Source organism: Arhodomonas sp. AD133, assembly GCF_051195215.1.
Lineage (GTDB): Bacteria > Pseudomonadota > Gammaproteobacteria > Nitrococcales > Nitrococcaceae > Arhodomonas.
In genome coordinates this window covers 1-52,857 of the sequence record NZ_JBNAZM010000003.1, presented here as the reverse complement: position 1 = coordinate 52,857, position 52,857 = coordinate 1, and the positions used below count along the sequence as shown (strand labels likewise).

Sequence of the window (52,857 nt, the reverse complement as noted above, 5' to 3'; positions counted from 1 at the left end):
GGAGCTCGTAGCGGTAGATGTCGATGTCGGCCGCCTCCTGCCATTCCACCTTGATGGCGTCGGCGGCGACCTGGCGGGCGGTGATCTGAGGCACGTTGCCGGGGGCGAGGTATTTGCCCTGGGCGGTGAGTGTCGTCTCGGTCCAGGTTTCGGATTGATAGCCGAGCTCGGAGACCACGCGCACGCGCACGGTGTAGGTCACGAGCTCGGCCACCGCTGGCGTGGTGAGCTCGGTGCCGGGGCTCGCGTCGCGCCATATGAGGGTGTCGCCGTCGAGGATCTGCCACTCGTAGTGATGCCGGTAGGGGTAGTCGGCGGCGGCCCAGGTGGCACGCAGGCGCGAGGCGTAGTCACCGTTTTGGAGCTGGTAGATCTCTTCGGTGGCGGTGAGATCGTCGACGCCCGGCACCTCGGACGGGTGCGGCAGGTGGGTATCGCCCGGGCCGGGGCCGGTAGCGACGCTGTCGGAGTAGACCGATTCGGCGTACTCGGCGAACTCCAGCGCCCACTCGCCCATCGCGACCGGCCGCACCGCCGTGAGCCGGAACGCCTTCGCGTCGAGGCCGAGCTCGTCGGTGATCGTCACGATGTCGCCGCGGCGGTCCTGCAGGCTCTCGTCGGTGGCCCGGGCGCTGCCCTCGAGGTCGAGCAGGGTCGCGGCGTTCAACCGCTCCACGGCCTCGCGGTACGCCTGGGCGTGGGTGTTGTAGCCGGGCAGCTTCACCGTGGAGACGCGGCGCTCGAGCGTGCCGGCCTCGACCTCGGGCAGCACGGCCTCGGCGTGGGCGTCTTTCCACGGGGTCTCGGTGCGGTCGGTGTAGCGCACGCGCACCACCGTCGGCGCGTTGGCGGCGCGGCGGCGGCGCAGCTTGAGATCCAGGAGCTGGTCGCCGTCGATGGCACGCGCCACCGGCGCCGGGCGATCCGGCACGAGCGCGCGCTGGTGGCCGTCGCGCACGATGAACGCGCCGGCGTAGGTGCGCAGCGCCTCGAGGTGATCCTCGATGGACGCCTGGTCCTTGATGGTGAGGTTGAGCTCGCGACGCGGGTTGCCATCGGCGAGGATCTCGTCGTTGGCGTCGGCGGCCACGCCGATACTCGGCCAGTCCACCGCCCAGCCGGCGCCGTAGAGGGGCGAGGCCATGAAGTCCGCCATGCACAGCGACGGGTTCGGGCTCCAGGCCGTGGTGTCGGTGCGCGGGTCGTAGACCAGGCGGCCGCGAATGGTGGCCACGCAGTCAAGCGCCGCCTCGGCGCCGGGCGGCACCAGGAACACGGTGTAGGCGAGCGCGCAGGGAATACCGTCCCAGGTGTCGACGAGCGTATCGGCGTAGCCGTCGATCGCGGCGGCGAGCCACGGGTCGACGGCCTGGTCGAGCGTGCCGCGGTAGTGGGTCATCTGCACGCCGTCGGGCAGCGGGTCACCGTTGCGCTGGGTGACGGCCTCGACGCCGCCGATCTCGCCGACGCACCAGTAGGCGGCGATTACCAGATTCCGGCCCAACCGACCGGCCTTGAACCAGTAGGGGCCGACCTGGTCGATGCCGTAGACGACTGGCGCAAGCGAGCCCGCGGCCGCGAACGCCATCGTGCGCTCGGTGTGGTTGCTGCTCGCGCGGTTGATCGCGCTGCGCGAGGCGCGGCCGCCGGGGCCGCTGGGGGTGGCTGGGACGTAGTCGGGCCAGGTGAGCCGCGCCATTACTGCGGCCTCCCGATGAGCTGCGTCTGCACGCGCCACCACTGCCCGGCGATGTGGTCGGTGGTGAGCTCCGCCTGGTCGTACTGCACGAGGTAGGTCACGCCGTCGCGCCAGGTGAACGCGAACTCGGTGGTCTCGTGCGCCTCGTAGTGCGCCTCGAGGGCGTCGGCCTCGCTTCGCGTGATGTAGTCGTGCACGAGGGTGAAGCGGCGCAGGCCGGGCGTGCCGCGCACCTGCGCGCGCACCCGCTGGGAGCGGGTGATGAGCACCTTGCGCCGGGGCACTCGGCGGCTCTGGCTCTCGCGATCGTTGTAGGGGATGTCGGGATAGGCGGCCATCAGCGCGGCGCCTCCACAACGATGGTCACCTCGCCCCACCGGATCTCGGTGCCGGGGGCCATCGGCTCGGTGACGAACCGCGGGCCCACCTGCACGCGCGGCGACTTGCCGGCGTTGCCCGACGCCCAGGACCGGCACTCGAGGCGTACCTGGGTGTCGGCGATCTCCGCGACCTCGCCGACGTACCCCTCGAACAGCAGCACCGGGTCATCGCTGGCATACGGCGGCTTGCCGTAGAGCTGCCAGATGCGGCAGGGGCTGTCGACGACGCGCTCGGCAAGCACCAGCGCCGAGGCGGCGCGGTCCAGGTTGGGCAACACGATCGCCGCGCGCTCGTTGCTCGCCGGCGTCTCGCTCAGGTTCGGCGTGCGCACGCCACTCGCCTGCCAGGTGTGGCCGTTCCACGGGATGTCCTCGTCGGTGGACAGCCGCAGCGTGGCCGAGGGAAACCGCAGCTCCACCAGACGCCGGGGGTGCGTGACCGGCCCCTGGGTGGCGGTCTGGACCTTCGTGGTGACCGTGCGGGGCATCAGTCGACCTCCGTGTCGTTGGCGGCCTCGGTGTCAACCTGCACCCGCACGTCCACCGGCTGGCGGGCGATTTCGCCGAAGTCGCCGACGGCATCGGCGAAGCTCGCCATCGCGCCACCGAGGGGCGCCATCGCCCGCTCCATCGCCTCGGCCGCCTTGTCGTAGCGATCGGCGACGGCGCCGAGGCGGTCGTCGATGGTGGTGGCGATCTTGTCGGCGTTCGAGTCGATGGTCTCGCGGCGTTCGTCGAGGCGCTCGTTGGCCGTCTCCTGGACCTGGTCCAGGAACTTGGCGAGCTCTTCGCCCATGCCGCTTTGCTGCTGCTCGTCGCTTAGCAGGTTGTAGCCCTGCATGGTGAGCTCGCGGATCTGCTCGGCGGTCTGCGCGATGCGCTCGGGGTTGGTCATGCTCTTCAGGGACTGGGCGAGACCCTCCGCCTGGTTGCGCAGGTACTGATAGCGCTCCTCCTCGCCCATGAGGTCCTGGCGGATCCGCTCGGCGCTGGCGGACAGGCGCTGGGTGACCTGCTGCTGAGCGGCGTCGATCGCCTGGAGCATGGAGAGCTCGCGCTGGCGCAGGATCTCCACCTGGTTGCCGAGCTCGACCGTGGACTCGTAGCTGCCGTCGAACGCCTCGGCGGCCTCACGGGCCTTGTCGACCTGCTCGTTGTAGAGTTCGTTGAGCGAGCGGTTGGCCTCGTCCTTGGCTGCCTGGTACTGGGCGAGCGCGCCCTCGTTGCGGTAGCCCTCGACACGCGCCAGGCCCTGCACCATGCCCTGGGCCTGCTGGCCGAATGCCGTGTTGTCGCCCTCGAACGCAGTGGCCCAACCGGCGACGATGGCTTGTGCCCGCGCCGGGTCCTCGAGCAGCTCGTCGAGGCCGTTCAAGCTCTGCCCCAGCGTGGTCACGCGGGCGAGGAAGTCATCGACGCTGCCCTCGAAGCCCAGCGTGAAGCGCTCGAGCATGCGCGAGGCTTGGCCACCGAGCTCGCCGAAGACGACGCTGTAGCGCTCCTGCAGCAGCCGGGTGATGTCGCCGGCCTCGGCGTCGTCCCACTCCTGGATGGACGAGCGCCAGTCCGAGAGGGCGTCCGAGACCTTCTGCACCTCGCCCTCGTCGGCCATCTTGGCGATGATCCGGTCGAACTCGGCGAGTCCGTCGAGCAGTGGCTTGTAGTCTTCGGCGTCGGTCTTGTGGGTGGCGTTGGAGAGGCCGAGCTCGCCGAACGGCGTGCTGACGGAAACGTCATCCTCGAACGCGCTGGACGGCGTGCCGGCCTTCTCGTTCTTGAAGGCGATGCGCGGATCGGTCTTGTCGCCTAGGAATGAACCGCCGACCGCCCCCAGGAGGCCGCCGACGATGCCGCCGATGAGGGTGCCGACGCCGGGAATCACCGAGCCGATGGCGGCGCCAGCGGTGACACCGGTGCTTGCGCCGATACCCGACTTGCCGCCGAGCAGCTCCTGGGCGAGCAGCCCCGCCACCGCCGCGTAGGGGCTCGCCGCGGCCGCGCCGGACAGCGCGGTACCCGCCGTTGCCCCCCAACCGGCGGCCGAGCTACCAAGGCTGCTCATCACGCCCTGGGCAGCCGCCGAACCGCCGGCCGAATACGCCGCCCCGGCACCGGCCATACCCGAGAAGAAACCGCCACCGCCGACGTAGCCCGCCATCGTCGAACCGAGCCCCGCGACGCCGAGCCCTGCGGACTGCGTGAACCCGGAGGCGAGTTGCGACCAGTCCATGCCACCGCCGCTGCCGGAGCCTCCGAGCTCGCCAAGCACGCTCTGCGTCTGGCTCGGATCGACACCCATCGCCCCGCCCATTGCCTGCACCACCGGCACGATGACCGGCCGAGCGATGGCGAGCGTGGCCATCTCCGCGAGGATGTCTTTGAACACGTCGAGAATGCGGCTTCCGAAGTCCTTGAAGCCGTCAATGCCCTCATCGAAGACATCGCGGAAGGTGTCGCGGAAAGCACCGCGGATACCGCTCGCGGTGTCCTGAACGATTTGTGGCACCTCGCGCTGGGTGTCCTTGAATTCCTTCGTCTTGTCGGTGGCGCCCTGTAGTTCCTTCGCGAGGTTGCCTACGGACTTTTCGTATTCCTCATTAGTGATGCGCCCGCGTTCGACCGCCTCGCGCAGGATGTGGACCTGGCTGGCGTATTCCCGCGCAGCGGCCGCCGCGGGGTTGGCGGCGTCGAGCACCGCCTGGAGCTTCTGCGCGAAGTTGTCCTGGGGGTTGATGCTCGCCTGGTACTCCTCGGCGAGCTTGGCGACGAACTCGGCGTATTCCTCGGTGGTGATCCGCCCGCGCTCTTGGGCCTTGCGCAGCACCTGGACCTGGTTGCCGTACTCCTTGGCGGCCTGGCCGACGGGGTCAACGACCGAGAGCACTGCTTGGAGCTGGGCCTGATATTTGGCTTCGGCGGCGGCGGCCTCAGCGGTTGTCTGAGCGTTGTCATCACGGCTGTCGCTAGCACCGCGGGTCGCAGCAACGACTTCGTCGAGAGCTGGTGGCACTTGCCCGAGCCCGAGAATCCAATCGTCCAGCGCCTCACGCCCGCCGGTGATGTCGATGGTGATGGCGCTTTGCTGCTCAATGAGCCGCTGGCGCTCCTGCCGCAGAGCGCGGAGCTTCTGCCGGGTTGCCTCATACTCGGCGCGCGCCCGCTCAAGGTATTGCGTCTGACCTTCGGATAGTGCGTCCTTGCCCTCGAGGCGCGCGACGACGCCTTGGAACATGTTGGCACTGTTAGTGAGGAGCTCGATTTGAGTGTCTAGTCCCTCGATCCGGCTCTGCAGCTCGGCGGCAGGGTCGCCTTCCACAAGCTTGGCGACACCGATTCCTAGACCTTCGCCGAACTTCACGAACGCGTCCGCGGCTTTGACGGTCCAGCCGGCGAGCGTGGCCATCGCCCGCCCGAGCGTGGTGATGCTTTCGGCGTTCTCCGCGATGCGGCGATTGAACTCGGTCGAGATGATGTCGCGCATCTCGTTGAGCTGGTCGTTGGCCTGGCGCGCCCCCGCAGCCGTCTCGTTGGAAAGCACCCGCCCTTGCTCGCGTATCTGCTCAATCTGGGCTTGGATGGCAGCAGTACCCTGGGCCAATACCGCGCCCATCTTTGGACCGGCGTCTTCACCGAAGACCTGGGAGGCGAGCGCGGCGCGGCGGGATTCGTCTTCGACGCCGGCGAGGTACTCAATCGTCTCATCGAGCGCCTGCTGGGTCCCACTGCGCAGGGACGTACCCATCTCTTCGAAGGCCTTCGCTCCGGCACCCGCGCCTTCCTGGGCGAGACCGAGGCGACGGTTGAACCGCCGCAAGGCACCGGACGTGATGTCCTCAGCCACGCCGCCGAGATCGCCGAACGCCTTGACCAGCTCCTGATAGCGCTCGGTGGTAATGCCGGCGACGTCCGCCTGCTCGGACAGTGCGGCGGTGGCAGCGATGGATTGAGTCGCAAACCGGGCTACGGCGCCGGCACTCATCGCGGCAATCAGCGGGGCCAGTGCCTGCTGCAGACCACCGGCCGCGGCTTGCATACGGGTCATCTGATCGCTGCCGCGCCCGACCTGCTGACTCATGCGGCGGGCCGTATGGCCCGTGCGGTTCAGCCCCCGGGCCGCATCCTGGGCGGCCGTTCCGGTTTTGCCAGCGGTGCGATTGAGCCGCTCGAGCTCCTCGCGGCTGACGCGCACCTCCCCCTGCAGGCCGTCGGCGTCGGCCGTCAGTCGCATGTGCAGGGTGAGGTCGTTCGCCATTCGTGCTCAGCTCTTACGGTTCAAGATCGGCAGCGCCGTGGCTTCCATCTCGCGGAGATCCGCGAAGCGTTTCTGGCTGCAGGTGAGGCCGGCGAGGCGGTGGACGGTGTCGATGGCGGCGTAGTCGAGACCGAGCCAGGCGCCGGAGAAGAGGTCACGTTTCCATTGCGTCTCGAGCATCAACCACACCCGCAGCGTCTCCCTGTTGCAGTGGTAGATCTGGACGTCCTCTGGTTCGGCATTGCGTGCCTGGGTCCACTGATCCACGGCCTCGGGCGAGGCGCCGTACGCGGCCATGGCCTCGGCGAGCTCGCCCCGCCCCTGGCTGCGGCCGCCCGCCCGGCGGGACTCGGCCCAGTGGCGGGCGGCCTCGATCAGTTTTTTCGACGACCGCCAACCCCGTAGACCCCGGCGATGAACGCTTGGGCGAGCGCGCGACGGATGTAGGGCGTGGCGATGGCCTGCTCGCGGTTGTCGGCGTTGTATTCGATGGGCTCGCCGTTGTAGTCGCGGAAGTTGGTCCAGCCCTCCAGGTGCTCACGCAGGGTCTCCTCGTCGCCCATCTCACCGTCCTCGATGGCCGCGAGACGATCGTCGCCGGGGAGCTTGAACTGCGCGTCGCAGCGGTACTTGTGGCCATCCGGCGCGACCACGTCGGCGCGGGCGGTGAAGGTGTCCGATTTCATGAGCTTGAAGGCCATGAAAAACGCTCCTTAAACGGTGATTACTTGGTGGTGATGGTCCACTCGTCGTCGCCGCTCGCCGGCAACGCGCGCAGGTTGAGGGACAGCGTTCGGGTGCCGTCCTGGTCGCCGTAGTTCGGCTCGGTGATCTGGACGGCCGGGAGGCTGAGCTCGACGATGTTGCCGGCGGCCGTGCCGTGGACGATGTTCACCGCGCCGGTGTCGTTGTTGCGCGCCTTCGTGAAGAAGTCCTGCGCGGCGATCGCCGGCGCGCCGATCTCGATGGAACCAGTGCTCTGGCGGTCGGTGATGATGGCGCTCTCGTCGCCGGGGATGTTGCGCGCGGTGACGCTGTTGCCCTGCTCGAGCGAGAACTTGTAGAGCGTGCCCTGGTAGCCGTGAACGGTGAAGGTGGGCGTGTTGGTGTTGTCCACCACGACCGGATCGCGGAACACCGAGAAGTCCGGCGACGGCGCGGCCACGGAAGCGGGGTCGACGTAGATGCCCCAGAACTGGAAGCGAATCCGCGGGAACGAGTTACTGTTCATCTCCAGCGACCAGGTCCCGCGCGCGCCGAGCATGGCGTGCTTCTGGCCGTCGATGAACGTGTAGAGTGTCGCGCTCTCCTCGTCGGCGGAGACGGGCGCGTAGCTTACGTTTTCGCTGCCGCTGGTGGAGTCGATGGTCTCCGCGCAGCCGCAGGCGCGCAGGAGCTGGCCCCAGCCGGGCGGAGTGACCGGGTCGCCGGAACCCGCGAGCTCTACGTAGAACTCGAGCTGCACGTGGATGCCGGTATGCACCACCGGCCGCGCACCGAGGTAGGGCTTGTAGTTGTTGCGCTCGGCGGTGTCCGCCGACATCGGCGTGAGACTCACGTCGGAGACGAGGATCGCCTCGGCACCGGTGGGGCTCGCGTCAGTGCCGTAGCTCGACTCGTTCGCGGCGACGACGAGGGTCTTGCGGGTCTTGAGCTCTGCCATGCCGGGTTACTCCTGGTTGCCGTCGTCGCCGGCGACGGGCTCGGCCGCCTTGGACGCGCTCGCGGTGGACTTCGCCGGGCGCTCGAAGCGCTCGCGATCACGCTCGCGCGGGTAGCGGCTCATGCGCGCCCCGGTCCATTCCACGCGCTCGGCCCGGCCGCGTTTGGTCTTGCGGACAAAGCGTCCGCCCTGGTTCACGCTCATGAGGTTCTCCGTAGCTGGGACTGGGTCGTGAAGCGGTCTTCCCACCAGAGCACCCGGTTGCGCAGCCGCACGAGCGAGCCACCGGCGTAGTCGACCGGCTCGCCGTCGGGCGGCGACCAGGCAACCAGGGCCGTGAGGATGGCCTCGCGAATGGGCCTGAGCTCGCGATGGCCGGCTTCGCCGGTGCCGTCGCTCAAGTTGCGCACGGCCACCACCACGCCCACGGTCGAGGTGAGACGCTGGATATGAGCGCCGGCAAGTGCCTTGTTCGGCCCGGCCTGATCGCGACCGGGAATCACGTAAGCCGCCGGCGTGCGCAACGCCTTGGCCTCGAACGCGGCGGAGAGATCCGCGGCGCCGCCCACCGACACGAGCGCCGGCACCTCGGCGGTGAGGCGCTCGATCCACGGATCCAGGTCTTGTAACTGCATCTGGGTCGACATCAGCGCCCTCCGATCTGGGCGTCCAGCCAGTCGCGGGCCACCGCCAGCAGGTCATCGGCGTTCTCCGCCGACAGCCCCAGGTAGGGCCGCTCAGGGATCGCGGCCGGCCCGGGCGGCATGTCCGGGGTGCCGCCGTACTGGTGAATGGCGGCATAGGGCAAATTCGAGCCCCACATCGCGGCGTCCGTCGTGGCGGCCGCGGTGATGGAGTCGAGCAGGTCGCCTTCGCCCTCGAGCAGGGAGTGCCCGCCGTGGCGCGTGGCCGCGTAGTCGTCGGTCCAGGGCGCCCAGGGACTGCCATCCGGCGCCGACTTCTCCTGGCTGATACGTCGACGCGTCTGGCTCCCGCCCTCGACGGCGAGCGCCTCCATCAAGCCGTGGCGATCCGGGGCCGACAGGCTCGCGAATACCCGCTCGATAGCGGCGAGGTCAGCCCGGTCGATCTCGATACCGATGCTCACAGCACGCGCCTCCCGCTCCAGCGCCGTGGCTTGGAGCTCACGTGGACGGTGCCGGCGCCAGTACGCTCGCCGCCGTCCAGCGTCGCCCGGCCAGCTGCGATGCTCTCCAACCGTTTGACGGCATCGTTGCGGCGCTTGGCGACGTGCTCGCGCCCGCCGATGGCGTCCAGGTGGTACCGGGCGATGTCCGCGCACAGTCGCCGCAGCAGCGCCGGCGCGGGTGAGACGGGCACGCTGTAGCGCCGCCGGATCAGCGCGTCGATCTCGGCCGACGCCTCTTCCAGGGCGGTCTCGACCTGGGCCTGATCAACCTGGCCGGTGCGCTCGGTGTCGGTGAGCTCAATGAGCTCGTCCTCACCGAAGCGGTCGATCAGGTCCTGGACGCTCGCGTAAGCCATCGTCAGTCGGCCTCGATCTCGTCCTCGCGCACCATGAGCATTGGCTCGGCGCGAATGACCTCGGCCTGCTCGTCGCTGAGGTCGGCGAGGCGCACCACCGTCTCGCTCCGGTTGAACTCAAGGCCGCCGCGGCGAAAGCGCGCGCGCTTGGCGCTCACGCGGAGCACGGCCACTTTGGCGGCCTTGCCCCTGCCCCGCCCCTTGTTCGATTCGGTCTGCGTCTCCGTGCTGGCTTGCTGCTCGGCCACTGTGCGATCTCCTCTGGTGATTCCCCTGGCGCGGGGTAGGCGGCCCCGCGGCCCGTCGGCCTCCGATGTCACCCGCCGCCCCGGACGACACCGTCATTGGCCCGCATCGCGTTGCTATAGGTGTGGGGTTAGCCGGTGCCGGTGGAGCCGTAGCTCATCTGCCAGAAGGCGTAGCCACCGGCGGCGCGGGCTTCGGCGCCGAACTTGTACTCGCCGCGGGAGAACACGTCGTCGGCGTTCATGTCCGTTTGCTGGACGAACACGGGCGCCTTGCGCTCCTGGTAGACGAAAGGCTTGACCGGCCGGCTGGTGACGTGGAGGAACCACGCGGTGTCGGAGGTGAGCCGGGGGTTAACCAGCAGCTTCGCCGTGCCCTTGTAGGGGTTGGGTGTGTCGTCGGCGAGCTTGTCCGCCTCCACGAGCATGCGCCCGACGTGCTCCAGCGCCGGCGGCACCTCCAGGGTGTCGGGCATCAGCCCGAGCGGCCGGCCCTCGTCGTCGGTAAAGGACATGATCGCGGTGCGCGCGGCACCGTAGCTGCCCTGGGCATCGGCCAGGGTGGCGTTCGACAGCACCGCGGTGCCCTTGTTGGACACGCTCTTGGTGTCTCCCTGCCCGTCGCCGACGGGGTGGTCGGTGTCGTAGAAGTACTGCCCGTCGTAGCAGGTGTTGGTGAAGGCGTTGTTCTTGAGCTCGGCGACGATCTCGTCGGGGAGCTGCTTGGAGCTGTGACCGGCGTCCTGGGCCATCGGCGAGTAGATGCCGAGGTTGTCGTCCTCGATGTCGTTGCTCCGGACCGAGACGGTGGCTTCCCAATCCTCGTTGACGACGGTGTAGCTGAACGCCTCCAGGGCCTTGATGACCTTGTCGCCGATCCAGCGGCGCATGCGCGGGAACCGCCCGAGCCAGGAGTAGTCGTTCTGGCTGGAGCCGGAGGGCACGCGCATGGCCGTGCGCTGCCACTGGCTCTCGGCGGCTTCGAAAGCCTTGTTGAAGGTGGTCTTCAGGTTCTGGAAGACCGCCTGCAGGTTGCTCTTGTTGACCAGCATGGTGTCTGGGTCCTCTCGGTCAGGGCGGCGGGGTTACTCGACCCACACGCCGTTGGCGTCGATCTGGATGACGGTGCCAGCGGCCGACTGCGTGCCCGCGCCATCCGTTGCCGAGACGGTCTCGTCGTCGACGACGTAGCAGGTCTTGCCCAGGGCGGCCTGGCCGACGGGGTCGGAGCCGGAGTTCTTCCACTTGAACGCCTTGCCCCGACGGACCAGAACCTGCCTGTCGCCGGCGGCGCCGGCGGTGTTGTCGACGTGCGAATCGGCACGGCCGAGGTAGATGAGCCCCGTGGCAGTGCTGCCGGGCGCGGCGTAGCCGCTGGCGTTGGCCACGACGAGCGCGCCGGTGAAGATCTCGACGCCGGCGGCGACGGGTGTCGGCACGACGTCTCCGTCGGTCATCGGGGTGTTGCGATCCTTGGTGAGTGCCATCGCTTCGCTCTCTCTTCTCGCGGGCCGCTTACGCCTGGCCGTACTTCTGGAGATCCTCGGCGGTGTTGCCGAACATCGCGGCGATCTTCTGCTGCTCGGCGTTCAGCGCCTTGCCGGCGTCGCCTTCGGGCTTGCGGTCGTCGAGCTCGGCGGGATCACCGAGGGTGGGGGCAGCCTTGACGTACTCCTTGAACCGGTCGAGCCCGCCTTCCTGGCGGCACTGAGCCTTGTGGTAGTCCACGGTGGCCGGGGTGATCTTGCCGGCCGCGAGCGCCGCATCGATCTCGGCGTCGATCTCCGCCTCGAGGCGCTTGCTCTCCTGCTCGGCGAGCTTGTGCTCGGCGTTGCTGGCGCGCTCGAGCGCGGCGTCATAGTCGGCGCGCGGCACGAACCGCTCCAGGCTCGGGTTCTCGGCGCGGTTGAGCGCGGTCTGGCGCTCCTCGGTGAGTTGGTTGATGGCGGTGACGGCCTGATCCTCGGTGGCGTTCTCGGACAGGCCCAGCGCTTTGCGGATGGCCTCGGGCAACATGGCGCCCTCCTGGTGGTGATGCTCGGGGTGACGGGGCTCGCCGCGATTGAGTGCGGCGATGTAGAGGTTCGGGGTGTTGGTCAGGCCCGCGGAGGTGAGGCGGACCACGCGACTGGACTCGCGCTCGAACAGGAAGACCGGCGAGATGTAGCGGTACTCGCGGTTGCGCACGCTCTCGGCGCCGCGGGGCGTCCAGTCGACGCGGCCGTAGACCGCGCCCTCGCGGTTCGCCAGCGCGACGATCCAGCCGGCCGCGGGCGCCGGGTCACCCTCGGGGGCGCGCAGCTCGGTGGCGTGCTCCCAGTCGATGGGCAGATCCCGACCGTCACCGAGACTGTCGGCCACGACCTGGTCGGGGCGATCATTGATCCAGCCTCGGCCGTCACGGCCGGTCACGCGGCCGGCGGGCACGAGCTCCAGCCACTCCGGCAGGGTGCCGTCGTCCGGGAGCTCGACGTTCACGGCCACGACCAGCGGGTCGGCGCCGGCAGCGGCCTGGTTCAGTGCGGTGCGGTATTGCGAGCGCATGCCGCCATGCTAGGCAGCGGCGCGCAGCATCTCGGCAGGAAAGGGTTCAGTCAGCGAATCGAGTAAAGGGCGCTTCCGCCGGTCGGAACGGTAGCCCTTACCGAGATGCCGATCAATGCAGAGGCCTTGCGTCCGTAGGCAAAGCGTGCTCGGCTGTCAGTGCGACATGGATCACAAAAGGAGATTGAAGTTGAACAAGGGGATTGTGTTCTTGATGGGGGCGCTTGGGCTCGCGCTGGCGTCGCCGGCCGCGGCTGAGGTGGACTGGCAAGAGACGTGCCGCATAGGCTCCGACACGGCCGAGAACATGATGCTCGAGCGCCAAAGCGGCGTATCGATGGCCGACCAGATGGAGGGCGTCGAAGGCAACGTTGTCGGCGAACGGTGGGTTATCGAGGCATATAACCGGCCTCGATACCATACGAAGGAGCACCAGCGCCGCGCCATCGAGGAATTTCGCGACTGGGCCTATAAGGACTGCATCAGCAAGATCGGTCCAGGCGGGTCTCTGCGAGAGGACTGATCCCGGACGCCCTATACGATCGGTGCGCTCGCGACGGCGACGGTCGCGAGCACGTTGCCTCCACTCCACCACGTGTTATCCAACCCTGTTTAAAACCTTTTTAAGCCCTCGCAGAAACGGCGATCCGGGTCGCCCCATAGGTGGCGTAGCGGGAACCGCTCTCGCGGCCTCTGAGAGCCGTTGTATGGCGCCGCCCATCGGAGCCGACGAGAGAGCCGTTGTGACCACACCCACCGCAGCGCTATGCTGTCATCAGGCGCACGCGACACGGTGACATTCTGCCCGCCGTAGCACGCCCTCTGGGCGGAGCGCTATGTGGGGTTGCCCGGCAGGCCGGGATGGCAGGCCCCACCGTGCGCCGTTTTCTTCACTGCTCGACGCTTCGCAGCACCGTCCCCCGGTCACGCTCTCGCCGCAACTCCCGCGCATCGGCGCGGTGGAAGCTCACCAGGTAGAGGCGCTTCTGGTCGCCGGTGACCTTCACCACCGCTTTCCACCAAGCGTTGCCTGCTTTGCGAAAGAGTACCAAGCGCTGGCCGTCCTGGCGGATCGCGATGCCGCGACGAACAAGATCCGGCAACACCGCGTAGTCCGCTGCCGTCAATTCCGGGTGGCTATTGCCCTGCTTGGTGAGCGTCGCGTCCGAGAGCCGCACAAGATGCGAGTCGGATCCGAGCGCGTCCTGGAGGTCGCGCGTCAGTACGCCGGCGGGCAGCTCGCCGCGGGGGGCCTGAGCCCATTGCGCCATGACGTCGCTCGCCATCACCTGCTCGGCGGCGGCATGGGCGAGCTGCGCGTCGGCCGTGGCGACGCGTCCGGTGAGGTGCTCGCGGATGACGCGCACGCGGTCCATGCCGGGGTTGCTGGACCACGCCGGGTCCACGCCGGCGTCCACGGTGATCGCTTCGCCGGTGCGCTTGTTGGTGTACTGGCGCGGATCCCGCTCGGGCGGCTCGGTGCGTACAGGCAAGCGCCGATCCTGGCGGCGGCCGGTGGGCAGGCCGGTGTCGCCGTCGATCTCCTGCGGCGCATCCGGATCCTGGACGCCGTCGCGCTCGAGGCGCTCGGCCTCCCGGCGACTGACCTGGCGCACGTGGCACTTGCAGCCCCAGCCGTTCGGTGGGTAGTGCTCGCGCCACCACGGGTGGTCGACGGGCAGCATCGTGCCCGCCCAGCGCACGTGCTGGGGGCGATGCTGCTCCGACGGACCGAGCAGGTAGAGCAGATAGGGGTGGGTGTCCTTATGGCGCTGCACCCGCTGCCACTGGCCAGCGGCGCGGGCGGAGCGCATGTTGCTGCGGTAAATGGTCTTCAGCCGCCGGGGGCTGCCGAGCTGGACCTCGCGGCGCTCGCCGGTGACGGGGTCGATCTGCTCGACGCGCCCCCACCAGCCCTTGCGCTGCAGGATCGGGGTGAGCTCGCGGGCGAATTCCCGGTAGGTCCTGCCTTCTGCCAGGGCCGTCTCCACCGAGGCCTTGATGTCATCGAGCAGATCGATCTGCATCGCCTTGGCCACGGTGAACGCGTGCGCGTGCTCTTCGCGCCAGACGTCCTCGTGGTCGAAGCCGACGCGCAGATCCTTGTCGCGCAGGTAGTCCAGCGCGTCCTGGGAGACGGGGCCGGGCTTGAACCTCATACGTCGGTCTCGTCGGTGGTGTCACCCAACGCCCGCGCCTTGAAGGTGGCTTCGGCCAGGTGGCGCACGAGCTGCTCGGCATCCATTTCGCCCAGGAGCTCGCCGAGGCCGGCGAGGAACTCCTCGTAGGAGCCGGCCCGCTCGGCGAGCGCGCGCACCGGATCCACGACGGGGGCGAGCTGTTCCTCCCACTCGTCGTCCTGGGCGTCGACGAGTCCCTCGATCTCGTCGGCTTCGGGCTGTTCGCGGTTGCTGGCGCGTGCAAGACGGTTGGCCGCGCCGGCCATCGGGGCGGCCGGCCCGCCGCCGAGGATCTCGGCGCCTTCCTCGGGGTCGGCGTAGCCGAGGCGGTCACGCACTTCGCTCGCCTGGATGCCGAGACCGCCCAGAGGCACGAGCTGAGCCAGCGCGTTTGCCATGGCGGTGAGGTCCTCGGGCTCGTAAACCGGCAGGGTGACGCGTGGGTAGGCGTCCTGCGGGCCAAAGTTGAGGTCGACGAACGGCCGGACCAGGTCGCGGTTCAGGGTGTCGGCGAGCTGACTGGCATCGGCACGCTGGATGTCGCGGCGCACGGCGTCCTGGGCGTCCTCGCTGCCGAGCTTGCCTGGCGTGCCCTCAGTGGTGGCGGTCTGGCCGAGGATGGCCTTGGAGAGCTGCGCGTCCATGAAGGCGGCCAGCCGCTCGAAGAGATCCGCGGCGCCGGTGCGGTTGCCCGCCTCCTGGAAGTCGATGCGCATGGAATCCGGCAGCACTGCGGCGGCGTCAGTGCCGAGGTTGGCGACGGCGTTGATGAGCGTCTGGATGTCCCCTTCGGTCGCCGTCTGAGCGTTGTAGCGCCCGATGCGCAACGGCATGCCGAAGACCTCGGCGAACGCTACCCAGTCGGTGACGCTGTAGGCCTTGGCCATGTAGGCGACGGCGGCGAGCCGCGCGAAACCCCGGCGGATCGGCAGCCCGCTCTTGATGCGGGGCATGTGGGTGATGAATTTGTATGGCGGTAGCGCGATACCGTCGTACACGTTGGCGTCGTCGAGCAGGCGCAGCGTGCGGCCGTCGCCGGCGAAGCGGAAGTGCCGCGGATCCCGCCAGCGATAGTCCGCCGGCCACCACTGGCGCGCCGAGCGGTCCCACAGGATCTCGACGGCGGCGAAGCCCTTGCCGAGGCCGTCGAGGCTGTCGTCCACCGCGACGCCGAACGCCGGGCGGCGGGTGAGCTCGCGCACGGCGTCGGCGATCTCCACGTCCTGGGCCTCGTCGCTCGCGGCCTCCACCACTGGCTCGATGCCACCGACGGCGAGCTTGCGCGTGGCAAGCACGGAGAAGTAGTGGAGGTCGCGCTCTTCCATCTCCATGGCGAGCGTGAGGTAGTCGCGGGTCTCGCCCTCCGCGGCGGCCTGCAGCAGGGCGGCGAGCCGGTCGGGCGTGAGGCCGGAGGCGACGGTCTCGGCGTCCCAGACCTGGCGCACGCCGGTGGTCGACGGTGCGGCGAGCTCGCGGGTAAGCACGCGCTTGCGGATCGGGCGGCCGTCGGCGTCGAGAATGGGGGACTCGCGTTCTGCCATCTACAGCACTCCTCGGCGGAAGCCGGCGGTGACGCGCACCCGGCGGTGCGGTGGTTCACGGCGAGGGTCGTGGCGCACGGGCACTTGGTGGAAGGCGAATGCCTCGTGGTCGTCGCGACTCGCGGTGTAGGCGAGCGCGATCGCGATCGCCGAGTCGCCGTGGCGCTGCCCCGCCTGATCGGTCTTGGCGCGGGGCAGGCGCGGCACACCGTTGACCAGGCGCAAGGCACGGTGGTCCTCGAGCACGTCGTCGTGCTTGGGGATGGTGATGGTGGCGTCCTCGAAGGCGGCCTTGTACGGCGGCATGTGCTCGCGGTACCAGCTCTCGGTGAACAGCACCTGCTCGACGAGGCCGCCCCAGTGGTCATGCGCCGATTCGGCGATGTAGGAGCCGTTGCCGCCGGCGTCGATTTTCACGCCGGCGAGCCGCGGCAGGCGGTCACCCACGGCGAAGAGAATCTGCTCCTGCTGCTTGTGGGGGACGTTATGCATCTCCACCAGCAGCGCCACGGTGCGGTGTAGCGTCTCGCCGATGGCCATCGGCGCGATCACGGACATGTCGCCGGAGCGCGCGAAGTCCATGCCCAGGGTGTGGCGGCGGTCGCGGTCGAGGGTTTTGAGCCGCGGGATGAGCTCGTCGCGGATCCAGTCGTCCACTTCGGCGGCGCGGCTCGGCTCCGGCGCGGTGTTGAAGGCGCGGTCGCCGGTGAAGCGGATCACCGGCGCCTCGGCCATGCGCGGCTCGACCAGCGCCCGCGGGAGGTACGCACCGCCGCCCATGGCGGGCACGCAGAAGAGCTCCTCTTGCTCGTTGGGGCGGTAGCGGTTGATGAGCTGCTGGCGCCACTCGCGCTCGGCCGCGGCGCTCCAGGTTTGCCCGGTGACCTGGCAGATCCGCCGGAACAGGCCGTCATCGAGCGCGTCGTCGAGGGTCACCCGGTGCAGGCCGTAGTCGTAACGCCCCGCGCGCACGTCGTTGATGAGCTGGTTGAACGGGTTTTCCTCGCCGTTGTGCGTGGAGATGAGCCTCACACGGCCGCCCCACATGGTCATCGCCATGGCGGCCTTGAGCAGCTCCTCGAGGTGGTCGACGAAGGCGGCCTCGTCGACGACCAGGCGCTCACCGGGGCGGCCCTTGGAGCGCAGGTTGCGGGGGTTGGAGCTGAACGCCTGGATCTGGTGGCCGCTGTCGAATTTGATGACGTAGGTCAGGATCTGGCGGTCGTCCTGCTCGATGACCGACTCCTGGATCTCGCCGGCGGCGGCCTGGAAGGCGCGCGCCCACTGGGCGCAGTCCTGGATGAAGCCGGCGGTCATCTCCTTGTCGTAGGAGATGTAGTAGACGTTCGCGCCGCCGGCGGCCGCGGCGTGCAGCACCGAGTCTGCCGCCTCGGCGTAGGACAGGCCGATGCGGCGCGACTTCTCGATGATCTTCACCGGCGAGCGGTCCTCGACCCACCGGCGCTGGTAGGGCAGCAGAATCGCCTGGTCCATCACAGCCCCTCGAGGATGGCCGCGCGCATGGCGGCGACGCCGTCGTCGGAGAGGCCGGCCTTGCGGGCGGCGGTCTCCGCGGCGTCAGCGGCTTCCTGCTGCGTCTGACGGCGCACCTCCGCGGCGAATTTCTTCTGGTTGACGCTGGCGCGGCTCACCTCGGCAACGGCCCGGCCGGCCTTCGAGAGCAGCGCCACGCGCGTGGTGGGGTCGACGCCCTCTTCCTGCGCCTCCTGGAGCGCGAGCATGGCCTCGAAGAGATCCGACTGGACCATGGAGATCACCGCTGCGGAGCGGTCGTCCTCCTCGTCCGGGGCGACGCTCGCGATCTGGCGGGCGGCCTCGGTGGAGGCGCGGATGGTCTCCATGCGCCGCTCCAGGCGTTGCCCATAGCGGTGCACCGCCGAGCGGCTGATCTGGTAGCCCTGCCCGGTGAGCCACTCGGCGAGCTCGGCGTAGCCGCTGAAGCCCGACTGGGCCAGTCGGCGGTCGAGCTCGGTGCGGATGTCGTCGGGGAGCTGCTCCACGGCGCTGCGTTGCGGCATCGTGCGCTCCTCAGTACCACTTCGGTGGGCGGGCGATGCCGGGCTGGGCGTCGATGGTGTATTCCACGAAGTCCACGCCCCAGCGCGTCAGGCGCGCCGACCAGGTGGGCTCGTTCTGGTGGAGCAGCTCGACGAGCTCCCGGTCGGCGAGGTACTGCAACTCGCGGCGCAGCTCCTTGGGCGATAAGGGGATGTCGATGTCGGCGAGCGCCCGGTAGATGACCACCTCGGCCACCGGCGTCGGCCGCCCCGCGTCCAGGGCGCGCAGGATGCGCCAGCGCACCTCTTCGCGCTGGGCGCGGTTCAAGTCAACCTCGTGCATGGTGTTCTCCCTTCCGTCGGCCGTCTTCGCGACTCAGCCACTGGGCGATCTCGGCCTGTTGCGCGTGCAGCCGGTCGAGTTTGGAGTCGATCTGCCCGGAGAAGCGGATCCAGTCCTCGCGCTGGACGTACTGCTGGGGGAGCTCGGCGCGCAGCTCCAGGATGGCACGGTCGGTGGCCTCCCAGCGGCGTCGCTCCTCGAGGGCGCGGCGCTCCAGCCCCTCGAAGCGTTGGTCGATGTGGCGCTGGTAACGATCCAGAAGCCACTTGATGATCCAGAACAGCGCACCGGACCAGGACAGAAACAGGGTCATCAGCACGCTCACGGCCTTCCAGTTGAACGCGAGGTCCATTAGCCCTCCCTGGTTCGAGTTCGATGTTTCCGCACGCGCTGGCAGTCGAGGCACACGCGCGCGCCGTCGCGGTCCTTATGAGTGCTCTCGATGATTGCCTCGAGCTGCTCGGTGTAGTCGCGTCGCGCACGGTCTCGCTCGACCAGGGCGCGATAGACATCCGGTGCGAGGCACTCGAGCCCTTCATTCGGCACAGCCGGCAACGCGGGCCGTGGCGGCAGGGGTAACGGCGTGGTGACGTGCTCGACGCGCGGCGTCGTGCAGCCGGCGGCGAGCAGGCAGACGGCCATAGCCGTAATGCGCTTTACCATCGCCCCTCCAGGTCGTCGCGGCGGTCGGTGTCGATCGGGGCCGACTCGGCTTGCTGGCGCTGCAGGGTGTCGGTGAGGGCCTCGGCAGCATCGGCCTGGGCGCTCTGCCCGCGGGCGAGGCGCGCGGCGCGGCGTTCGGCGGACTCGGCCCGGTGCCGGTATCGGTCCCGGTCGCGCCGGAGATACCAGATGGCCAGCGCGAGCACGCCGAAGACGCCGAGCGCCCCACCCGTGAGCAGACTCATGGCGACGGCCGCCGATCAGCCGCCGGCGACGGTCACCGGGCGGTCGGTGACCAGGCGCAGGACGATGTTCACCACGCCCATGATTCCGCCGACGATGGCGGTCTGGGTCTCGGCATCGAGGCCGACATCGATGCCGAGCGCACCGGTGACGGCGGCGATCAGGGCGAGGACGTTGACCCACAGGGTCTTGCTGGCCCACCAGGGCTTGGCGGTGTTGGTGGCGTTGGCTTTCGGCACAGTTGCCTCCTGCGTCAGTGTTTCGCGGGGTTGCTCGGGTGCGCGGCCGGCTTGCACGTCATACCTCGGCCTCCCGATGGCGTCGGTAGGCGGCGGCCAGCCGCGCGTCGTAGTCATTGCGCTCGAACGCCGGGCCGTTATAGCGCCGGGCGAACGCACGCCAGTCCTGCCGGCGCAGCGCGGCGTGCAGCGCCGAATCGGCGCGGACGAAGCGCACGAACGCGTCGAGGTGAGCCGCCTCGCTCTCGCGCATGCGGGCGACGAATTCGCCGATGCCCGCGTAGCCGAGGCGCTCCCAGTGGTAGCCCATGATCTGAAAGAGCCCCCAGCTCGCCGACTCCAGGGCCGGGGTCACGCGGATCGCGGTGGCGCGCTGGAGGCGGTCGTGCTCGGCGGCGCCGCCCACATAGCCGCCGGGCTCCGGGTTGACGATCTCCGGGGCGCTGCGGGCCCACGGCTCGGGGTCGGTGTACGCGCCCAGGCGGCGGTACATGACGTGACGCTCGTAGAGGATGACAGGGTCGCCGCTCGGCTCGAATCCGCAGCCGCGGGCTTCCACTTCGGTGACGGCGTGCACCGCGGCGGGCTCCACTCCGAGCCGCTCGGCGGCGGCTACGATGTCGCTCTCGCGCAGAGTCGCCGGCAGCGGCGCGCCCTCCAGCGCGGCGCGAGTGACCGGGCCGGCGAGGCCGTCGACCACCAGGTCGTGGGCGCGCTGATACGCTCGCACGGCGCGCTCGGTCGCGGGGCCGTAGACGCCGTCGACGGCGATGGCGTGGCCGTCGAAGACGAGGCGGCGCTGCAGCGCGCTGACCTCGGTGCCGGTGTCTCCGTGGCGCAGGGTGCGTGTCGTCATGCCGCCATGCTAGGCGGCGGGTGCCGGGGGCTCGGCAGGAAAGGGTTCAGTCGAAGAGGTCGCCGGTGGTGGGGACGGCGCGCAGGGTCTCCGGCCGCTTCAAGATATTCCAGATCTGGCGCTCGGACAAACGATACTCGCGGGCGAGCCGGCTTACCGGTGTGCCCCCCTCGTAGCGGCGGCTGATCTCGATGTTCCGCAGTACCCGGCGAGCGTTGGCGAGGTTGGCGATATACGGCCGGGTCGCTGCAAAGCGCTGGACGAATGCCACTGCCGCCTCGTGGCCGAGGATCCGCGCCAGCGGGTGATCCGGCCGGAAGGCCGCGGGGACGTCCACGTGGCAACCGCCGTAGTGCTCGACCAGGGCGAGCATGCCCTCGGTGCCGATGAGCTCGCGGATCTCGGCGAGCGTCTCGGGCAGGTCCTCGTCGTAGATCGCCAGGGCCTGCGTCATTGCTTCATGGCCTCCTGCAGGGCGCGGCGCAGGCGCTCGCTGTTGCGGCGTTTCTGCTCGGCGGACATCGTCGGCCCCGGCAACGCCGGCGGCTGCGGCCGCGGGGGCATGAGCTCCAGCAGCGCCCGCGGCGTGGGCCAGCGATCGGCCTGACGCGCGAGACGTCTGAAGGCGATTTCAATGCGCCGTGAATCCACGTTCTCCTGCCATTCGACGGGCGCATCCCACAGGGCGCCGACCCATACATCCCGCGTGTAGGCGACTGTCTCGTGCCCCGGTCCGCCCGGCAGGTGCAACACGACCAGCGCCTGCAGCCCGGCGTTGATGGCGTTGAAGAACCAGTCCGGCGCGTCAGCCACGGCGCGGGCCCCCCAGCGCGGCGAGGGCCTGGCCGGTGCGGCTGGTCGGGGCGGCGGCCGTCCGGTCGTCATGGGACACCGGTCGCGCCGGCGCCCGGTTGGCAGCGGACTCCAGCACGCGGGACAGGTATCGGTGGTTCGTGAGCGGCTTCCAGTCGCCGTCGGCCTGCTTGACCCGCATGGCCTCGACGACGTCGCTCATGGCCTGGCCGACGAGCCGCGTGTCGTCGTGGAGCGCGAGGGCCTCGCGGCTGAGGCGCAGGGCCCGCTCCCAGGCGAGCGCACGGGTCTTGGACCGGAACAGGCCAAGATAGGCGGCGAGCGGACGACTCACCTCCCGCGGCAGGTCGGAGAGTACCCCCATCAGCTCGCGCGCGGCCTCGTCCTCGACGGCCTGCTCGATGCTGTAGTCGGCGTGGCACGCGGGGCAGCGGATGCGCATTACTCGTCCAGCTCCAATACGGCGAGGATTGTCGGGCGGGCGGTGCTTTGCATCTTCCGTTGCATCTCCTCTCTGAGCTTGTCGATTGACCGCTCGGTGAGCGGTCCGTCCATCTCCGTGGTGACGGAGTAGTAATAGGTCTTGAATGGCTCGTTGAAGCGCATGCTGAACCAGAAGTGTCGGCGGCCCTGCTGACCCTTACATTCCCTGAGAGCTGACTCACGCCCGAGCAAAAAGGCCGTCAGAGCCACGAGCACGACGATACCCAGTAGCGGAAACAACCAGCCGGTCATCGCGATTCCACCGGAAGGTCGGCGGCGAGAGCGTCGACGAGCTGGCGCAGCACCTTGCGGTTGCGCTGCCACCCGCGGGGCAGGCGGTAGCGCTGCGGGAGCTCGTCGCGGGTAAGCCCGAGCTCGGCGCAGAGCTGGTCGACCTGGTCCAGCAACCCACGCTTCTCCTGTTCGACATGCAGCGCCGCGATGACGCCCTCCAGGTGGTCGGGTCGCCGCAGCCAGGCGACGCGCTCGATGCCGGTCTGGCGCTTGGCGATCGCGTCCGCGTAGCGCCAGGGCAGGCCCATGTCGGCGAGCAGCGCCTCGATCTTGGTGAGCATCGGCTGCCGGTCGATGTTGTGCGGCCGATTGGGATAATCGGCCTTGCGCGGGCGCTGCCGGCCGCCGACGCGCTTCAAGTGATCCAGCACCTTGCGCCGCCCAGCGGCGTCGAGCTTGCCGGCGCTGCGCACGCCGGCGACGGCCTGGAGCATCTGCTCGTAGGCGTCACGGTCGCCATGCGGATCCAGGCCGACGCGGCGTGCCTGGGCGTGGATGGCGGCGAGTTGGCGCCGGCGGCTGTCAGTACTCATCGCTTCACCCCGCAACAGTTTCCTCGTGGCATACTCTCGCGACCAGCCGTTACCAAGGAGGTAGGTATGCGCGCGCTGCTTCTCGCTCTCGTGCTGTGGCCCATGGTTGGGCTAGCCACCGACCCGCCCGCCATCAACCGATACACGCTCGCTTGGCCCGTCGAAACCATAGGGGAGATGGAAATCCAGGTGCTCAAGACGCCCGACGGCCACGCTATCCGGCTGTTTCAGTCGAAGGCCCGTGCCGAAATGGGTACCTTCAGCCGCGGAGAGACGGCGATGCTCGCCGAGGTCCTCGCTGAGGCGGACGCGTACAAGCGACGCCTGACCAAGGAGGACCGGCGGGCGAAGACGGTGTACTTGGGCCCGGGGTGCACGGTTACGTTCCACCGCCCCATCGACGGTGAATTCACGATCTACGTGAAGCATGGGAATGCACCGCTGGCTGCTCACTTCAATCTGCAGCAGACAGCGACGCTCCAACGGATACTGTTGCGTGCACCGGAACTCTTCGATCACCTCGACACCTTTTCTCCAGCAGAGGGGTCGCACAGCTAGTCTTCGTTCACTCGTCGGCTGCGCATCTGGCCCGGCACACCACCGCCGGACGACGCCCCGCTGAGGGGCGTTTCGCTTTTCCTTTACACGGCGGCCAGATCGAGCGGCACGGGCACGTAGCGATCGCCGCCGGGCGCGCGCTTGTAGACGCGGACGTAAACGGCGGTGCCGGTGGTTTGGATGGAGTCGCGCAGGGCGTCCATGGCGCGCTGCCACTCGTCGTCGTCGATGTCGAGGCGCAGGAGCTCCAAGATCGCGGTCGTCTTGATCTGGCCTTTCGTATCTGTACGGAAGGCGCGGTCGACCAGGGCGCGGATGTTGTCGTTCGCCCCCTCCGACCATCGGAGAATGCAGGCGTTGACCAGCTCCTTCGCCGCTTCCAGCTCCTCGGTAAAGGCGATGCGCTCGGCGTAGGAGCGCACCACCTTGAAGTCGCCGTCGTAGGTGGCGACGGTGACGTTGCCCTTTTTGCCACCGAGGTTGACGTCGTAGCGCTCCGCGGCAATCGCGACCAGGTCGGCAATCTCCGACAGAGCGCGCCGCTTGAAGGCCGCTAGGCGCCGGTTGAGCTCGACCGCCTCGGCAGCCAGGTCTCGTGCGACCTCGTCACGCATCTTGTCGTGCTCGCGCACCTGGTCCTCGGGCACCAGGTGGCCGGCGGCGTTGCGCATGTAGCCCGCCGGGATGGCATCAGCAGAAGCGCTCATCGCACCCCTCCTCGTTGTCACTGTCCGTGTCCTCGGGCAGGATCAGCCCGAGCAGCGTTTGCATGTCGCCGACAGCGAGCTCGAGCCGCGCAAAGTGCGCTTCGCGCTCGGATTCGTCGGCCGTGGTGAGCTGCTGCGCCACCCGGCGCACGTGCCGGTAGCGCGTGTCGAGCTCCGCCTCGAAGAGCTTCAGAAGCCGTGCGCACCGGCGCTGTGTCTCCAAGTTCATCAATCAACCTCCCAGGGAGTGGTTATGCCGATCGTGCGAAAGGATCATTTGGCCCCGTTCCTCGACGAACTCGACGAGTACCATCGCCGCCTGCGGGAAGCGGTACAGGGCACCACGCCATCGCCCAATCTCGCCGAGCGCTATCACTGCAACCCCGAGCAGTTCGCCGAGGAGTACGCCGACGTCGACCTCGACGAGATCGCCAAAGCGGTGGACCATTTCAGAGTCGCCGCCGCCCACCTGAAACGCATCAAGCACAAGGCCGCCAAACCGGTGCACCACGGTTAGCCGCGCCTTGGGCCGCCTGCCGCGCGGCCCGCTTCGCCTCGCTGTTGCACGCCTTGCACCAGGCATTCAGTCCGGTTGGCTCTGTCCGGCACGCGTTGAAGAATTCGGTGTCCGCCGGCCAGAACTCGTCACACCGCCGGCAGTAGCGCTCCAGCCCCAGAGTGCCGAGCCGGTAACGGCCCGCTCGTAGAGCGTTGGTGAGCACCCGCCGCGACGGCAGCGGGCAATACGGCGCGTTGATGCGTCGCGCACTCATGCCACACCTCCCGGGCGCTTGGTCTCGGTATGCCCGTCCGCCCAGGTCCACTGCATAAACAGGCAGCCGCAATGCGGGCAGACGGTCAGCGTGTCGTAGGGCTCCTCGTCGCCCGACGGGATTCGCGCCTCAAGCACGTGCTCGCAGTAGGGGCACGCGTAGCTGGCGAGCGGCACGCCCGCGGCACGCAGGGTCGAGACGTAATCGGCGTATCGCTGCAGGCGGCTCATACCTTGACCCTCCGTGCGAACAACGGCCGCCGCCGCGGGTAGCGGTGGTGATGCAGCGGCTCGACGATCGCCCCACCGCGCCGGGGGCAGTGCTCGAGGCCGCGCTCGGCCTCGCGCTCGAGCGCTTGCTCGGCGCGGGTGATCTCCTGGGGGAGAATCGACGAGGGGCACGGCTCGGGATGATCCGACCACTTCCGCGCGACCCGCTCGCACGCCTCGGGGGCAGCCAGGTACTGGAGCAGGCTGATGCCGTGCAGGTGCAGCCAGAGCTCGCAGTAGCGGTCGGCGTAGTGGTCGAGGTATTCGTCGGAGTAGATGTGCTGGGGCATCGTGCTGTCCTCACTCCCGGCCGAACTTGCAGTCGGTGCGCGCCTTGTGCGACGCCCAATCCTCGGCACTCATCGAGGCCCAGTTAGACGTCTCGTCCGCGCCGACCTCGTGCACGGTCACGTCGTCGACCTCCTCGTTGAGCCAGTAGCGGTCCGAGTCGGTGAGCTCCTCACCGAGCGACGTCCAGAATTCCGCTCGGTACACGAAATCCTGAGCTTCGATCTCCGCCAAAAGGTGCGCTGGGATGTCCACGTGGACGTGGTAGTACGCTCGGGTCTCCACGCGCACGGCGATTCGCTTGGTCTCCTCGCTCATTGGTCAGTACTCCTCCGGCAACCGGCTATGAGGGCAACCACTGCGGCAGGCGTAATAGAGCTGCACGCGTGCGGGGTTGGTGGCGGCGAACTCGCGCTCCTGGTGGCGCAGGCAGGCGTCACGCGGCAGCTCGCCGAGCACGGGGCAGTCGACGGTGTGCCCCATGAGGGCCCCCTCGACGGCCTCGCGCACGCGGCTGACATTGCCCCGGTAGGTGCCGCGCAGGCACTGGCTGATGACCGCGGGGCTGTAGCCGAGATCTCGCGCCACTTTGGTCTGGCTACGGCGTTCGCAGGCGGCGCGCAGAGCGGCCACCCACTCCTCGTTCGTGTCGACCGGCTCACTCATCGATCGTCTCCAGTAGCTGGTCCGCGTTCGGGTCCCAAACGCGGCCGTCGGTTTGTACGCGAGGGGCGTGGGGACCGAGGTCACGGATCAGCCGGTGGACGGCATGCCCGCCCTTCACGCCGCTCTGCCGCGGCCGCTGTAGCCGCACCACGCCCACGCGTTCCAGGGCGCGCACGTAGCGCTTGGCGTTGTCCGCACCGGCCTCGGCGGTCGCGCAAAGGCTCGGCGTATCGAACACACGCAGCACGCGCATGCTCTGCCAAAGCCGGGCGCGGGCCTTTCGCCTGGGCGTCGGCACGCGCGTGCGATTGCCGGGATGACGCGGCATTAACGCGCCCCCTGGATCGCGGCGACCTTGCCCCCGGCGCGTTTGGGCGCGTCACCGCCGGCGCGGGGGAGGAAGAAGCCCTCGTCGCCCAGGGTCCAATCGGCGGCACCGATGACATCGAGGCTGCGCGCCTTGGCGTGCTGCTCGATGCGCCCGAGGCCCACGGTGATGCGCCGGATCTCGCCGCCGGAAGCGCGATGGAGACGCTCCAGGAGGTCGTCGGCAACGCCGACCTCGCATAGGCCGTCGGCGAGCGCGCGGGCGTCCTCGAGGTCGGCGGCGGTGAACTCCACCCACTGCGCGATCCGTCCGGCGAGCTGTTGTCGCTGGGCGAGCTTGCGTTGGATGCCCGCCATGCCGATCAGCACCACCGGCACGGTCGAGAGATCGTGGATGTCGCGTAGCGTCTCGGTGAGCTTTTTGGAGTCGGCGACGTAGTCGGCCTCGTCGACGAACAGCGGCCGCATGCTGGTGGCCAGGCGCTCGACGATGCGCTCGACCATCTGCGCGCAGCTGCCCTTGGGCTCCTGGTCGAGCTCGCGGAGGATCGAGCCGAGGAACGTGGAGGGCGTGGTCGTGGCGATGGGGCGCACGTAAACGCCGTTTACGCGGTTGATAAGCCAGGTCGCCGCGGTGGTCTTGCCGTAGCCGGTATGCCCCCAAATGAGTCCCATGCCGGGCATGCCGAGCCCGCGCTGGATGAGCGCGTCGGACGCCTCACTGAGGCGAGCGACGTTCTTCACTGGTACGATGCGATGCCGCATGGCAGACTTTCTCCCGATTGCTTCTGCTGTGTGCCCCGGTGGCGGCCGGGGCGTCCTACCCGGAGCGGGCGCCGCCGAAGGCGTCCGCTCCGAATTCCTCGTAGATCAGGTGCCGGCCTCGGAACTCCGAGGTGTCCTCGTAGCGGGCCTTCCACTGCACCTCGAACTCGCTCAACGTCTCGCCGGCCTGCTCGCGCTCGTGCAGATCAATCCAGCGGCGAAAGCGGTCTTCCCCGGTTTCGTCGCGCGTCTGTTCTTCACGGAGCAGCTCGGTGACCCGAGCGACGGCGGTCTCGTCCACCGGTGCGGGCTCGGATTCGCGATCGATCTGCTCGCGCGCCTCGGCGGCGTCGCGGGCGGCCTCAAGGTCGTCGGTGGTGTGTGTCGCCGCCGGCCGCGGGAACTCGGTGACCTGCTCATCGGTCGTGGCGCCGGCGACGATCTCCTGAGCGATGTCGTGAACGTTGTGCTCCTTGGCGAGCTCCTGGTAACGCCGCCGGGCCGCCTCGACGTTCTTGCGCTGGCGGCGTTTGACCTCCCCGGCCACTTCCTGGCGGCTGACACCGGAGACGCTCGGGTCCTCGGCGATGCACAGGAACACGCCCTGGTGATAGACGTAGATCCGGCCATAGTCGGTTTCGTCGTAGCGCACGTGCACTTCCTCGCCGCGGATCTCGCCGAGCTCGGGAGCGTCATAGAGACCGTTGTCCAGGTGGACGCCCTTCTTGCGAACGGTCCGCATGCCCGTGCCAGGCGCCTCGGCGAGCAATACGTCCAGGGCGCGCTCGTCCTCGACGCGGCGGGGCACGCCCGGGGCGGCTTGCGTGGCCTCGAAGGGGGTGCGCCCGCCCAGGCCCTCGTGGGCGCGGTGGTGATAGAGGCGCTCGATCCAGTCGTCAGCGAAGCGCTGGAACTCGGCGGCACTCATTTCCACTTGGACCTCGCCGTCCTTCTTGAACAGCCGTTCCGCGAAAGCCTTGCGCTCTTCGATGGCCTGCCGGTCGGCGACGCTGTGGCCGATATAGCCGGGCAGCAGCTCCACCAGGTCGTGCTGGAAGGAGCGGAAGAAGCGCTCGATGTGCGGCTTCTGCCAGGGCTGGAAGGGCTCACAGGTCTGCTGTTCGATACCCAACCCCTGGAAGACGCGGCGCATGTGGTGGCTGGTGTAGTCGCTGCCGTTGTCCGTCTTGGCGATCTCGGGCACGCCCCAATCCAACAATGCCCGGCGAGTGAGACTCGCCACCGCGGTGGCCTTGCTGGTCTTGCTCACGAGCAACCGGGCCCGGCGGGTGGCTACGTCGATGACGCCGATGAGGCTGTGACGGCCGTCGGTGAGCATGACGTCGCCCGGCGTCGAGTCGAGCTCCCAGAGCTGGTTGAGGCGCTCGACACCCTCGGAGGCGCTGCCGGTCGCCGCCATGTAGCGCCCCTTCCACTCGTCCGGGTTGCGGATGCGGCAGAGCACTTCGGCGTTAGCGGCGCGGTAGTGCTTGAGCCAGCGCTGCACGGCTCGACGGCTCGGCAGGTCGATGTCGTCACGGTTGCCGAAGCGCGCGCGGATGGCCTGGTCGAGCTGTGTCGCCTGGCTGTCCGGGTAGTGGCCGACGAACGCCTCGCAGAAAGCGAGCAGGTCCGGCTGCTGCTCGATGAGCGCGCGATGCTTCGCGCTCCGCTTGTACCGGCCTGCCAGCGCCGCCGCCCCCTGCTTGGCCAGGGTATTGCGCCAGCGATACACGCTGGCGACGGAGATGTCGGCGCCGAGCACGGTGCGCACCGCCTCGCCGACCTCCAACTCGCCCGCGTTGTAGCGCCGGACCACTTCCTCGATGGCGCCACGGCGCCCCAAACCGGCCTCGCGATGCAGCCGGTCCGCGGCGTCCAGGATTGCGAGTCGCGCGTCCATACGAGCCTGCGCCTTCGCGGGCATCGCCGCGGTCAGCGCCAAGCTCTGCTGACGCGAGCGCCACGTCTGGCGTTCGTCCACCTCTTGGGCGACCACCTCCCGCCGCGCGGCCTCCGCACCGGCCTTCGCCTCGGGCTGCGAGCGCAAGGCGAGCTCGGTGCGGGTTTCGGTGGGCAGCGACTCGAAGGCGTATTCCTGGCCTTTCCCCCGCGCACGCTTGCGCCCCTGAATAACCCCTTTTCTACCCCAGTCGCGCACGCCGCGATCGGTGCCCGGCATCCCGGGCAACCCCGCGAGCTCCTTGGCCGTGTACCACGCCTCGCTCATGCCTTGTCACCTTCGAACAGGCCGAGCTCCGGCTCGTCAGCTTTGCGGACATTCTCTCGATGGCCGGCAAGGCACTCCATCGCCGTGGTGACGCCCTGTAACACGTCATCCGTTTCGACTTCGTCCCTGTAGAAGCTAGTGAGCAACGAAACGGCTTGGTTGGCGGCGTTTTGCAGGTCGAGGAGATCAGCCTGGCCAGAGGCACGACCCGAGGGAATGTCGATAACGAGCTTGCGCGCACTGCTCGCGATGTATTGCGTAACAAAGGTGCAACCGCAAGCGAGCTCAAAGGGGCGGATTCTCGCCGAGGGCATCGAACCTTCATGCAGCCACTTGTAGATGGCCCACTCGGTTACGCCGACCAACTCGCCGACGCGCGCAACGCTCGCGTTGTGACGGTGCTGGGCGTAGTCCAGGCACAAGCGAATCGCCTCCGCCATGTTGCCTGGTTGCCGTGCTCTCCATCGTTTCCTTGCCATTTGCACCCACCTTCGTCCTGTGCGCTCCAAACAAAATCGCTCGCTGCACCTAGGCCTGGCTCCGCGGGTTTCCTACGCTCTGCGGCAACACACACCGCAGCGAGGAACGCCGGTATGAGACCTACGCCGCATCACTGCCATGACGCTGTCGCAATTCAGGTGACGCGTGCCGTGCGCGCCCGCTATCCTCGCGATAGCGGCTCGGCCAGATCGCGGCCGGGTCTTCGCCAATCGCCTCAGCGATGATCTGCTCGCCCTTCGGCCAGGGCCGGGCGAGCGCATTCGTCAGGGTTGTCGGCGCCGCATAACCGTGGTGCGTCGCCAGGCGGCGCAGTGACCAGCCGGCCTTCCTCAGCGCCGCGACGATGTCAGCGCGGTGCCAGTCCTCGGGGGCCGGTTTTTTGGAGCGGTTGTGTGTCGTCATGGCGCAAAGACTATCGCGAATTCTCTAGGTGTTGCAAGAGTATTTGCGGCTTCCGATTCAGAGCATCCTCTAGACTGGCCCGCAATTCTCTTAGGTCTTTGATATGGCTAAGAAAAACCACAAATCGGAACAAGGTGAAGGAAATGGAAGGGAGCTTCCGAATCTAGCTCCGGGAATCGGAAACCGGATAAAACTCGCGGCCGAGCGCATCGGATCTAGACGATCTGCAGCAAATGAGGCGGGAGTGTCCGAGGATATGCTGTATCGCTATATCCGCGAGCAAGGAGCACCATCGTTCTCGGCTATGGCGGGGTTAGCCCGTGCCTCGGGTATTCGGTTGGAATGGCTAGCGACCGGCGAGGATGCACAGGAAGAAGGCAAGGCGCTTAGCGACGCCGGTGGGGGCAATCTAGCGGACGAGTACGCTTTAATTCCCCGCTACGACATCCACGTCAGTGCCGGCCACGGTAGTGCCGTCTACGAAGAGAACGAAGTTCAGCGGATGGCCTTCCGCCGTGATTGGCTCCGCCGCGAGGGGTTTGCACCTGACCAGCTGGCCCTTGTCACGACGAAGGGGGACTCGATGGAGCCCACGATAGGTGACGGTGATCTTGTCTTGGTCGACACTAGCCGCAACGAGGTTCGTGATGACTCCATTTACGTTCTGCAGGTTGACGGCGACGTGTTCGCGAAACGCTTGCAGCGGGACTGGGAAGGCGGGGTATGGGTGCGTTCCGACAACCCGCAGTACCAGGATCAGCACATCACGGCCGAGAGCTATCGCCAGCTAAAGATCGTCGGCCGCGTCGTCTGGATCGGCCGTCGAGTGTAGTAACGCGCGTCGCACTTTGCTGACGCGCCGCGCCCCAGTCGTCGCAGTTCGCGCGTCGCCGCCCCGGAGGCTCAATCGACGCTTGAACCCGCCTCAAACCCGGGGCCTATCCCGGACGATCTCGATTCGCTCAGCCCACACCAAGCTCTCGAAGGCGTTCAACAATCCGAGCCTCGCGTAGCCGCAATTGCGCGAGCTGCATCATGAGCTCTACGGCCTCGTCGTTACCGGCATCGCCGTCCTCCGCCGTAGTCTCTGCCATCAACTTGATGGCCCTACTGCGTCGCGAGAGACGCTGCGCAAAGCGTCCCATGGCGGACCGAGAGATGACGTACCCATGCGCTTCCGAGAGCCAGTCCACAAGCTCATCCATGGTGCGCCGGCCAGACTCAATCTCCTGCACCAGCTCGTTCTTAACCTCATCGGGCAGACGGGCAATGGACGACTTCCGAGGCATCCTTGTTCTCCGTTTATCTCATGTCGTCCCAATATACCCGGTATATCCCAATACCGGAAAGTGTCAGCTAGTCCAACAAAATCCCGGTTCCCTGGATGTCTCAAACTCTCTGTCTCCGCACAGCGGGTGGCGCACTGGGTGTTGGGGGATGAGAAGCACTGGGACCCGTTCTTTGCACACATGGCGGAGGCGCCCCCCATCGAGCCTGTCGTCAGGCTGGTTCGGCTGTTGAAGGTCCAGGGCCAACGTATCGTCATCTGCAGTGGTCGCCCCGACTCGCATCGTGAACACACCGTGGCCTGGCTGGATCGTCAGGCCATTCCCTACGACGGGGTCTATCTGCGTGGTGACGGCGAGGACGGTGTGCCTGACGAGGACGTCAAGGCGCGCTTGCTCGCGCGCATCCGCAAGGATGGGTTCGCACCATGGTTGGTGCTGGATGACCGGGACGCGGTGGTGCGCCAGTGGCGCGCGCTGGGGCTGACCTGTCTGCAGTGCGGTCCCGGGGGGTTCTGACGCGCCGGGACCGCAATGGTTCGCGTCAGACTGCTTCGGGCAGGTGCGCGCGCTGCTCGGGATCTAGGTCCACGTCGTGTACGGCGAGGACCGGCTGGCGGGCATGGCGGACCAGCCACTCGGTGGCGGAGCCGTGCATGAATTGCGAGAGCCCGGTGCGGCTGCGCGTGCCCATGGCGATCATGTCCGCCTGCCACGTGTCCGCATGCTCGCTGATCTTCTGCGGCGCGTTGCCGATCTCGATGACGACTTCCTCGTGCTCCCGCGCCCAGGCCCGAAGCTTCGCGAGCGCCTCCTCCTCGGCGGCGTGGCGGACTTCCTTGGCGTGCATCGGGTTGATGCGCGGGTTCGACGTATCCGAGGCCAGCTGGCTGGGGTTGAGCACATGCAGCAGCCGAACGGTCGCATCGGCCGGGCAGTAGTCGCGGGCGACGGCGACGGCACACGCGGACGCACGGGAGAAATCGACCGGCACCAGGATGCGACGCAACATAGGGGACTCCGAGTCAGGCAGCGAATGAATGATGGCGTCCAGTTTCGCGCCTTAACCGTTCGGTCACAAGTCGCGCCGCCGGAAGCGGCTCTTGGCTCGTATTGCTGCGACGCAACATATCCCGTAGACTCTTGCACTTCCCGACGGATCGCATGCGCGCAGCCGGCGCTGCGCGTGTTGCGCGCGCACGCGCCGATCGGCCAGAGGGACGCGGGCGTCGTGCCGCGTTTCCTTTACCCCAACGCGTTTTCCCGCTAGGCTTGCCGGCCCTTCCCGGTACCCGATTCGTGACGAGAGGTGTGAATTTGCAGTCCGAGGCCATCAAGCGTGGTCTGGCGTCGCTGCGCCGGACCTGGTTGTTCAACGTGCGCGGCGATCTCATCGCCGGCATCGTCGTCGCTCTGGCGCTGATCCCGGAGGCCATCGCCTTCTCCATCATCGCCGGAGTGGACCCCAAGGTGGGTCTCTACGCCTCGTTCTGCATCACGGTGGTCATCGCGTTCGCCGGCGGGCGCCCGGGGATGATCTCGGCGGCCACCGGCGCCATGGCCCTGGTGATGGTCACGCTCGTCGCCGATCATGGCGTCGAATACCTGTTCGCAGCGACGATTCTCACCGGCGTGCTCCAGCTCGTGTTCGGTTGGCTGAAGCTAGCCCGCTACATGATGTTCATCCCGCGCACGGTCATGCTCGGCTTCGTCAACGCGCTGGCGATTCTCATCTTCATGGCGCAGATTCCGCACTTCGTGGGCCTGGGGATGCCCACCTACCTGATGGTGGCGGCAGGGCTCGCGATTCTCTACGGCCTTCCCTATGTCACCCGCAGCGTGCCGCCGGCGCTGGTGGCCATCGTGGCGCTCACCGCCGTCGCCGTGACTCTGGAGCTGCCGGTGAAGACCGTGGGCGACATGGGCGACCTGCCCGAGGGCATGCCGTTCTTCCATCTGCCCATGGTGCCGCTCGACTTCGAGACCCTGGAGATCATCCTGCCGGTGTCGCTGGCGCTCACCGTGGTGGGCATGCTGGAATCGTTGCTCACTGCTTCCATCGTCGATGACCTGACCGACACCCCCAGCAAGAAGAACCGCGAGGCCCGCGGTCAAGGTATCGCCAATATCGTCAGCGGATTTTTCGGCGGCATGGCCGGCTGCGCGATGATCGGACAGTCCATCATCAACATCAAATCCGAGGGCCGCGGGCGGTTGTCGACGCTCGCCGCGGGTGTCTACCTGCTGATCTTCATGCTGCTGCTCGGCGAGTGGGTCTCGATGATCCCCATGCCGGCGCTCGCGGCGGTGATGATCATGGTGGCCATCGGCACCTTCGACTGGAGCTCGATCACGATGCTGCCGAAGATGCCGCGCACGGATGCGTTCGTGCTCATCGTGACCGTGGTGACCGTGGTCGCCACCCACGATCTCGCCAAGGGGGTGTTCGCCGGCGTGCTGCTGAGCGCGGTGTTCTTCGCCCGCAAGATCGCGCGTCAGATTTCGGTGACCCACGAGGACGACCCCGAGGCCGATCATCGCACCTACCACGTGCGCGGCGCACTGTTCTTCGTGGCGGTGGATAATTTCCTCGCCGGATTCCGTTTCGACGCCGGTGTGGGCAACGTCACCGTGGACCTGCGCTACGCCTCGCTGTGGGACAGTTCGGCGGTGGGCGCCATCGACAAGGCGGTGACCAAGCTGCGCCGCAACGGCGCCCGGGTGCACGTGATTCCGCCAGCGGGCGAGGGCGGTGAGCTCATGGAGCGCCTCGCCGCCTACGACAAGCCGGGAGCGGCCGCCGCAGGGCATTGACGCCCGCGGCGGTGCTCTGGAACTCGACGCACGTCCCGCTCCCGCGGGCTAAGCCGCCAGGCCGCTGTGGCGCAGCAGTGGCTCGATGCTGGGCTCGCGCCCGCGGAAGGTGCGGAAGAAGGTCGTGAACTCGCCGGTGCCGCCGCGCTCCAGGATCTCGCGCAGAAAGCTCTGCCCGGTGTCCCGGTTGAAGATCCCTTCCTCCTCGAAACGCGAGTAGGCGTCCGCCGAGAGCACTTCCGCCCATTTGTAGCTGTAGTACCCCGCCGCGTAGCCACCGGCGAATATGTGAGCGAAGGTGTTGGGGAAACGGTTGAACGCCGGCGGATGGACGACGGCCACCTGCTCGCGTACTTCCGCCAGTAGCTCGTAAATCCTCGGCCCCGCGGCCGGGTCGTACTCCGCGTGCACACGGAAGTCGAACAGCGAGAATTCGAGCTGACGGACCATCTGCATCGCGGACTGGAAGTTGCGCGCGGCGCGCATACGCTCGAACAGTGCCTTCGGCAGGGGCTCGCCGGTCTCGTGGTGCGCGGCGAAGAGATCCAGCGCTTCGCGTTCCCAGGTCCAATTCTCCATCAACTGGCTGGGCAGCTCCACGGCGTCCCAGGGTACGCTGCTGATGCCGGCGACACTGGGTACGCCCACCCGGGTGAGCATGTGGTGGAGGCCGTGGCCGAATTCGTGAAAGAGCGTCTCCACCTCGTCATGGGTGAGCAGGGCCGGAACGTCGCCCACCGGCGGGGTGAAGTTGCAGGTGAGGTAGGCCACCGGCACCTGTTCGGTCTCTTCGAGCTCGTAGCGTGAGCGGCAGACATCCATCCAGGCACCGCCGCGTTTCTTCGCACGGGCGTAGAGATCCGTGTAGAACTGTCCGCGGAGCGTGCCGTCGGTATCCCGGATCTCGAAGAAGCGCACATCCGGGTGCCACGTCTCCACGCCCTCGCGCTCGGTGATGTGGATGCCGTAGAGCCGCTCGACCACGTCGAAGAGCCCCTGCATGACGCGATGGACAGGGAAGTAAGGGCGCAGGTCTTCGGGCGATAGCTCGAAGCGCGCCTCACGCAGCTTCTGCCCGTAGTACCCCACGTCCCAGGCCTCCAGCCGGTCGAGGCCATCGCGCTCACGCGCGAATGCTTCGAGCTCGGCGAACTCCTCCCGCGCCCGCGGGACACTGCGCCCGGCGAGGTCCCGGAGGAAGCCCGTGACCTCGTCGACGCTGCGCGCCATCTTGGGTTCGAGAGAGAGCTCGGCGTAGTTCGCGAAGCCGAGCAGCTGCGCCTGCTCGTGGCGCAGGGCGAGGATTTCCTCCATTACGGCGCGATTGTCGTAGGTGCCGGCGGTCGGACCCACCTCGGAGGCGCGGGTGACGAAGGCCTCGTAGACCTCGCGGCGGAGGCTGCGGTCGTCGGCGTAGGTGAGCACTGCGTAGACGCTCGGGAACTCCAGCGTGAGCCGGTAGCCGCTTTCGCCCTCGGCCTCGGCCGCCTGGCGGGCGACGGCACGGGCGGTCTCGGGAAGGCCGGCGAGCGCACTCTCGTCGGCAAGGTGCTTGTGCCAGGCGTTGGTGGCGTCGAGAAGATTCTCCTCGAACTTCGCGGATAGCTCCGGGAGGCGGCCGGCGATCTCGGCGAAGCGGCGTTTTGCGTCGTCGGGTAGCGCCACGCCGGCGAGGCGGAAATCGCGTAGGGCATGCTCGACAGTGGCGCGTCGGGCGGGGTCGAGCGAGTCGAAGTCTTCGCGCGCGGCGACCTCGCGGTAAGCCTCGTAGAGTGCGGTGTTCTGGCCGAGCTCGGTCTGGTAGGCGGACAGCTTGGGCAGGCAGGCGTTGTACGCATTGCGCAGGGCGTCGCTGTTGATCACCGCATTCATGTGCGACACCGGTGACCATGCACGCATCAGCCGCTCGTTCATCGCCTCCAGGGGGGCCACCAGGTTGTCCCAGGTGTAGGGGCCGCCCGCGGCGAGCAGGCGCTCGATGCGCGCGCGGTTGTCGGCGAGAATCTCGTCGATCGCCGGCTCCGCGTGATCGGGGGTGATGGCCTCGAAGCGCGGGAGGCTGTCGGTCTCGAGAAGGGGATTGGTCATTGTCGTCCTCGTCAGCGCGCCGGGGGCGGAGGTTGTACTTTGCCTGCCGGTCGCGAATGAGTAGATTGGGCGCGTATTCCGTATGCCCGATTGTGCCATCTACGTTGGGGCTGCTAAGCGAATGAGCAAGGATTTCGATCTTATCTGTATCGGTGGGGGCAGCGGGGGCATCGCCACTGCCCGGCGCGCGGCGGCCCACGGCGCCCGCTGCGCCGTGGTCGAGCGCGAGCGCCTCGGCGGTACCTGCGTGAACGTGGGCTGCGTGCCCAAGAAAGTCATGTGGAATGCGGCCCACACCGGGGAGGCCCTGGCCCACGCGGCGGACTACGGCTTCGACGTGGACGCGCGCGGTCTCGACTGGGCGGCGCTGGTGGAGCGCCGCGAGGCGTACATCCGCCGCCTCAACGACATTTACGCGCGCAACCTGGAGAAATCGGAGGTGGCGCTTTTGCGCGGCAACGCGCGCTTCGTCGACGAGCACACGCTGGATGTCGATGGTGAGCGCGTCACCGCGGAGCGGTTCGTGATCGCTGTGGGCGGCAGGCCGACGGTCCCGGATATTCCGGGCGCGGAGCTCGGGATCGACTCCGACGGTTTCTTCGCGTTGACCCATTGCCCCGGTGAGGTTGCCGTTGTCGGCGCCGGCTATATCGCCGTCGAGCTTGCCGGCGTGCTGCGCGCCCTCGGTGCCAACGTTCGCCTGGTGGTACGGCGAGAGGCTCCGCTGCGCCACTTCGATCCGATCATCCAGGAGGCCTACCTGGAGGCGGCCGCCGCCGAGGGCATCGAGGTGGTCAACCACTTCACGCCAGTGCGGCTTGCGCGCAAGGGCCAGACCCTGACGATGGAGGCCGAGGACGGCCAGCGCGTCGACGGGCTCGAGCAGGTCGTCTGGGCGATCGGCCGCGAGTCCAGCACCACCGGGCTCGACCTGCGCAAGGCCGGTGTCGCCGCGCGCAACAACGGCACTCTTGCCGTGGACCGTTACCAGGCCACCAACGTGCCCCACATCTTCGCGCTGGGGGATGTCATCGGCGGCGCATTCCAGCTCACGCCGGTGGCCATCGCCGCCGGCCGCCGGCTCGCCGACCGGCTCTTTGGCGGCCATGCCGACCGGTACCTACCCTACGAGAATATCCCGACGGTGGTGTTCACCCACCCACCCATCGGCACCGTGGGGCTAACGGAGGCGCAAGCGCGTGAGCGCCATGGCGACGAGGCGGTGCGGGTCTACACCACGCGTTTCATCCCCATGGAATACGCCCTCGCCGCTCAGGAGGCGAAGCGGCGCAGTGCCATGAAGCTCGTGTGCGTCGGCGACGAAGAGCGTGTGGTTGGTGTCCACCTCTTCGGCAACGGCGCCGACGAGATGCTCCAGGGGTTCGCCGTCGCCGTGCGTATGGGCGCGACCAAGGCCGATTTCGACGACACCGTGGCGATTCACCCGACCAGCGCCGAGGAAGTCGTTACCATGACGTGATTTCCAGTTCAAAGTATGAAGCGGGAAAGTAGCAAGTGGCGTCGCCGCGCGGACGCTCTGGACGTTGTACTTTCGACTTTGAACTCGACAGCGTAGGTGTCGCGATGATCCGACCGTTCGACGAAAAGTGGCCCCGCGTCGCCCACTCGGCCTGGATCGACGAGTCCGCCGTGGTGATCGGCGACGTTACCCTGGGCGAGGACGTCTCGGTGTGGCCGACGACGGTGCTTCGCGGTGACGTCAACCGCATCACCATCGGTGACCGCAGCAACATACAGGATGGCACGATCGTGCACGTCGCCCACGACGGACCGTACACGCCGGGCGGCCTGCCCACCGTCGTGGGCGAAGACGTCACGGTCGGCCACCGGGCCGTCGTTCATGCCTGCACCATCGGCAGCCGCGTGCTCGTGGGCATGGGCGCCGTGATCATGGATGGTGCGGTGGTCGAGGACGACGTCATCCTCGGCGCCAATGCGCTGGTGCCGCCGGGCAAGCGCCTCGATTCCGGGTTCCTGTACATGGGCAGCCCCGCCAAGGCCGCCCGCGAGCTCACCGACAGCGAGCGCGAGCAGCTCGTCTACTCGGCGCGGCACTACGTGCGGGTGAAGGAGAAGCACGAGGGCAAGGCCTGATGGCGGTCGAGCCACTCACCATCGGTGGCACGGAGGTTCGCCCCGGCTCACGCCGAACCATCGACATACCCGCGGCTCTGCTTTACACCCATGCCCCGGTGACGCTGCCGGTGCAGGTGATCCGCGGTCGCCGGGAAGGGCCCGTACTCCTGGTCAATGCCGCCATCCACGGCGACGAGATCAACGGTGTGGAGATCATCCGGCGGCTCCTGCAGCTCCCCGCTCTGCGCCGCCTGCGCGGTACGCTGCTCGCCGTGCCCATCGTCAACGTCTTCGGTTTCACCGACCGGTCCCGCTACCTGCCCGACCGGCGCGATCTCAACCGCGCCTTTCCCGGCAGCGAGCGCGGGTCGCTGGCCAGCCGCCTTGCCAACCTGTTCCGTACCGAGATTCTGGCCAAGGCGACTCACGTCATCGATCTGCACACCGGGGCGATTCACCGTGAGAATCTGCCCCAGGTCCGCGCGAACCTTGACGATCCCGATTGCGAGGCGATGGCGCAAGCCTTCGGAACCCCCGTGATCATCAACACGCCCCTGATCGAGGGCAGCCTGAGACAGGTGTGTAACGACGAGAGCCGTCCGGTGGTGACCTACGAGGCGGGAGAGGCGCTGCGTTTCGACGAGCAGTCCATCAAAGCCGGCGTGCAGGGCGTGGTCCAGGTCATGCGCCATCTCGGCATGATTGCGCCGAGCCGGTCACGGCGGCGGGCGCGTGAGAGCTACGCCGCCAACAACAGCACCTGGGTCCGCGCCGAGCAGGACGGCATGTTCCGCGCCATCGTGGCACTGGGTGCCCACGTCCAGCAGGGGCAGGCCCTGGGGTTCATCGCCGACCCTTTCGGCGAGAAAGAGATCGCGGTGGAGGCCATCACCAGCGGTATCGTCATCGGCCGCAACAACCTGCCTCTCGTCCATGAGGGCGAGGCGCTGTTCCACATCGCCCGCTTCGATGCCGTCCGCCGCGTCGCCCGCTACGTCAAGGCCTTCAATCGCGAGCTCGAGGAAGACCAGGAGTGGCAGGGCGACGACCCCGAGCCCCCGATCGTGTGAAGCCTGCGCCGCTGGCGAGGCGAGTGACAAGTCGAAAGTCGCAAGTTTCAAGTGCGGCGAGCGTCTACGATAAGCGACGCCGCGCGGTGGCGCGGTGGATGCATCGGTTACCTGGTCGTTGCCAGGTGCGGAAAAGTAGGGTGGAAGGAGCTACGCGTAGGCCACCTTTTCCTGAAGGTTGTGGTTTGCCCCCGTTTGCGGCCGTGAACCTCCCGGCCTCATGTTGGCGTAATCTAGCGTCGCGCCATCACGATCGGCGTACATCGGGTCGGGTGCCGCACTTGCAACTTTTAGCTTTCAGCTTTCAACTTGCAGCTCGCCCTCCATCGAATGGTGGACGTCGCGTTGCTCCGTCCACCTGCGGGTTCAACGCTGGGCATTCGTGCTATGGCGCTCCAGCAAGCGGCTCAGTAGCGGTGGTGTGACGACACAGGTCGCCAGTGTCACCACCGTCATGGCGCCATAGAGCTTGGCGGTTACGGCCTCCGGCCACAGGCGGTGGGCCTGGTGGACGACCACCATGGCGATCTCGGCGCGCGGGACCATGCTGAGCGCGATGAGTTGCGCGGAGGCGCGATCGGTGGTCAGGCGCGCGGGCAGGTAGGTGCCGGCGAGCTTGCCCGCGACCGCCGCGACGAGTAGCACGGCACCCGCGCCGAGGGCCGCCGGCAGCAGCATGGGCTCCAGCCGCATGCCGATGGCTATGAAGAAATACGGGGTGAGGAAGTCGTAGAGCAGGCGATAGGCGCTTTCGGACTGGACACGCTCCGGGTAGGCGCTGAACATCACGCCCGCGAACAGGGCGCCAATGGCCAGCGAAAACCCCAGCACCCCGGCGATCGCGGCGATGGCGGCACCCAGGCCGACAACGGTGAGCAGCCGTTCCGGTGGCCGCTCCCAGCGCCGTAGAAAACGATGTAGCGCCGGCTCGGCGAAATGGGCGAAGAGCCAGCAGAAGGCGATGAACCCCAAGAAGCGCAGTGTGAGCTCGCCGGCGGCAACACCGAGCGATTCCCAGAACGTGCCGTCACCGAACTGCAGTACCGGCATGACCGCGAAAAGAAGCGCCATGAGTACTACGCCCGAGACATCGTCCAGCTCGGCCACATCCACGGTAAGGGTGCCCGCGTCGCCGTTCAGCATGCCTGCGTCCTGCCAGATTGGGACGGCCACACCGATGCTCGTCGCGGTGAGCGCCACGGCCACCACCAGCGACGGAATCAGGGCGAGACCGAGCCCCCAGCGTGCGGCGGCGTAGCCGGCGAAGCCGGAGACCGCGACGTTGCCGATCCAGATGAGACTGGCGCCGGGCAGCTTGGCCAGCAGGTTGCGGAGGTCGAGGCCGAGACCCACGCGGAACAGCAGGGCGACCAGGCCCAGGCTGGCGAGCATTTCGACACCGTCGCGAACCGGTGTTGTGATGAAGCCGTAGAACGCATCGAGGGTGCTCAGGCCGATTCCGAGCAGGAGGAAGCCCACCAGCGGCGGGATATCGATGCGGTGGCAGGCGGCGCGCAGCAGCATCGAGGCGGCGGTGGCGCCCCCCACCAGCAGGACCAGAATGGCGTTGATATCGGTGGCGGCGTCCAGGCCGTTCATGTGCCGCGCAGTGTGTTTATTACCGCGTCGGTATCCGGGCGTTGCCCGCGCCAGAGGAAGAACGACTCGGCGGCCTGCTCCACCAGCATGCCCAGCCCGTCCAGGGCCTGCGCGGCCCCGTGTGCTTGCGCCCAGCGCACGAAGGCGGTGGGTTCATCGGCGTAAACCATGTCGTAGCAGGTGGCGCCAGCGGCCAGCAGGGTTTCCGGCAGCGGTGGAATTTCCCCGGAGAGCCCGGCTGCGGTGGCGTTGATGACCACGTCGAAGCGTTCCCCATCATCCAGGGTCTCGAAACCGCCGCCGTCGGTCTCGCCCAGGTCGGCGAAATCGGCGGCGAGCGTCGAGGCTTTCTCGCCGGTGCGATTGGCGATATGGACTCGGGCGGGATTTTCGGCGAGCAGGGAGGGCAGCACGCCCCGGGCCGCCCCGCCGGCCCCCAGCAGCAACAGCCGCGCGCCGTTGAGTCGGACGCCGTGGTTGTCGCGCAAGTCGCGTACGAGGCCGGTACCGTCGGTGTTGTCGCCGTACAGGCCCGCCTCGCTGATGATTAGTGTATTCACCGCCCGCGCCCGTTCGGCGCGATCCGAGAGATTGTCGGCCAGCGCCCAGGCATCCCCCTTGAACGGCACCGTGACGTTGAGCCCCAACCCCCCTGCCGCCTCGAACTCCGCCACGGCGGCGGCGAAACCGCCCGCGGGCACGAGAATCTTCTCGTAGGTCAGCGCCTGCCCCGTCTGCTCGGCGAACAGCTGGTGAATGCGCGGTGATTTGGAGTGGGCGATGGGGTTGCCCATTACGGCGTAGCGGTCCATAGAAAACAGTCTCAAGTCGAAAGATCAAAGTGGAAAGCCCTTCGGTGATCGTGGGCTTTCCTCGTTGAACTTGGTGCTTGCCGCTTCTCACCGGGCGCGATTACGCGCCCTTCAGCCAGCCCGCCACGTCCTTGGCGAAGTAAGTGAGTACGCCGTCGGCGCCAGCGCGCTTGAAGGCGGTGAGCGCTTCCACGGCGCAGGCGCGTCCGTCGAGCCAGCCATTGGCCTCGGCGGCGCGGAGCATGGCGTACTCGCCACTGACCTGGTAGGCGAAAGTGGGCACGCCCAGCTCGTGCTTGGCGCGGTGGATGATGTCGAGGTACGGCATGCCCGGCTTGATCATCACCATGTCGGCGCCCTCGTCCATGTCCTGGGCGATTTCGCGCAGCGCTTCGTCGGAGTTGGCCGGGTCCATCTGATAGGTCTTCTTGTCGGCCTTGCCCAGGTTGCCGGCCGAGCCCAGCGCATCCCGGAAGGGCCCATAGAAGCTCGAGGCGTACTTGGCCGAGTAGGCGAGGATGCGGGTGAGGGTGTGCCGATCACGCTCGAATGCCCCGCGGATGGCAGAGATGCGCCCGTCCATCATGTCCGAGGGCGCGACCACGTCCGCGCCCGCCTCGGCGTGGGAGAGCGCCTGGCGCGTCAGCGCCTCGACCGTCTCGTCGTTCATCACGTAGCCATCGGTATCGAGCAGTCCGTCCTGACCATGGCTGGTGAACGGGTCCAGTGCCACGTCGGTGATTATGCCGAGCCCGGGGACCGCGTCCTTGATCGCGCGTACGGCACGCTGAGCGATGCCCTGGGGGTTCCAGGCCTCGGCGGCGTCCAGGCTCTTTCGCTCCGGCGGCGTGACCGGGAACAGTGCGATCGCGGGAATCCCCAGCGCGGCGATGTGTTCCGCCTCCGCGGCCAGCAGGTCGACGCTCTGGCGCTCGACGCCCGGCATGGAAGGGACTGCCTCGCGACGGTTCTCGCCATCGAGTACGAAGACCGGGTAGATGAGGTCATCGGCGGTCAGGGTGTGTTCGCGCATGAGCCGGCGCGAGAAGTCGTCGCGGCGCATCCGCCGCATCCGAGTGTGCGGGAACCGCCCTGTGGCGATATAGTCAACCAAGGTCATGACCTCCACTCGATGGTAATGGTTGTCGCGCCGATGCCGGCACGGGAACATACTAATCCGATCACAGGTAATGCCCCGTGTCAGCGAGCCCGACAGGCTCGCCCGAAGGGAGCGCTTGTGCGGCCCGGCTGCGGCGTTGCGCTCCCTCGACGTGAGCCTCGCCACGCCTTCGCTCGCGCGTCTTGCAGCCAAACCGCACAAGCGCTCTGACACGTGGCATTACCTGTGATCGGATTAGTAAAAGCCATTATGCCCCGCGATGAGCAGCCGCCCAAGGAGCGCCCATGGAGGAGACGGTTCGGCTTGCCGACTGGGTCGTGCAGCAGGAACCGGGCCTGCGGCTCGGCGTGTTTCTCGGTGTGCTCGCCCTGCTCGGGCTCGGTGAGCTGGGGCGCCCGCGCCGGACGACCGTGCGCCGGCGCGGACGTTGGTGGCCGAATCTGGCGATGCTCGCCATCGATGCTCTGGTGTTGCGCTTCGTCTTCCCGCTGCTAGCCGTCGGTGTTGCTCTGTGGGCCGATTCATCCGGCGTTGGTCTGCTCCGATGGGCCGGATTGCCGGCTGCGGTCGCTTTCGTCGCCGCGTTGTTGGTGCTGGATTTCGCCATATGGGCACAGCACCTCGCCATGCACCGGCTGCCTTGGCTGTGGCGGATGCACCGCGTGCACCACAGCGATCTGGAGTTCGATATCACCACCGGCGTACGCTTTCACCCGCTGGAGATCGTTGTCTCCATGCTTTACAAGATGGCTGTAGTGGCGTTGCTCGGGGCGAGCGTCACCGCGGTGATCGCTTTCGAGGTGTTGCTGAATGCGACCTCGTTGTTCAATCACGCCAACCTGCGCCTGCCCGATACCCTGGATCGCTGGCTGCGGCTGATCGTGGTGACCCCCGACATGCACCGCGTGCACCATTCCCTCTGGCAGCCGGAGACGGACAGCAACTACGGTTTCAACCTGCCGTGGTGGGATCGCCTGTTCGGCACTTACCGCGCCGCCCCACGCGATGGCCACGTGGCGATGCGCATCGGGCTGGGGCGTTTCCGCTCCCGCCGCGAGCAGACCCTGTGGTTATTACTGATGCAGCCCGCCGAGCCCGTCCGGCAGACTGACCGGGTCAACTGAGCGACCGATGAATCAGGCCTTGCCGGAGAAAGCATGACCCGATCCCGTGCGTTGCGCCTCGCCGTTGTCGTACTCCTTGCTGCTGCCATTGCTCTGGCGCTTTGGCATCGCGACGAGCTCACCGTGACCGTGCTGCGCGCACGACTCGATGCGCTGGGCGTGTGGGCGCCACTGGCGTTCATGGGCGGGTATGCGGTGGCGACGGTGGTGTTTCTGCCGGGGTCGGTGTTCACCATCGCTGCGGGCGTGCTGTTCGGCCCCTGGGCGGGCGCCGCGTATGCGCTGCTCGGCGCCACGGTCGGGGCGACCGTCGCGTTCGTGACCGCTCGTTACCTGGCCGCGGACTGGGTGGCGCGCCGCACCGGCGGGCGCCTGCGGCGATTGATCGATGGCGTGGAAGCGGAGGGCTGGCGTTTCGTCGCGTTTACCCGCCTGGTACCCATATTTCCTTTCAATCTGCTCAACTACGCTTTGGGGCTGACGCGTATACCGCTGCTGCATTACCTGCTCGCGAGTCTGGTTTGCATGGCGCCGGGGGCCCTCGCCTACGCCTGGATCGGGCACGCGGGCGCGACCGCCGTCGCCGGCGGGCAGGGTGCGGTCCAGGCAGTGCTGATCGCGTTGGGGGTGTTCGCCGCGGTGGCGTTCCTGCCGCGGCTCGTGCGGCGCTGGCGGGTGGCGCCTTCGGAGCAGGAGCATTAGTGATCCAGGCCGTTGGTCGAAGGGAGATCGGGGGATGAAGGACCTACTCGTGATCGGCGGTGGCGTCGGTGGGCTGGTCACGGCGAGCGTGGCCGGGCAGCTCGGCCTCGATGTCGCGCTCGTGGAGCGCGAACCGCGTCTCGGCGGGGATTGCCTGCACTACGGCTGCGTGCCGAGCAAGACGCTGATCCGTTCCGCACAGGTCGCCCAGCTCATGCGCCGTGGCGGGGAGTTCGGTCTGCCGAGCTACTCGCCGCAGGTGGATCTGGGTGCCGTCAGCGACCGGGTTCGGGCGGTCATCGATACCATCCAGGCACACGATGACCCGGAGCGCTTTCGTGGCTACGGCGTGGACGTACTCTTCGGCGAGGCGCGTTTCGTCAACCCGCGCGAGGTGCAGGTCAAGGGCGAGCGGATTGCCGCGCGACGTTTCGTGATCGCCACGGGGTCGCGCCCCGTTGCGCCGCCGGTGCCCGGGCTCGCCGAAGCGGGCTATCTCACCAACGAGGACGTATTCGCTTTGCGGGAGTTACCCCGGCGCCTCGCGGTCGTGGGTGCGGGGCCGGTGGGCATGGAGCTCGCCCAGGCGTTCCAGCGATTGGGTAGCCAGGTGACGGTGGTGGAACTGGCCGCCGAGGTGATGCCAAAGGAGGAGCCGGCGTTCGCCGCGGAGCTGCGCGCGATCCTCGCGCGCGAGGGTGTTCGTTTCCGCCTCGGGGCGCGCCTCGACCGGGTGGAGCGCGATCGTGACGGCGTGACCTTGCAGCTCCGCCAGGGCGAGGAGCACTTGCCGCTCACCGTCGATCGCATCCTGGTTGCCGCCGGACGCGCGCCCAACGTCGAGGCGCTCGATCTCAATACCGCCAACGTGCGTTTCGACCGCCGCGGCATCGGCGTCGATGCCCGTCTGCGTACCAGTGAACCCCACATCTATGCCTGCGGTGACGTCACCGGCCTGTATCCGTTCACGCACATGGCCGAGTACCAGGCCGGTATCGTGATAGCCAACGCCGTGTTCCGCGTGCCGAAACGGGCCGATTACCGGGTTGTGCCGTGGGTGACTTATACCGACCCGGAGCTCGCCCGGGTGGGGCTCGCCGCCTCGGAAGCCCTGGAACGCTACGACGACGCGCGGGTGCTGGAGTTTCCCTTCGCCGAAGTGGACCGGGCGTTGGCCGAGGCCGAGCCCCACGGCCGGCTGCAGCTCACGACCTGTCGCGGGCGCATACTGGGGGCGACCATCCTCGGTGCCCACGGCGGTGAGCTGCTTCACGAGATCGTGCTCGCCATGCAGGCGGGCGTGAAGCTCGGCAGCCTCTCGGCTGCCATCCACGCCTACCCGACGCTTGCCCAGATCCACCGTCGTGCGGCCAACACGCTATACGCCGAACAGCTTTTCAGCGCCCGCACACGGCGGCTGGTGCGGTGGATGCATCGGCTGCTGCCGTAGCCGTGGCGAGTTGAAAGGTTCAAGTTGAAAGCGGCATGGGCTGTGCCATTGCGTACGACGCAGGGCCTATAACCACGGCATTCATGTCGAAAGCGATGCTCCCGGGAACTGCCATTAGTCGTACCGTATGCCGTTCCCCCAGAGCGCGCCGCTTTCAACTTTGAACTTGCTACTTTCGGCTCTCGCCGCTCGGCGGCGAGAGACTTTCCAGATCCCACCTCGGCGCCACGTCGAAGGCCGTGGGCTCGGACTCGCCGGCGGCGAGCCGCAGGTGGCCGGCGTAGGCGACCATGGCGCCGTTGTCGGTGCAGAATTCGGGGCGCGGGTAGAACACGCGGGCGTGGTGGGCCTCGGCGACTTCGGCGAGGCGTTCGCGCAGGGCGGCGTTGGCGCCTACGCCGCCGGCGATGACGAGCCGTGGCGTAGCGGTGGCCTGCAGCGCCCGGCGGCACTTGATGGCGAGGGTGTCTATAACCGCATCCTGGAAGGCTCTGGCCACGTCGGCCCGGGTCTGCGGGTCGTCGCCCTCGCGCTGGACAGTGTTGAGCGTATGCGTTTTCAGGCCGCTGAAGCTGAAATCGAGCCCGGGGCGGTCGGTCATCGGGCGGGGGAAGCGGAAACGCTTCGGGTCACCCTCACGCGCCGCTTTCTCCACGGCGGGGCCGCCCGGGTAGCCGAGGCCGAGCAGTTTGGCGGTCTTGTCGAATGCTTCGCCGGCGGCATCGTCTACACTCTCACCAAGCAGGCGGTAGCGTCCGACCCCGGCGACCTGGACGAGCATGGTATGACCGCCGGAGACCAGTAGGGCGACGAACGGGAAGGCTGGCGGATCCGCCTCCAGACGCGGTGCGAGCAGATGGGCTTCCATGTGGTGGATGCCCGCGGCGGGGATATCCAGCGCATAGGCGAGGCTGCGTGCAGTGGCCGCGCCCACGAGCAATGCCCCGGCGAGACCGGGCCCGCGGGTGTAGGCCACGCCGTCGAGGCCATGGCGTGATATGCCGGCGTCCGTGAGCGCTTCACGGATGAGCGGCGCGAGCTTGCGTATATGGTCGCGCGAGGCGAGCTCGGGGACGACGCCGCCGTATCGGGCGTGGGTGTCGATCTGGCTGTGCAGACGGTGCGCGAGCAGGCCCCTGGCGCCGTCGTAGACGGCGACGCCGGTTTCGTCGCAGGAGGTCTCGATCCCGAGCACAGGCATGGCGGGTCACGCTCGTCCAGTGAAAAATTGCCGGCGCCTTTTGCATTTACCAGAGTGCGCGTATAGACTATCGCGCCTTGGCTCCGGCCTGTGAGCCGGCCAATTGTACAGCTTTCAGCAGTTTAAGGAAGGTGATTGGTTCATGCCGCACGTAAAGGTCCGCGAGAACGAGCCCTTCGAGGTTGCTCTGCGCCGCTTCAAGCGTTCCTGCGAGAAGGCCGGTGTGCTCTCCGAGATTCGCCGCCGTGAGTCTTACGAGAAGCCGACCCAGGTGCGCAAGCGCAAGCAGGCCGCGGCCGTCAAGCGGCATATGAAGCGTCTCCAGCGCGAGCAGCGTCGCATGCGCATGTACTGATCGAGGGTGCGGCACGTCGAATGAGCGCACTCAAGGTCGAGATCACCGATGCCGTGAAACAGGCGATGCGCGCCGGCGACAAGTCGCGGGTGGGCATCCTGCGAATGATCACGGCGGCCATCAAGCAGCAGGAGGTGGACAGCCGCGCGGAGCTGACCGATGCGGATGTCACCGCCGTGCTCTCGAAGATGGTCAAGCAGCGGCGGGAGGCCCTGGAGCAGTACGAGCAGGCAGGGCGCGAAGACCTTGCCGAGAAGGAACGTACCGAGCTCGAAATCATCGCGGAGTTCCTGCCGCAGCCGCTGACCGACGCGGAGATCGACGGCCTGGTCGAGGCGGCGGTCGCCGAGACCGGTGCGGCGTCGGTGCGCGACATGGGGCGCGTGATGGGCGTGCTCAAGCCCAAGGTTCAGGGGCGTGCCGACATGAGCGCGGTGAGCGCGCGTGTGAAGGCCCGCCTCTCCGATTGATCGACGACCGGCGCGCGTGCCGGTCGTTGCCGTAGGCGATGGCCGGTCGTATTCCCGATCAGTTCCTCGATGAGCTCCTCGCCCGCGTCGATATCGTCGACGTCGTCGGCGAGCGCGTCCAGCTCAAGCGTGGCGGCGCCAACTATCACGCGCTCTGCCCTTTCCACAGCGAGAAAACCCCCTCGTTCACGGTGAGCCCCACCAAGCAGTTCTACCACTGCTTCGGTTGTGGTGCTCACGGCACGGCCATCCGGTTTCTGATGGAGTACGACCGGATGGATTTCCGCGAGGCGGTGGCCGCGCTCGCGCAGATGGCGGGTCTCGAGGTGCCGGAGCAGGCGCGGGAGACGCGCGTCGAGGGGCAGGATGAGCTCTACCGGGTGCTCGCCCGGGCGAATGAGCTCTACCAGCGCTGGCTGCGCCAGCACCCGGATCGCGAGCGTGCGGTCGGGTATCTGCGGCGCCGGGGGCTGACCGGCGAGATGGCGAAGCGGTTCGGTCTGGGGTTCGCGCCTCCCGGGTGGGACAACCTGCTGCGCGAGATCGGTGACCGCGACACGCTGGCCCGTGCCGGGTTGCTGGTCACGCGGGAGGGTGGTGGCGGTTACGACCGCTTTCGCGACCGCATCATGTTCCCGATCCGTGACCGCCGGGGGCGGGTCATCGGTTTCGGCGGTCGGGTGCTGGGCGATGGTGAGCCAAAGTACCTCAACTCCCCGGAAACGCCGGTTTTCCACAAGGGCAGCGAGCTCTACGGGCTCTACGAGGTGCTGGAGTCCGACCGCAATCCTTCGGATGTGGTCGTGGTCGAGGGCTACATGGACGTGGTGGCGCTTGCTCAGTTCGGGCTAACGCGCGCGGTCGCGACGCTGGGCACGTCCACGGGCACGCGCCAGGTCGAGCGGCTGTTTCGGGTCACCGGCGATCTGGTGTTCTGCTTCGACGGGGACGAGGCCGGCCGCCAGGCGGCGTGGCGGGCGCTGGAGAGTAGCCTGCCGGCCTTGCGCGACGGCCGCCAGATCCGGTTCCTGTTCCTGCCGGAGGGCGAGGACCCGGACAGCCTGGTGCGCGAGCGCGGCCGGGACGGGTTCGAGGCGCTTCTCGGGCAGGCCGAGCCGCTGTCGGACTGGTTGTTCGACCACCTTGCCGAAGCGGTGGACATGACGAGCATGGACGGGCGGGCGCGCCTGGTGGATCGTGCCGTGCCACTGCTGCGGCGCCTGCCCCCCGACGTTTACCGGCGCATGATGATCGGTCGGCTGGCCGGGCTGGCGCAGCTCGATGCCGAGTACGTTGAGGCGGTGATCGACGGCGATCACAGTGTTTCGACGCCTCAACGTGCTCCGGAAAATCGCCGTTCGTCGGACGCCGCGAGGGCGGTGCGGCGCACCCCCGTGAGGCTGGCGATCGCCTTGCTGTTGCATCGCCCGGCACTCGGGGCGGCTGCCGACTACAGTGGCGAGCTCGCCGGGTTGGAGGAGCTGCCGGGCGTGGAACTGCTCGCACAACTGCTTGAAATTACCCGGAATGAGCCGCATGTCACAGCAGGAGCTTTGCTCGAGCGGTTCAGGGATTCCGCCCACGAGACATCACTCTGGCGGTTGGCGACCTGGGATCACATGGTGCCCGAAGAAGGTCTGGAGCGAGAATTCGCTGACGCTATCGCGCGTATCCGGGCGTTGAGGAACGAAAAACGGCTGCAATACTTGAACGAAAGATTGCAGCGTGGCGAGTTGACAAGCGACGAATGGGCTGAATGGGTGGCATTGAAACAACGCTAATTCATACCCATTACCCTACGGTAGTTGTCAAGTGCCTGTTTCCCGCTATAATGCGCGGTTCAGTTGCGTCCGGATACATACCCCCACCACCCAACATCTTGACGGATTATGGCAAGCCAGGACCAGCAGTCACAGATCAGAGAGCTGATCGCACGGGGTAAGGAGCAGGGCTACCTTACCTACGCCGAGGTCAACGATCACCTGCCGGACGATATCGTCGATCCCGAGCAGATCGAGGATATCATCGGCATGATCAACGACATGGGCATTACCGTCCATGAGCAGGCGCCGGACTCCGACGAACTGCTCCTGAGCGATGCCGCCGTCACCACGGACGAGGACGAGGCCGAGGAAGCGGCCGCGGCGCTGGCGTCGGTGGATGCGGAATTCGGCCGCACCACCGATCCGGTGCGCATGTACATGCGTGAGATGGGCACCGTGGAGCTGCTCACCCGCGAGGGGGAGATCGAGCTCGCCAAACGCATCGAGGAAGGTCTCGACCAGGTATTGCGTGCGCTCGCCTATTATCCCGAGTCGGCGCGGGCGCTGCTCGGACTTTATGAGCATGTGCACACGGGTGACATGCGCCTGTCCGACCTCATCGGTGGGTTTCGCGACTCTCTCGAGGGCGATGCGCCCACGGCACCGGCCGCCGAGAGCGAGGATGAGGACGACGAGGCCGCCTCCGCGGACAACGGACCGGATCCGGAAGTCGCGGCACAGATTTTCGGTCGCCTCGGCGAGCTTCACGAACAGCTCGTGCAGTGCCTCGAAGCCGGTGACAAGGCGCGCGCCGACGAGATCCGCGAGGAGATGGCGAATCTCTTCCTGTCGGTGAAGTTCGTGCCCAAGGTCGTCGACGGCCTCGCCGACAACCTGCGCAAGGCCGTCGAGCGGGTGCGCGGCATGGAGCGCGAGGCCATGCGGGTCGTGTGCAAACGCGCCGGCATGCCGCGCAAGGAGTTCATCAAGAGCTTCCCGGGCCGGGAGTCCGATCCCAAGTGGGTGGACGAGCTCATCGATGCGGGCAAGGCGTATTCCGAGGGGCTGGCCGAGCACAAGGACGCGGTGCTCGAGGCGCAGGCGAAGCTCGCGGCGATCCGTGAGGCCACCGGACTGCCCGTGGCGGAGATCAAGGAGATCAACCGTCGGATGTCCATTGGCGAGGCCAAGGCCCGGCGGGCGAAGAAGGAGATGGTCGAGGCCAACCTGCGTCTCGTGATCTCCATCGCCAAGAAGTACACCAACCGAGGGCTGCAGTTCCTGGACCTCATCCAGGAGGGCAACATCGGCCTGATGAAGGCGGTGGACAAGTTCGAGTACCGTCGCGGCTACAAGTTCTCCACCTATGCCACATGGTGGATCCGCCAGGCGATTACCCGCTCTATCGCCGACCAGGCGCGGACCATCCGTATCCCGGTGCACATGATCGAGACGATCAACAAGCTCAACCGGGTCTCGCGCCAGATGCTCCAGGAAATGGGCCGCGAGCCGCAGCCCGAGGAGCTCGCCGAGCGCATGGAGATGCCCGAGGACAAGGTCCGCAAGGTGCTCAAGATCGCCAAGGAGCCGATCTCCATGGAGACGCCCATCGGCGACGACGAGGATTCGCACCTGGGCGATTTCATCGAGGACATCAACGTCATGTCGCCCGTGGACTCGGCCACCCGGGAGGGCCTGAAGGAGTCGGTGCGCGGCGTGCTCGGCGGACTCACGCCCCGTGAGGCGAAGGTGTTGCGCATGCGCTTCGGCATCGACATGAACACCGACCATACCCTCGAGGAGGTCGGCAAGCAGTTCGACGTCACCCGCGAGCGCATCCGTCAGATCGAGGCGAAGGCCCTGCGCAAGCTCCGCCACCCGACGCGCTCGGAGTCGCTGCGGAGCTTCCTCGACGAGCAGTAAGCCGCCTGCGGGACGCACGGCTTTGAAAAAACCCCGGCTCAGGCCGGGGTTTTTTTGTATGCGGCGCCGTAGCCACACCATGTGTCGAAAATGCCAAGCCCCGGGTGGCCAGGTAGTGGGCGCCGAATGACCGCAAACCGCGATGCGGGCGGGTAATTCGAATGCTCTGCTACGGATGGGCGGGGTGGACGACGACGGGAGACGCCGTGAGTACATCCCTGTAAGCTCGTATGCCGCCCTCCCTGGCGGCATGCGCTCCCGTCGTCGTCCGCCCCGCCCATCCCGAACCGCTTTGGGGTTACGCCGCGATGCTGCGCGTTCTCGAGCAGCCCGAGGTCTGGAATTTGAGCCCCAAACACGGGAACGAGTCACGCGTAGGTACTCCGTTGCCGGTCAAGCGCGCTGTGCATGAACATCGCTGAACAGTCGCCGCAGGTCGGCAAGCGCACAGCGCTGGCCGACATACCCGTCGCAGAGATGTCGGCTGCCAAGTGCAGCCGACCTACCCGGCTTGAGCCCCAAACACGGAAACGAGCCACGGTAGGTTGGCTGCCTTCAGCAGCCGACATCTCTTCGCCCGGCGTGTCGGCCAGCGATTCACGTCTATCCGTGGCACCGGATCCGCATTATCCGCCTGCATCGCTGGCCCGAAAAGCGGCTTGCAGACGCCATGTGAGACGATGCGTGGCGTGTTCCGCGTCGCTCCAACCGTCCTACCGTTCAACGACGGGCGGTCCGAGCGGGCAGTCACAAGAGTGTCCGAGGGACAGCAACCGAACCCGCTGAGGGTGATTCAGCGCCAGTGGCATAGGCACGGCGGAACACATTTGGAACTTGAAACCCAATACTTGGATCTCGGACTACGAAACCACCGCCACGCCCTCCAGCTCCTATGTCCTTCGTGGCCCCTTTTCGCCCTTAGTGTTTACTAATCTTCTCAGAAGTATTGTCATGCGTCAGCCGGTCTGTGCGCCGATGGGGCAAGGCGCGAGGCGCGCCGTG

At 67.6% G+C, this 52,857-nt stretch carries 64 protein-coding genes and 1 other RNA gene (1 of these 65 only partly in view); 16 read left to right on the top strand and 49 right to left on the bottom strand.

Annotation, left to right across the window (positions count from 1 at the left end):
* The 15 genes from ACPEES_RS02820 to ACPEES_RS02750 all read right to left on the bottom strand — a co-directional run.
* Positions 1–1,699: the 5' portion of a hypothetical protein gene (locus ACPEES_RS02820; RefSeq protein WP_435100847.1), read on the bottom strand. 1,205 nt of this gene lie to the left of the window's left edge; only the first 1,699 of its 2,904 coding nucleotides appear in the window; it begins with the start codon at positions 1,697–1,699; its stop codon lies off the left edge, out of view.
* On the bottom strand, positions 1,699–2,037 hold the full coding sequence (locus tag ACPEES_RS02815) for a hypothetical protein (RefSeq protein WP_435100845.1): 339 nt from the start codon (positions 2,035–2,037) through the stop codon (positions 1,699–1,701). Before ACPEES_RS02815 ends, ACPEES_RS02820 begins: the two co-directional genes overlap by 1 nt.
* Positions 2,037–2,567 carry a hypothetical protein gene (locus tag ACPEES_RS02810; protein ID WP_435100843.1) on the bottom strand — a complete coding sequence of 177 codons (531 nt, stop codon included), beginning with the start codon at positions 2,565–2,567 and terminating at the stop codon, positions 2,037–2,039. Before ACPEES_RS02810 ends, ACPEES_RS02815 begins: the two co-directional genes overlap by 1 nt.
* Positions 2,567–6,331: a hypothetical protein gene (locus ACPEES_RS02805; RefSeq protein ID WP_435100841.1), complete on the bottom strand. Its 3,765-nt coding sequence runs from the start codon at positions 6,329–6,331 to the stop codon at positions 2,567–2,569. The genes ACPEES_RS02810 and ACPEES_RS02805 overlap by 1 nt, the downstream gene beginning before the upstream one ends.
* Before the next feature lie 6 nt (positions 6,332–6,337).
* A complete protein-coding gene (locus tag ACPEES_RS02800; RefSeq protein ID WP_435100839.1) occupies positions 6,338–6,628 on the bottom strand; it encodes a DUF1799 domain-containing protein in 291 nt (96 codons plus the stop codon).
* Positions 6,629–6,705: 77 nt separating this feature from the next.
* On the bottom strand, positions 6,706–7,032 hold the full coding sequence (locus tag ACPEES_RS02795) for a hypothetical protein (RefSeq protein WP_435100837.1): 327 nt from the start codon (positions 7,030–7,032) through the stop codon (positions 6,706–6,708).
* A 23-nt stretch (positions 7,033–7,055) separates the two neighbouring features.
* Positions 7,056–7,994: a phage tail tube protein gene (locus ACPEES_RS02790; protein ID WP_435100835.1), complete on the bottom strand. Its 939-nt coding sequence runs from the start codon at positions 7,992–7,994 to the stop codon at positions 7,056–7,058.
* A 6-nt stretch (positions 7,995–8,000) separates the two neighbouring features.
* Complete coding sequence (locus tag ACPEES_RS02785; RefSeq protein ID WP_435100833.1) at positions 8,001–8,198, bottom strand: hypothetical protein; 198 nt, start codon at positions 8,196–8,198, stop codon at positions 8,001–8,003.
* Positions 8,195–8,641 (bottom strand): phage tail terminator protein, encoded by a 447-nt coding sequence (locus tag ACPEES_RS02780; protein ID WP_435100831.1) that lies wholly within the window; start codon positions 8,639–8,641, stop codon positions 8,195–8,197. The genes ACPEES_RS02785 and ACPEES_RS02780 overlap by 4 nt, the downstream gene beginning before the upstream one ends.
* Positions 8,641–9,102, bottom strand: a complete 462-nt coding sequence (locus ACPEES_RS02775) for a phage virion morphogenesis protein (protein ID WP_435100829.1) — start codon at positions 9,100–9,102, stop codon at positions 8,641–8,643. Before ACPEES_RS02775 ends, ACPEES_RS02780 begins: the two co-directional genes overlap by 1 nt.
* The gene (locus tag ACPEES_RS02770; RefSeq protein WP_435100827.1) at positions 9,099–9,500 is read right to left on the bottom strand and encodes a gp436 family protein; all 402 of its coding nucleotides are present in this window, start codon (positions 9,498–9,500) and stop codon (positions 9,099–9,101) included. Before ACPEES_RS02770 ends, ACPEES_RS02775 begins: the two co-directional genes overlap by 4 nt.
* A 2-nt stretch (positions 9,501–9,502) precedes the next feature.
* Positions 9,503–9,748 carry a hypothetical protein gene (locus ACPEES_RS02765; protein ID WP_435100825.1) on the bottom strand — a complete coding sequence of 82 codons (246 nt, stop codon included), beginning with the start codon at positions 9,746–9,748 and terminating at the stop codon, positions 9,503–9,505.
* A 128-nt stretch (positions 9,749–9,876) separates the two neighbouring features.
* On the bottom strand, positions 9,877–10,797 hold the full coding sequence (locus tag ACPEES_RS02760) for a Mu-like prophage major head subunit gpT family protein (RefSeq protein ID WP_435100823.1): 921 nt from the start codon (positions 10,795–10,797) through the stop codon (positions 9,877–9,879).
* 33 nt (positions 10,798–10,830) lie between these two features.
* Positions 10,831–11,232 carry a hypothetical protein gene (locus tag ACPEES_RS02755; RefSeq protein ID WP_435100822.1) on the bottom strand — a complete coding sequence of 134 codons (402 nt, stop codon included), beginning with the start codon at positions 11,230–11,232 and terminating at the stop codon, positions 10,831–10,833.
* Between the two features lie 28 nt (positions 11,233–11,260).
* Positions 11,261–12,289, bottom strand: coding sequence for a phage protease (locus tag ACPEES_RS02750; RefSeq protein ID WP_435100821.1), 1,029 nt, complete (start codon positions 12,287–12,289; stop codon positions 11,261–11,263).
* A gap of 190 nt (positions 12,290–12,479) precedes the next feature.
* Here ACPEES_RS02750 and ACPEES_RS02745 point away from each other — a divergent pair, with 190 nt between their 5' ends.
* Positions 12,480–12,812: a hypothetical protein gene (locus tag ACPEES_RS02745; RefSeq protein WP_435100820.1), complete on the top strand. Its 333-nt coding sequence runs from the start codon at positions 12,480–12,482 to the stop codon at positions 12,810–12,812.
* Between the two features lie 367 nt (positions 12,813–13,179).
* On the opposite strand, the gene ACPEES_RS02740 is transcribed toward ACPEES_RS02745, so the two are convergent.
* Genes ACPEES_RS02740 through ACPEES_RS02670 form a run of 15 tightly spaced genes read right to left on the bottom strand, consistent with a single transcriptional unit; the run spans position 13,180 to position 22,495 of the window.
* Entirely contained in the window at positions 13,180–14,448 is a 1,269-nt protein-coding gene (locus ACPEES_RS02740; protein WP_435100819.1) for a phage head morphogenesis protein, read from the bottom strand.
* A complete protein-coding gene (locus ACPEES_RS02735; RefSeq protein WP_435100818.1) occupies positions 14,445–16,010 on the bottom strand; it encodes a DUF935 domain-containing protein in 1,566 nt (521 codons plus the stop codon). Before ACPEES_RS02735 ends, ACPEES_RS02740 begins: the two co-directional genes overlap by 4 nt.
* Positions 16,011–17,504, bottom strand: coding sequence for a terminase large subunit domain-containing protein (locus tag ACPEES_RS02730; RefSeq protein ID WP_435100817.1), 1,494 nt, complete (start codon positions 17,502–17,504; stop codon positions 16,011–16,013).
* Positions 17,504–18,049: a DUF3486 family protein gene (locus ACPEES_RS02725; protein WP_435100816.1), complete on the bottom strand. Its 546-nt coding sequence runs from the start codon at positions 18,047–18,049 to the stop codon at positions 17,504–17,506. The genes ACPEES_RS02730 and ACPEES_RS02725 overlap by 1 nt, the downstream gene beginning before the upstream one ends.
* Before the next feature lie 10 nt (positions 18,050–18,059).
* Positions 18,060–18,371 carry a hypothetical protein gene (locus ACPEES_RS02720; protein ID WP_435100815.1) on the bottom strand — a complete coding sequence of 104 codons (312 nt, stop codon included), beginning with the start codon at positions 18,369–18,371 and terminating at the stop codon, positions 18,060–18,062.
* Entirely contained in the window at positions 18,358–18,723 is a 366-nt protein-coding gene (locus tag ACPEES_RS02715) for a hypothetical protein (RefSeq protein WP_435100814.1), read from the bottom strand. The genes ACPEES_RS02720 and ACPEES_RS02715 overlap by 14 nt, the downstream gene beginning before the upstream one ends.
* The gene (locus tag ACPEES_RS02710) at positions 18,723–19,034 is read right to left on the bottom strand and encodes a hypothetical protein (protein WP_435100813.1); all 312 of its coding nucleotides are present in this window, start codon (positions 19,032–19,034) and stop codon (positions 18,723–18,725) included. The genes ACPEES_RS02715 and ACPEES_RS02710 overlap by 1 nt, the downstream gene beginning before the upstream one ends.
* Positions 19,028–19,279, bottom strand: coding sequence for a hypothetical protein (locus ACPEES_RS02705; protein WP_435100812.1), 252 nt, complete (start codon positions 19,277–19,279; stop codon positions 19,028–19,030). The genes ACPEES_RS02710 and ACPEES_RS02705 overlap by 7 nt, the downstream gene beginning before the upstream one ends.
* Positions 19,280–19,294: 15 nt before the next feature.
* Complete coding sequence (locus ACPEES_RS02700; protein ID WP_435100811.1) at positions 19,295–19,516, bottom strand: hypothetical protein; 222 nt, start codon at positions 19,514–19,516, stop codon at positions 19,295–19,297.
* A 58-nt stretch (positions 19,517–19,574) separates the two neighbouring features.
* A complete protein-coding gene (locus tag ACPEES_RS02695; protein ID WP_435100810.1) occupies positions 19,575–20,372 on the bottom strand; it encodes an N-acetylmuramidase domain-containing protein in 798 nt (265 codons plus the stop codon).
* A 46-nt stretch (positions 20,373–20,418) separates the two neighbouring features.
* Entirely contained in the window at positions 20,419–20,826 is a 408-nt protein-coding gene (locus tag ACPEES_RS02690; RefSeq protein ID WP_435100809.1) for a Mor transcription activator family protein, read from the bottom strand.
* The gene (locus ACPEES_RS02685) at positions 20,823–21,185 is read right to left on the bottom strand and encodes a hypothetical protein (RefSeq protein ID WP_435100808.1); all 363 of its coding nucleotides are present in this window, start codon (positions 21,183–21,185) and stop codon (positions 20,823–20,825) included. The genes ACPEES_RS02690 and ACPEES_RS02685 overlap by 4 nt, the downstream gene beginning before the upstream one ends.
* Entirely contained in the window at positions 21,178–21,627 is a 450-nt protein-coding gene (locus tag ACPEES_RS02680; RefSeq protein WP_435100807.1) for a hypothetical protein, read from the bottom strand. Before ACPEES_RS02680 ends, ACPEES_RS02685 begins: the two co-directional genes overlap by 8 nt.
* Positions 21,627–21,920: a hypothetical protein gene (locus ACPEES_RS02675; protein WP_435100806.1), complete on the bottom strand. Its 294-nt coding sequence runs from the start codon at positions 21,918–21,920 to the stop codon at positions 21,627–21,629. Before ACPEES_RS02675 ends, ACPEES_RS02680 begins: the two co-directional genes overlap by 1 nt.
* A complete protein-coding gene (locus tag ACPEES_RS02670) occupies positions 21,917–22,495 on the bottom strand; it encodes a gp16 family protein (RefSeq protein WP_435100805.1) in 579 nt (192 codons plus the stop codon). The genes ACPEES_RS02675 and ACPEES_RS02670 overlap by 4 nt, the downstream gene beginning before the upstream one ends.
* A gap of 66 nt (positions 22,496–22,561) precedes the next feature.
* On the opposite strand from ACPEES_RS02670, the gene ACPEES_RS02665 reads away from it, so the two are divergent.
* Positions 22,562–23,053, top strand: coding sequence for a hypothetical protein (locus ACPEES_RS02665; protein ID WP_435100804.1), 492 nt, complete (start codon positions 22,562–22,564; stop codon positions 23,051–23,053).
* 12 nt (positions 23,054–23,065) lie between these two features.
* Here ACPEES_RS02665 and ACPEES_RS02660 read toward each other — a convergent pair.
* The 3 genes from ACPEES_RS02660 to ACPEES_RS02650 form a co-directional block, all read right to left on the bottom strand.
* Positions 23,066–23,131, bottom strand: an RNA gene (locus ACPEES_RS02660) — hammerhead ribozyme type II.
* A gap of 5 nt (positions 23,132–23,136) precedes the next feature.
* A complete protein-coding gene (locus tag ACPEES_RS02655) occupies positions 23,137–23,760 on the bottom strand; it encodes a DUF3164 family protein (protein ID WP_435100803.1) in 624 nt (207 codons plus the stop codon).
* Positions 23,744–23,989 (bottom strand): hypothetical protein, encoded by a 246-nt coding sequence (locus ACPEES_RS02650; protein ID WP_435100802.1) that lies wholly within the window; start codon positions 23,987–23,989, stop codon positions 23,744–23,746. Before ACPEES_RS02650 ends, ACPEES_RS02655 begins: the two co-directional genes overlap by 17 nt.
* 24 nt (positions 23,990–24,013) lie before the next feature.
* Between ACPEES_RS02650 and ACPEES_RS02645 the strand changes: the two genes are divergently transcribed.
* Positions 24,014–24,277 (top strand): hypothetical protein, encoded by a 264-nt coding sequence (locus ACPEES_RS02645; protein WP_435100801.1) that lies wholly within the window; start codon positions 24,014–24,016, stop codon positions 24,275–24,277.
* 252 nt (positions 24,278–24,529) lie between these two features.
* Here the strand turns inward: ACPEES_RS02645 and ACPEES_RS02640 are convergent, their stop codons facing one another.
* The 9 genes from ACPEES_RS02640 to ACPEES_RS02600 form a co-directional block, all read right to left on the bottom strand.
* The gene (locus tag ACPEES_RS02640; protein WP_435100799.1) at positions 24,530–24,763 is read right to left on the bottom strand and encodes a hypothetical protein; all 234 of its coding nucleotides are present in this window, start codon (positions 24,761–24,763) and stop codon (positions 24,530–24,532) included.
* Positions 24,760–25,092, bottom strand: a complete 333-nt coding sequence (locus ACPEES_RS02635) for a hypothetical protein (RefSeq protein ID WP_435100797.1) — start codon at positions 25,090–25,092, stop codon at positions 24,760–24,762. Before ACPEES_RS02635 ends, ACPEES_RS02640 begins: the two co-directional genes overlap by 4 nt.
* A gap of 10 nt (positions 25,093–25,102) precedes the next feature.
* Positions 25,103–25,408 carry a hypothetical protein gene (locus ACPEES_RS02630; protein ID WP_435100795.1) on the bottom strand — a complete coding sequence of 102 codons (306 nt, stop codon included), beginning with the start codon at positions 25,406–25,408 and terminating at the stop codon, positions 25,103–25,105.
* A gap of 3 nt (positions 25,409–25,411) precedes the next feature.
* Positions 25,412–25,756, bottom strand: coding sequence for a helix-turn-helix domain-containing protein (locus ACPEES_RS02625; RefSeq protein WP_435100793.1), 345 nt, complete (start codon positions 25,754–25,756; stop codon positions 25,412–25,414).
* Positions 25,749–26,084, bottom strand: a complete 336-nt coding sequence (locus ACPEES_RS02620) for a hypothetical protein (protein WP_435100791.1) — start codon at positions 26,082–26,084, stop codon at positions 25,749–25,751. Before ACPEES_RS02620 ends, ACPEES_RS02625 begins: the two co-directional genes overlap by 8 nt.
* Positions 26,084–26,848: an AAA family ATPase gene (locus ACPEES_RS02615; protein ID WP_435100790.1), complete on the bottom strand. Its 765-nt coding sequence runs from the start codon at positions 26,846–26,848 to the stop codon at positions 26,084–26,086. Before ACPEES_RS02615 ends, ACPEES_RS02620 begins: the two co-directional genes overlap by 1 nt.
* Positions 26,849–26,903: 55 nt before the next feature.
* Positions 26,904–29,078 carry a Mu transposase C-terminal domain-containing protein gene (locus tag ACPEES_RS02610; protein ID WP_435100789.1) on the bottom strand — a complete coding sequence of 725 codons (2,175 nt, stop codon included), beginning with the start codon at positions 29,076–29,078 and terminating at the stop codon, positions 26,904–26,906.
* On the bottom strand, positions 29,075–29,518 hold the full coding sequence (locus ACPEES_RS02605; RefSeq protein ID WP_435100788.1) for a hypothetical protein: 444 nt from the start codon (positions 29,516–29,518) through the stop codon (positions 29,075–29,077). Before ACPEES_RS02605 ends, ACPEES_RS02610 begins: the two co-directional genes overlap by 4 nt.
* Before the next feature lie 160 nt (positions 29,519–29,678).
* A complete protein-coding gene (locus ACPEES_RS02600) occupies positions 29,679–29,981 on the bottom strand; it encodes a helix-turn-helix domain-containing protein (RefSeq protein ID WP_435100787.1) in 303 nt (100 codons plus the stop codon).
* A gap of 103 nt (positions 29,982–30,084) precedes the next feature.
* Here ACPEES_RS02600 and ACPEES_RS02595 point away from each other — a divergent pair, with 103 nt between their 5' ends.
* Positions 30,085–30,813 (top strand): XRE family transcriptional regulator, encoded by a 729-nt coding sequence (locus ACPEES_RS02595; RefSeq protein ID WP_435100786.1) that lies wholly within the window; start codon positions 30,085–30,087, stop codon positions 30,811–30,813.
* 130 nt (positions 30,814–30,943) lie between these two features.
* Here ACPEES_RS02595 and ACPEES_RS02590 read toward each other — a convergent pair whose 3' ends face one another.
* Positions 30,944–31,270 carry a phage protein Gp27 family protein gene (locus ACPEES_RS02590; RefSeq protein ID WP_435100785.1) on the bottom strand — a complete coding sequence of 109 codons (327 nt, stop codon included), beginning with the start codon at positions 31,268–31,270 and terminating at the stop codon, positions 30,944–30,946.
* Positions 31,271–31,408: 138 nt separating this feature from the next.
* Here ACPEES_RS02590 and ACPEES_RS02585 point away from each other — a divergent pair, with 138 nt between their 5' ends.
* On the top strand, positions 31,409–31,786 hold the full coding sequence (locus tag ACPEES_RS02585; protein WP_435100784.1) for an HAD family acid phosphatase: 378 nt from the start codon (positions 31,409–31,411) through the stop codon (positions 31,784–31,786).
* A gap of 25 nt (positions 31,787–31,811) precedes the next feature.
* Here the strand turns inward: ACPEES_RS02585 and ACPEES_RS02580 are convergent, their stop codons facing one another.
* Positions 31,812–32,279, bottom strand: a complete 468-nt coding sequence (locus tag ACPEES_RS02580; RefSeq protein WP_435100783.1) for a universal stress protein — start codon at positions 32,277–32,279, stop codon at positions 31,812–31,814.
* 299 nt (positions 32,280–32,578) lie between these two features.
* On the opposite strand from ACPEES_RS02580, the gene ACPEES_RS02575 reads away from it, so the two are divergent.
* Positions 32,579–34,081, top strand: coding sequence for a SulP family inorganic anion transporter (locus ACPEES_RS02575; protein WP_435100782.1), 1,503 nt, complete (start codon positions 32,579–32,581; stop codon positions 34,079–34,081).
* 48 nt (positions 34,082–34,129) lie between these two features.
* On the opposite strand, the gene prlC is transcribed toward ACPEES_RS02575, so the two are convergent.
* Positions 34,130–36,169, bottom strand: a complete 2,040-nt coding sequence (gene prlC / locus ACPEES_RS02570) for an oligopeptidase A (RefSeq protein ID WP_435100781.1) — start codon at positions 36,167–36,169, stop codon at positions 34,130–34,132.
* Between the two features lie 121 nt (positions 36,170–36,290).
* On the opposite strand from prlC, the gene gorA reads away from it, so the two are divergent.
* From gorA to ACPEES_RS02555, 3 genes are all read left to right on the top strand, one after another.
* Positions 36,291–37,649: a glutathione-disulfide reductase gene (gene gorA / locus ACPEES_RS02565; protein WP_435100780.1), complete on the top strand. Its 1,359-nt coding sequence runs from the start codon at positions 36,291–36,293 to the stop codon at positions 37,647–37,649.
* A 104-nt stretch (positions 37,650–37,753) separates the two neighbouring features.
* Positions 37,754–38,284, top strand: a complete 531-nt coding sequence (locus ACPEES_RS02560) for a gamma carbonic anhydrase family protein (protein WP_435100779.1) — start codon at positions 37,754–37,756, stop codon at positions 38,282–38,284.
* Positions 38,284–39,336, top strand: a complete 1,053-nt coding sequence (locus ACPEES_RS02555; protein WP_435100778.1) for a succinylglutamate desuccinylase/aspartoacylase family protein — start codon at positions 38,284–38,286, stop codon at positions 39,334–39,336. Before ACPEES_RS02560 ends, ACPEES_RS02555 begins: the two co-directional genes overlap by 1 nt.
* A 366-nt stretch (positions 39,337–39,702) precedes the next feature.
* On the opposite strand, the gene ACPEES_RS02550 is transcribed toward ACPEES_RS02555, so the two are convergent.
* From ACPEES_RS02550 to hemB, 3 genes are all read right to left on the bottom strand, one after another.
* Complete coding sequence (locus ACPEES_RS02550; RefSeq protein WP_435100777.1) at positions 39,703–40,935, bottom strand: cation:proton antiporter; 1,233 nt, start codon at positions 40,933–40,935, stop codon at positions 39,703–39,705.
* A complete protein-coding gene (gene aroE / locus ACPEES_RS02545; RefSeq protein WP_435100776.1) occupies positions 40,932–41,747 on the bottom strand; it encodes a shikimate dehydrogenase in 816 nt (271 codons plus the stop codon). The genes ACPEES_RS02550 and aroE overlap by 4 nt, the downstream gene beginning before the upstream one ends.
* A 100-nt stretch (positions 41,748–41,847) precedes the next feature.
* Positions 41,848–42,867, bottom strand: coding sequence for a porphobilinogen synthase (gene hemB / locus ACPEES_RS02540; protein WP_435100775.1), 1,020 nt, complete (start codon positions 42,865–42,867; stop codon positions 41,848–41,850).
* Between the two features lie 284 nt (positions 42,868–43,151).
* On the opposite strand from hemB, the gene ACPEES_RS02535 reads away from it, so the two are divergent.
* Genes ACPEES_RS02535 through ACPEES_RS02525 form a run of 3 tightly spaced genes read left to right on the top strand, consistent with a single transcriptional unit; the run spans position 43,152 to position 46,143 of the window.
* Positions 43,152–43,991: a sterol desaturase family protein gene (locus ACPEES_RS02535; RefSeq protein WP_435100774.1), complete on the top strand. Its 840-nt coding sequence runs from the start codon at positions 43,152–43,154 to the stop codon at positions 43,989–43,991.
* Positions 43,992–44,024: 33 nt separating this feature from the next.
* Positions 44,025–44,693, top strand: coding sequence for a TVP38/TMEM64 family protein (locus ACPEES_RS02530; RefSeq protein ID WP_435100773.1), 669 nt, complete (start codon positions 44,025–44,027; stop codon positions 44,691–44,693).
* A gap of 34 nt (positions 44,694–44,727) precedes the next feature.
* Positions 44,728–46,143 carry a dihydrolipoyl dehydrogenase family protein gene (locus tag ACPEES_RS02525; RefSeq protein ID WP_435100772.1) on the top strand — a complete coding sequence of 472 codons (1,416 nt, stop codon included), beginning with the start codon at positions 44,728–44,730 and terminating at the stop codon, positions 46,141–46,143.
* A gap of 169 nt (positions 46,144–46,312) precedes the next feature.
* Here the strand turns inward: ACPEES_RS02525 and tsaD are convergent, their stop codons facing one another.
* A complete protein-coding gene (gene tsaD / locus ACPEES_RS02520) occupies positions 46,313–47,344 on the bottom strand; it encodes a tRNA (adenosine(37)-N6)-threonylcarbamoyltransferase complex transferase subunit TsaD (RefSeq protein ID WP_435100771.1) in 1,032 nt (343 codons plus the stop codon).
* Between the two features lie 142 nt (positions 47,345–47,486).
* Here tsaD and rpsU point away from each other — a divergent pair, with 142 nt between their 5' ends.
* The 4 genes from rpsU (at position 47,487) to rpoD (ending at position 51,855) form a co-directional block, all read left to right on the top strand.
* Positions 47,487–47,699, top strand: coding sequence for a 30S ribosomal protein S21 (gene rpsU / locus ACPEES_RS02515; RefSeq protein ID WP_435100770.1), 213 nt, complete (start codon positions 47,487–47,489; stop codon positions 47,697–47,699).
* Between the two features lie 20 nt (positions 47,700–47,719).
* Positions 47,720–48,169 (top strand): GatB/YqeY domain-containing protein, encoded by a 450-nt coding sequence (locus ACPEES_RS02510; RefSeq protein ID WP_435100769.1) that lies wholly within the window; start codon positions 47,720–47,722, stop codon positions 48,167–48,169.
* A 38-nt stretch (positions 48,170–48,207) separates the two neighbouring features.
* Positions 48,208–49,950 carry a DNA primase gene (gene dnaG / locus ACPEES_RS02505; protein WP_435100768.1) on the top strand — a complete coding sequence of 581 codons (1,743 nt, stop codon included), beginning with the start codon at positions 48,208–48,210 and terminating at the stop codon, positions 49,948–49,950.
* Positions 49,951–50,058: 108 nt separating this feature from the next.
* Positions 50,059–51,855: an RNA polymerase sigma factor RpoD gene (rpoD, locus tag ACPEES_RS02500; RefSeq protein WP_435100767.1), complete on the top strand. Its 1,797-nt coding sequence runs from the start codon at positions 50,059–50,061 to the stop codon at positions 51,853–51,855.
* The last annotated feature ends 1,002 nt before the right edge of the window (positions 51,856–52,857 follow it).

Coding starts and splice junctions, on each gene's coding strand:
- ACPEES_RS02795 (WP_435100837.1), bottom strand. CDS start 7,032: ATGGCCTTCAAGCTCATGAAATCGGACACCTTCACCGCCCGCGCCGAC.
- rpoD (WP_435100767.1), top strand. CDS start 50,059: ATGGCAAGCCAGGACCAGCAGTCACAGATCAGAGAGCTGATCGCACGG.
- ACPEES_RS02655 (WP_435100803.1), bottom strand. CDS start 23,760: ATGAGCGCTTCTGCTGATGCCATCCCGGCGGGCTACATGCGCAACGCC.
- ACPEES_RS02530 (WP_435100773.1), top strand. CDS start 44,025: ATGACCCGATCCCGTGCGTTGCGCCTCGCCGTTGTCGTACTCCTTGCT.
- ACPEES_RS02645 (WP_435100801.1), top strand. CDS start 24,014: ATGCCGATCGTGCGAAAGGATCATTTGGCCCCGTTCCTCGACGAACTC.
- ACPEES_RS02590 (WP_435100785.1), bottom strand. CDS start 31,270: ATGCCTCGGAAGTCGTCCATTGCCCGTCTGCCCGATGAGGTTAAGAAC.
- ACPEES_RS02750 (WP_435100821.1), bottom strand. CDS start 12,289: ATGCGCTCGCAATACCGCACCGCACTGAACCAGGCCGCTGCCGGCGCC.
- ACPEES_RS02625 (WP_435100793.1), bottom strand. CDS start 25,756: ATGAGTGAGCCGGTCGACACGAACGAGGAGTGGGTGGCCGCTCTGCGC.
- ACPEES_RS02705 (WP_435100812.1), bottom strand. CDS start 19,279: ATGAGTCTGCTCACGGGTGGGGCGCTCGGCGTCTTCGGCGTGCTCGCG.
- ACPEES_RS02725 (WP_435100816.1), bottom strand. CDS start 18,049: ATGCCGCAACGCAGCGCCGTGGAGCAGCTCCCCGACGACATCCGCACC.
- aroE (WP_435100776.1), bottom strand. CDS start 41,747: ATGGACCGCTACGCCGTAATGGGCAACCCCATCGCCCACTCCAAATCA.
- ACPEES_RS02600 (WP_435100787.1), bottom strand. CDS start 29,981: ATGACGACACACAACCGCTCCAAAAAACCGGCCCCCGAGGACTGGCAC.
- dnaG (WP_435100768.1), top strand. CDS start 48,208: ATGGCCGGTCGTATTCCCGATCAGTTCCTCGATGAGCTCCTCGCCCGC.
- ACPEES_RS02550 (WP_435100777.1), bottom strand. CDS start 40,935: ATGAACGGCCTGGACGCCGCCACCGATATCAACGCCATTCTGGTCCTG.
- ACPEES_RS02815 (WP_435100845.1), bottom strand. CDS start 2,037: ATGGCCGCCTATCCCGACATCCCCTACAACGATCGCGAGAGCCAGAGC.
- ACPEES_RS02680 (WP_435100807.1), bottom strand. CDS start 21,627: ATGCGCATCCGCTGCCCCGCGTGCCACGCCGACTACAGCATCGAGCAG.
- ACPEES_RS02805 (WP_435100841.1), bottom strand. CDS start 6,331: ATGGCGAACGACCTCACCCTGCACATGCGACTGACGGCCGACGCCGAC.
- ACPEES_RS02720 (WP_435100815.1), bottom strand. CDS start 18,371: ATGCACGAGGTTGACTTGAACCGCGCCCAGCGCGAAGAGGTGCGCTGG.
- ACPEES_RS02735 (WP_435100818.1), bottom strand. CDS start 16,010: ATGGCAGAACGCGAGTCCCCCATTCTCGACGCCGACGGCCGCCCGATC.
- prlC (WP_435100781.1), bottom strand. CDS start 36,169: ATGACCAATCCCCTTCTCGAGACCGACAGCCTCCCGCGCTTCGAGGCC.
- ACPEES_RS02640 (WP_435100799.1), bottom strand. CDS start 24,763: ATGAGCCGCCTGCAGCGATACGCCGATTACGTCTCGACCCTGCGTGCC.
- ACPEES_RS02760 (WP_435100823.1), bottom strand. CDS start 10,797: ATGCTGGTCAACAAGAGCAACCTGCAGGCGGTCTTCCAGAACCTGAAG.
- ACPEES_RS02665 (WP_435100804.1), top strand. CDS start 22,562: ATGCGCGCGCTGCTTCTCGCTCTCGTGCTGTGGCCCATGGTTGGGCTA.
- ACPEES_RS02785 (WP_435100833.1), bottom strand. CDS start 8,198: ATGAGCGTGAACCAGGGCGGACGCTTTGTCCGCAAGACCAAACGCGGC.
- ACPEES_RS02560 (WP_435100779.1), top strand. CDS start 37,754: ATGATCCGACCGTTCGACGAAAAGTGGCCCCGCGTCGCCCACTCGGCC.
- ACPEES_RS02740 (WP_435100819.1), bottom strand. CDS start 14,448: ATGAGGTTCAAGCCCGGCCCCGTCTCCCAGGACGCGCTGGACTACCTG.
- ACPEES_RS02690 (WP_435100809.1), bottom strand. CDS start 20,826: ATGACGCAGGCCCTGGCGATCTACGACGAGGACCTGCCCGAGACGCTC.
- ACPEES_RS02630 (WP_435100795.1), bottom strand. CDS start 25,408: ATGAGCGAGGAGACCAAGCGAATCGCCGTGCGCGTGGAGACCCGAGCG.
- rpsU (WP_435100770.1), top strand. CDS start 47,487: ATGCCGCACGTAAAGGTCCGCGAGAACGAGCCCTTCGAGGTTGCTCTG.
- ACPEES_RS02595 (WP_435100786.1), top strand. CDS start 30,085: ATGGCTAAGAAAAACCACAAATCGGAACAAGGTGAAGGAAATGGAAGG.
- ACPEES_RS02525 (WP_435100772.1), top strand. CDS start 44,728: ATGAAGGACCTACTCGTGATCGGCGGTGGCGTCGGTGGGCTGGTCACG.
- ACPEES_RS02615 (WP_435100790.1), bottom strand. CDS start 26,848: ATGCGGCATCGCATCGTACCAGTGAAGAACGTCGCTCGCCTCAGTGAG.
- gorA (WP_435100780.1), top strand. CDS start 36,291: ATGAGCAAGGATTTCGATCTTATCTGTATCGGTGGGGGCAGCGGGGGC.
- ACPEES_RS02670 (WP_435100805.1), bottom strand. CDS start 22,495: ATGAGTACTGACAGCCGCCGGCGCCAACTCGCCGCCATCCACGCCCAG.
- ACPEES_RS02610 (WP_435100789.1), bottom strand. CDS start 29,078: ATGAGCGAGGCGTGGTACACGGCCAAGGAGCTCGCGGGGTTGCCCGGG.
- ACPEES_RS02650 (WP_435100802.1), bottom strand. CDS start 23,989: ATGAACTTGGAGACACAGCGCCGGTGCGCACGGCTTCTGAAGCTCTTC.
- ACPEES_RS02675 (WP_435100806.1), bottom strand. CDS start 21,920: ATGACCGGCTGGTTGTTTCCGCTACTGGGTATCGTCGTGCTCGTGGCT.
- ACPEES_RS02635 (WP_435100797.1), bottom strand. CDS start 25,092: ATGCCCCAGCACATCTACTCCGACGAATACCTCGACCACTACGCCGAC.
- ACPEES_RS02710 (WP_435100813.1), bottom strand. CDS start 19,034: ATGGTAAAGCGCATTACGGCTATGGCCGTCTGCCTGCTCGCCGCCGGC.
- ACPEES_RS02510 (WP_435100769.1), top strand. CDS start 47,720: ATGAGCGCACTCAAGGTCGAGATCACCGATGCCGTGAAACAGGCGATG.
- ACPEES_RS02715 (WP_435100814.1), bottom strand. CDS start 18,723: ATGGACCTCGCGTTCAACTGGAAGGCCGTGAGCGTGCTGATGACCCTG.
- ACPEES_RS02810 (WP_435100843.1), bottom strand. CDS start 2,567: ATGCCCCGCACGGTCACCACGAAGGTCCAGACCGCCACCCAGGGGCCG.
- ACPEES_RS02580 (WP_435100783.1), bottom strand. CDS start 32,279: ATGTTGCGTCGCATCCTGGTGCCGGTCGATTTCTCCCGTGCGTCCGCG.
- tsaD (WP_435100771.1), bottom strand. CDS start 47,344: ATGCCTGTGCTCGGGATCGAGACCTCCTGCGACGAAACCGGCGTCGCC.
- ACPEES_RS02790 (WP_435100835.1), bottom strand. CDS start 7,994: ATGGCAGAGCTCAAGACCCGCAAGACCCTCGTCGTCGCCGCGAACGAG.
- ACPEES_RS02730 (WP_435100817.1), bottom strand. CDS start 17,504: ATGGACCAGGCGATTCTGCTGCCCTACCAGCGCCGGTGGGTCGAGGAC.
- ACPEES_RS02780 (WP_435100831.1), bottom strand. CDS start 8,641: ATGTCGACCCAGATGCAGTTACAAGACCTGGATCCGTGGATCGAGCGC.
- ACPEES_RS02555 (WP_435100778.1), top strand. CDS start 38,284: ATGGCGGTCGAGCCACTCACCATCGGTGGCACGGAGGTTCGCCCCGGC.
- hemB (WP_435100775.1), bottom strand. CDS start 42,867: ATGACCTTGGTTGACTATATCGCCACAGGGCGGTTCCCGCACACTCGG.
- ACPEES_RS02605 (WP_435100788.1), bottom strand. CDS start 29,518: ATGGCGGAGGCGATTCGCTTGTGCCTGGACTACGCCCAGCACCGTCAC.
- ACPEES_RS02695 (WP_435100810.1), bottom strand. CDS start 20,372: ATGACGACACGCACCCTGCGCCACGGAGACACCGGCACCGAGGTCAGC.
- ACPEES_RS02755 (WP_435100822.1), bottom strand. CDS start 11,232: ATGGCACTCACCAAGGATCGCAACACCCCGATGACCGACGGAGACGTC.
- ACPEES_RS02535 (WP_435100774.1), top strand. CDS start 43,152: ATGGAGGAGACGGTTCGGCTTGCCGACTGGGTCGTGCAGCAGGAACCG.
- ACPEES_RS02620 (WP_435100791.1), bottom strand. CDS start 26,084: ATGCCGCGTCATCCCGGCAATCGCACGCGCGTGCCGACGCCCAGGCGA.
- ACPEES_RS02800 (WP_435100839.1), bottom strand. CDS start 6,628: ATGGCCGCGTACGGCGCCTCGCCCGAGGCCGTGGATCAGTGGACCCAG.
- ACPEES_RS02770 (WP_435100827.1), bottom strand. CDS start 9,500: ATGGCTTACGCGAGCGTCCAGGACCTGATCGACCGCTTCGGTGAGGAC.